Source organism: Pseudomonas sp. 15A4, from assembly GCF_016925575.1.
Taxonomy (GTDB): Bacteria; Pseudomonadota; Gammaproteobacteria; order Pseudomonadales; family Pseudomonadaceae; genus Aquipseudomonas.
Genome location: NZ_CP068986.1, coordinates 4,338,031 through 4,395,701 on the forward strand (window position 1 = coordinate 4,338,031; position 57,671 = coordinate 4,395,701).

39 protein-coding genes and 11 pseudogenes (2 of these 50 only partly in view) are annotated in these 57,671 nt (G+C 59.9%); 10 read left to right on the forward strand and 40 right to left on the reverse strand.

Going from position 1 to position 57,671, the window contains the following annotated elements; translation table 11 throughout:
• A protein-coding gene (locus JN403_RS19130) for an MFS transporter (protein ID WP_240356679.1) crosses the window boundary here: on the reverse strand, positions 1-153 show its start. Its footprint begins 1,206 nt before the window's first position; only the first 153 of its 1,359 coding nucleotides appear in the window; the start codon lies at positions 151-153; its stop codon lies off the left edge, out of view.
• A gap of 483 nt (positions 154-636) precedes the next feature.
• Positions 637-1,505: pseudogene (locus JN403_RS19135) on the reverse strand (NmrA family NAD(P)-binding protein).
• A 184-nt stretch (positions 1,506-1,689) separates the two neighbouring features.
• Here JN403_RS19135 and JN403_RS19140 point away from each other — a divergent pair.
• The 3 genes from JN403_RS19140 (at position 1,690) to JN403_RS19150 (ending at position 3,416) form a co-directional block, all read left to right on the forward strand.
• Positions 1,690-2,583, forward strand: a complete 894-nt coding sequence (locus tag JN403_RS19140; RefSeq protein ID WP_205483827.1) for a LysR family transcriptional regulator — start codon at positions 1,690-1,692, stop codon at positions 2,581-2,583.
• Positions 2,584-2,793: 210 nt separating this feature from the next.
• Positions 2,794-2,973: a type II toxin-antitoxin system HicA family toxin gene (locus JN403_RS19145; RefSeq protein WP_122534666.1), complete on the forward strand. Its 180-nt coding sequence runs from the start codon at positions 2,794-2,796 to the stop codon at positions 2,971-2,973.
• Between the two features lie 38 nt (positions 2,974-3,011).
• Positions 3,012-3,416, forward strand: coding sequence for a type II toxin-antitoxin system HicB family antitoxin (locus tag JN403_RS19150; protein ID WP_205483829.1), 405 nt, complete (start codon positions 3,012-3,014; stop codon positions 3,414-3,416).
• A gap of 91 nt (positions 3,417-3,507) precedes the next feature.
• Here the strand turns inward: JN403_RS19150 and JN403_RS19155 are convergent.
• The 16 genes and pseudogenes from JN403_RS19155 to tssA form a co-directional block, all read right to left on the reverse strand.
• Positions 3,508-4,458, reverse strand: a pseudogene (locus tag JN403_RS19155) (serine/threonine-protein kinase); the annotation flags it as partial.
• Positions 4,459-4,525: 67 nt separating this feature from the next.
• Entirely contained in the window at positions 4,526-5,254 is a 729-nt protein-coding gene (locus tag JN403_RS19160; RefSeq protein WP_205483833.1) for a PP2C family serine/threonine-protein phosphatase, read from the reverse strand.
• Entirely contained in the window at positions 5,254-8,778 is a 3,525-nt protein-coding gene (gene tssM / locus JN403_RS19165; protein WP_205483836.1) for a type VI secretion system membrane subunit TssM, read from the reverse strand. The genes JN403_RS19160 and tssM overlap by 1 nt, the downstream gene beginning before the upstream one ends.
• Positions 8,779-8,791: 13 nt before the next feature.
• Positions 8,792-9,679: a type IVB secretion system protein IcmH/DotU gene (gene icmH / locus JN403_RS19170; protein WP_205483838.1), complete on the reverse strand. Its 888-nt coding sequence runs from the start codon at positions 9,677-9,679 to the stop codon at positions 8,792-8,794.
• 5 nt (positions 9,680-9,684) lie between these two features.
• Positions 9,685-11,014 (reverse strand): annotated as a pseudogene (gene tssK, locus JN403_RS19175) (type VI secretion system baseplate subunit TssK).
• Positions 11,011-11,517, reverse strand: a complete 507-nt coding sequence (gene tssJ / locus JN403_RS19180; RefSeq protein ID WP_205483840.1) for a type VI secretion system lipoprotein TssJ — start codon at positions 11,515-11,517, stop codon at positions 11,011-11,013. Before tssJ ends, tssK begins: the two are co-directional and overlap by 4 nt.
• A gap of 5 nt (positions 11,518-11,522) precedes the next feature.
• Complete coding sequence (gene tagH / locus JN403_RS19185) at positions 11,523-12,734, reverse strand: type VI secretion system-associated FHA domain protein TagH (RefSeq protein ID WP_205483842.1); 1,212 nt, start codon at positions 12,732-12,734, stop codon at positions 11,523-11,525.
• Between the two features lie 17 nt (positions 12,735-12,751).
• Positions 12,752-12,892 (reverse strand): type VI secretion protein, encoded by a 141-nt coding sequence (locus tag JN403_RS19190; protein WP_122623836.1) that lies wholly within the window; start codon positions 12,890-12,892, stop codon positions 12,752-12,754.
• Between the two features lie 78 nt (positions 12,893-12,970).
• Positions 12,971-14,488 carry a sigma 54-interacting transcriptional regulator gene (locus JN403_RS19195; protein ID WP_205483844.1) on the reverse strand — a complete coding sequence of 506 codons (1,518 nt, stop codon included), beginning with the start codon at positions 14,486-14,488 and terminating at the stop codon, positions 12,971-12,973.
• Positions 14,489-14,498: 10 nt separating this feature from the next.
• Positions 14,499-17,146 (reverse strand): annotated as a pseudogene (tssH, locus tag JN403_RS19200) (type VI secretion system ATPase TssH).
• Positions 17,146-18,164, reverse strand: a pseudogene (tssG, locus tag JN403_RS19205) (type VI secretion system baseplate subunit TssG). Before tssG ends, tssH begins: the two co-directional pseudogenes overlap by 1 nt.
• Entirely contained in the window at positions 18,128-19,915 is a 1,788-nt protein-coding gene (tssF, locus tag JN403_RS19210; RefSeq protein ID WP_205483847.1) for a type VI secretion system baseplate subunit TssF, read from the reverse strand. Before tssF ends, tssG begins: the two are co-directional and overlap by 37 nt.
• A gap of 110 nt (positions 19,916-20,025) precedes the next feature.
• A complete protein-coding gene (gene tssE, locus JN403_RS19215; RefSeq protein WP_205483849.1) occupies positions 20,026-20,445 on the reverse strand; it encodes a type VI secretion system baseplate subunit TssE in 420 nt (139 codons plus the stop codon).
• Positions 20,446-20,458: 13 nt separating this feature from the next.
• Positions 20,459-21,934 carry a type VI secretion system contractile sheath large subunit gene (tssC, locus tag JN403_RS19220; protein ID WP_205483851.1) on the reverse strand — a complete coding sequence of 492 codons (1,476 nt, stop codon included), beginning with the start codon at positions 21,932-21,934 and terminating at the stop codon, positions 20,459-20,461.
• Positions 21,935-21,960: 26 nt separating this feature from the next.
• Positions 21,961-22,464, reverse strand: coding sequence for a type VI secretion system contractile sheath small subunit (tssB, locus tag JN403_RS19225; RefSeq protein ID WP_205483853.1), 504 nt, complete (start codon positions 22,462-22,464; stop codon positions 21,961-21,963).
• A gap of 31 nt (positions 22,465-22,495) precedes the next feature.
• Complete coding sequence (gene tssA / locus JN403_RS19230; RefSeq protein WP_205483855.1) at positions 22,496-24,058, reverse strand: type VI secretion system protein TssA; 1,563 nt, start codon at positions 24,056-24,058, stop codon at positions 22,496-22,498.
• Positions 24,059-24,723: 665 nt separating this feature from the next.
• Here tssA and JN403_RS19235 point away from each other — a divergent pair.
• Positions 24,724-25,242 (forward strand): Hcp family type VI secretion system effector, encoded by a 519-nt coding sequence (locus JN403_RS19235; RefSeq protein WP_122534661.1) that lies wholly within the window; start codon positions 24,724-24,726, stop codon positions 25,240-25,242.
• Between the two features lie 758 nt (positions 25,243-26,000).
• On the opposite strand, the gene JN403_RS19240 is transcribed toward JN403_RS19235, so the two are convergent.
• The 4 genes and pseudogenes from JN403_RS19240 to JN403_RS19255 all read right to left on the reverse strand — a co-directional run bounded on the left by JN403_RS19240 (position 26,001) and on the right by JN403_RS19255 (position 28,554).
• Positions 26,001-26,444: a hotdog fold thioesterase gene (locus JN403_RS19240; protein ID WP_172611802.1), complete on the reverse strand. Its 444-nt coding sequence runs from the start codon at positions 26,442-26,444 to the stop codon at positions 26,001-26,003.
• A 76-nt stretch (positions 26,445-26,520) separates the two neighbouring features.
• Positions 26,521-26,979, reverse strand: coding sequence for a phosphohistidine phosphatase SixA (sixA, locus tag JN403_RS19245; RefSeq protein WP_205483856.1), 459 nt, complete (start codon positions 26,977-26,979; stop codon positions 26,521-26,523).
• Positions 26,980-27,209: 230 nt separating this feature from the next.
• Positions 27,210-27,509: pseudogene (locus JN403_RS25655) on the reverse strand (DUF4389 domain-containing protein); the annotation flags it as partial.
• Between the two features lie 19 nt (positions 27,510-27,528).
• Positions 27,529-28,554, reverse strand: a complete 1,026-nt coding sequence (locus JN403_RS19255) for an NAD(P)H-dependent glycerol-3-phosphate dehydrogenase (protein ID WP_205483860.1) — start codon at positions 28,552-28,554, stop codon at positions 27,529-27,531.
• A gap of 313 nt (positions 28,555-28,867) precedes the next feature.
• Between JN403_RS19255 and JN403_RS19260 the strand changes: the two genes are divergently transcribed.
• The 3 genes from JN403_RS19260 to fabB all read left to right on the forward strand — a co-directional run bounded on the left by JN403_RS19260 (position 28,868) and on the right by fabB (position 32,768).
• Positions 28,868-30,805 (forward strand): response regulator, encoded by a 1,938-nt coding sequence (locus JN403_RS19260; protein WP_205483862.1) that lies wholly within the window; start codon positions 28,868-28,870, stop codon positions 30,803-30,805.
• Between the two features lie 210 nt (positions 30,806-31,015).
• Positions 31,016-31,531, forward strand: coding sequence for a 3-hydroxyacyl-[acyl-carrier-protein] dehydratase FabA (gene fabA / locus JN403_RS19265; protein WP_122538421.1), 516 nt, complete (start codon positions 31,016-31,018; stop codon positions 31,529-31,531).
• A gap of 10 nt (positions 31,532-31,541) precedes the next feature.
• A complete protein-coding gene (gene fabB / locus JN403_RS19270) occupies positions 31,542-32,768 on the forward strand; it encodes a beta-ketoacyl-ACP synthase I (RefSeq protein ID WP_122538419.1) in 1,227 nt (408 codons plus the stop codon).
• A 288-nt stretch (positions 32,769-33,056) separates the two neighbouring features.
• Here fabB and JN403_RS19275 read toward each other — a convergent pair.
• Positions 33,057-34,681: pseudogene (locus JN403_RS19275) on the reverse strand (methyl-accepting chemotaxis protein).
• Positions 34,682-34,871: 190 nt separating this feature from the next.
• On the opposite strand from JN403_RS19275, the gene JN403_RS19280 reads away from it, so the two are divergent.
• Positions 34,872-35,735: a pirin family protein gene (locus tag JN403_RS19280; RefSeq protein WP_205483864.1), complete on the forward strand. Its 864-nt coding sequence runs from the start codon at positions 34,872-34,874 to the stop codon at positions 35,733-35,735.
• Between the two features lie 107 nt (positions 35,736-35,842).
• On the opposite strand, the gene JN403_RS19285 is transcribed toward JN403_RS19280, so the two are convergent.
• A complete protein-coding gene (locus JN403_RS19285; RefSeq protein ID WP_205483866.1) occupies positions 35,843-36,568 on the reverse strand; it encodes a dienelactone hydrolase family protein in 726 nt (241 codons plus the stop codon).
• Positions 36,569-36,646: 78 nt separating this feature from the next.
• The gene (htpG, locus tag JN403_RS19290; RefSeq protein ID WP_205483867.1) at positions 36,647-38,551 is read right to left on the reverse strand and encodes a molecular chaperone HtpG; all 1,905 of its coding nucleotides are present in this window, start codon (positions 38,549-38,551) and stop codon (positions 36,647-36,649) included.
• Positions 38,552-38,878: 327 nt separating this feature from the next.
• On the opposite strand from htpG, the gene JN403_RS19295 reads away from it, so the two are divergent.
• Complete coding sequence (locus tag JN403_RS19295; protein ID WP_065986299.1) at positions 38,879-39,130, forward strand: hypothetical protein; 252 nt, start codon at positions 38,879-38,881, stop codon at positions 39,128-39,130.
• A 101-nt stretch (positions 39,131-39,231) separates the two neighbouring features.
• Here the strand turns inward: JN403_RS19295 and brnQ are convergent.
• From brnQ to sdhC, 10 genes and pseudogenes are all read right to left on the reverse strand, one after another.
• Positions 39,232-40,544: pseudogene (brnQ, locus tag JN403_RS19300) on the reverse strand (branched-chain amino acid transport system II carrier protein).
• 314 nt (positions 40,545-40,858) lie between these two features.
• Positions 40,859-41,746, reverse strand: a complete 888-nt coding sequence (gene sucD / locus JN403_RS19305; protein WP_037009399.1) for a succinate--CoA ligase subunit alpha — start codon at positions 41,744-41,746, stop codon at positions 40,859-40,861.
• Positions 41,746-42,912, reverse strand: coding sequence for an ADP-forming succinate--CoA ligase subunit beta (gene sucC / locus JN403_RS19310; protein WP_004882574.1), 1,167 nt, complete (start codon positions 42,910-42,912; stop codon positions 41,746-41,748). Before sucC ends, sucD begins: the two co-directional genes overlap by 1 nt.
• A gap of 207 nt (positions 42,913-43,119) precedes the next feature.
• A pseudogene (lpdA, locus tag JN403_RS19315) lies at positions 43,120-44,547 on the reverse strand (dihydrolipoyl dehydrogenase); the annotation flags it as partial.
• A gap of 172 nt (positions 44,548-44,719) precedes the next feature.
• A pseudogene (odhB, locus tag JN403_RS19320) lies at positions 44,720-45,972 on the reverse strand (2-oxoglutarate dehydrogenase complex dihydrolipoyllysine-residue succinyltransferase).
• A gap of 42 nt (positions 45,973-46,014) precedes the next feature.
• Positions 46,015-48,846, reverse strand: a complete 2,832-nt coding sequence (locus JN403_RS19325; protein WP_122538403.1) for a 2-oxoglutarate dehydrogenase E1 component — start codon at positions 48,844-48,846, stop codon at positions 46,015-46,017.
• Between the two features lie 269 nt (positions 48,847-49,115).
• Positions 49,116-49,820, reverse strand: a complete 705-nt coding sequence (locus JN403_RS19330) for a succinate dehydrogenase iron-sulfur subunit (RefSeq protein ID WP_122538402.1) — start codon at positions 49,818-49,820, stop codon at positions 49,116-49,118.
• A gap of 11 nt (positions 49,821-49,831) precedes the next feature.
• Complete coding sequence (gene sdhA / locus JN403_RS19335; RefSeq protein WP_122538400.1) at positions 49,832-51,604, reverse strand: succinate dehydrogenase flavoprotein subunit; 1,773 nt, start codon at positions 51,602-51,604, stop codon at positions 49,832-49,834.
• A 3-nt stretch (positions 51,605-51,607) separates the two neighbouring features.
• Positions 51,608-51,976, reverse strand: a complete 369-nt coding sequence (gene sdhD, locus JN403_RS19340) for a succinate dehydrogenase, hydrophobic membrane anchor protein (RefSeq protein WP_122538398.1) — start codon at positions 51,974-51,976, stop codon at positions 51,608-51,610.
• Entirely contained in the window at positions 51,970-52,344 is a 375-nt protein-coding gene (gene sdhC / locus JN403_RS19345; protein ID WP_122538396.1) for a succinate dehydrogenase, cytochrome b556 subunit, read from the reverse strand. The genes sdhD and sdhC overlap by 7 nt, the downstream gene beginning before the upstream one ends.
• A 381-nt stretch (positions 52,345-52,725) precedes the next feature.
• Between sdhC and gltA the strand changes: the two are divergent.
• A pseudogene (gltA, locus tag JN403_RS19350) lies at positions 52,726-53,993 on the forward strand (citrate synthase).
• Between the two features lie 85 nt (positions 53,994-54,078).
• Here gltA and JN403_RS19355 read toward each other — a convergent pair.
• From JN403_RS19355 to JN403_RS19375, 5 genes are all read right to left on the reverse strand, one after another.
• On the reverse strand, positions 54,079-54,687 hold the full coding sequence (locus JN403_RS19355; protein WP_172611789.1) for an START domain-containing protein: 609 nt from the start codon (positions 54,685-54,687) through the stop codon (positions 54,079-54,081).
• A gap of 44 nt (positions 54,688-54,731) precedes the next feature.
• Positions 54,732-54,989, reverse strand: coding sequence for a YkgJ family cysteine cluster protein (locus JN403_RS19360; protein ID WP_205483871.1), 258 nt, complete (start codon positions 54,987-54,989; stop codon positions 54,732-54,734).
• Between the two features lie 95 nt (positions 54,990-55,084).
• Positions 55,085-55,570 carry a translation initiation factor 2 gene (locus tag JN403_RS19365; RefSeq protein ID WP_205483872.1) on the reverse strand — a complete coding sequence of 162 codons (486 nt, stop codon included), beginning with the start codon at positions 55,568-55,570 and terminating at the stop codon, positions 55,085-55,087.
• Positions 55,571-55,918: 348 nt separating this feature from the next.
• The gene (locus JN403_RS19370; protein ID WP_122538388.1) at positions 55,919-57,358 is read right to left on the reverse strand and encodes a PLP-dependent aminotransferase family protein; all 1,440 of its coding nucleotides are present in this window, start codon (positions 57,356-57,358) and stop codon (positions 55,919-55,921) included.
• A 150-nt stretch (positions 57,359-57,508) separates the two neighbouring features.
• On the reverse strand, positions 57,509-57,671 hold the final stretch of the coding sequence (locus tag JN403_RS19375) for an OmpA family protein (protein WP_172611786.1). It continues 653 nt past the right edge of the window; 163 of the gene's 816 nt are visible here — the last part of the coding sequence; its start codon lies off the right edge, out of view; it ends in the stop codon at positions 57,509-57,511.

Below are 57,671 nucleotides of genomic sequence, written 5' to 3' on the forward strand. Positions count from 1 at the left end.
TTCACTGAGGAAGGGCGAGAGGTAGCCGAGTTCTACGCCATCGCCGATCATGAAGATCAGCAGGCCGACAAAGCCCCAGAACATGGGATAGGGAATGCCCACTTTGTCGCAGAATCGTGAGAGTGGAGTGTTCGGAGTGGATTGATCGCTCAATTTTCCGTTCCTTTTTGATGCAGGACGCTTGGGCGCGCCGATGAGTGGCCTCGATGAGGTTGAAAGGCAGAGGGGTGGCACAGATTTCTGCTTCGGGCAGCGAGCAAAACTGGCTTGGTGGGTAGCGCGCGGGGGTCGGACATGCAGCAGCTATCGTCGACCCATTAATCTATGTTTTTTCTAGATTTTCGAGCCCGAAGCCCGCTTTTTATGCCAGATGAAACGATTGATCACAACCGGGCAACGGTGCTACAGGTGCGACAACGTGCCCGGTTGTATCGCCTGAGGGGTAGAAGGACTGGGCGGTCGGGTGTTGCAAATTGTGTATGAAAATAAATACATTTTTTTCGTGAGATGGCTCTATTGCAATCATCTCAGCGATGTTTCAGCAATCCGACGCCGCGCTTGCTGCAGGAGCAACCGAGCGTGCGGCCAGCGAAATGCCGATCAATTTCGTCCATCAGCCTGTCGCTGGCCGCCTGTTTAGACCGCCCGCGCCAACCGGGTCGCGAAATCTCGGTAGGAATGAAGCTTGCGTCCCAGGATTTGCGTCAGGCGTGCCACATCGCCGGTGTCGGGAATCATTCCGTCGCTGACAAACCGCTGGGCCATGAGGCGCATCTCATAGGCCATCCACGTGGGCATGAATGTCGCGACGTTCTGCTCGAAACCCGACGGATCATCGCCCCCGTAAACGACCGGACGTCCGAGGACTTGCGTCCAGATCGCGGCAACCCCTCGCCCGTCAGTGTATCCGGGCCAACCAGATTGATGACTACGTTGGGCAGGTCGTCCGAGGTCTGATCGCGCCGCAACAGCTCGATGGCCGCCACTTCGGCGATGTCCCGGGCATCGACCATGGCCAGGCCCTTACTGCCAATCGGCATCGGATACACGCCGTGCTCGAAGATAGCTTCCTTGACCATTTCGTCGTTGTCGATGAAGTAGCTCGGACGCAGGATCGTGGCATTGAAGCCCATTTGCTCAATCATCCGCTCAGCGCCTGATTTCACCGCGAAATGCGGCACGTCGACGAAGCGGTCGGCGTGAATAACCGAGAGGTAAACCAAGCGGTTGACGCCGGCCTCCCTCGCGATATTGAGCGCGATCAGTGCCTGGGTGAATTCATCCGCCGCTACGGCGTTGAGCAGGAAGAACGTGGAAACCCCCACGAACGCACGACGAAGGGATTCGATGTCGAGCATCTCGCCCTGGACGACGTCCACTTGCGTGGGGAAATGTGTGCTCGAAGGGTCACGTACAAGGACACGTACGTGGGCATCGCGCTTGAGGAGCTGTTGAACGACTTTGCTGCCAACTCGGCCGGTAGCGCCCGTTACGAAGATAGTCATGGTGGTTCACCGTGGTGGATTTGACTGGAGACGCCACTATCGGTGGATCATGAATGAACCGCTAGACGCCAATATTAGACACGTCGTTCCATCTATGGAACAGTCTCGTTCCAGCATCGGCCCTGCTGCTCTGCGGCCGGCGCTATCGCTCATTTCCAACCGTTGCTTTGTTTTCAGGTGAACCATGGATTTGCTTGCCCTTGCTGATTTCAATCTCGTCGCCCGGCATGGCGGGTTCGGCCGCGCGGCACGTGCCGCCGAGCGGCCCAAAGCCACGTTGTCACGTCGGGTTGCAGAGCTGGAACGCAGCCTGGATTTGCGCCTGTTCGAACGCGGCGGGCGTACCCTTAAGCTCACCGAGGAAGGCCGCGCGCTGTTTGAACGCACGGGAGCGCTACTGACCGAACTGGATGAGACGGCTGCGGCGATCGCGTCAGGCGGAGCGCGACCACGGGGTAAATTGCGCATCAGCGCCCCACTGTTTTTCGCCCAGACCGCCATGGGCAAGCTGGCGGCAGGCTTTGCCCTTGAGCATCCGGAAGTACGGCTCGAGGTGACGACCGAAGACCGCGCTGTCGACATGATCGAAGAAGGTTATGACCTGGTGATTCGCGTCAATCCGGAGGTCGACGAAAGCCTGATCGGTCGCATCTTTCTGCACGACCGGCTGGTCGTCGTCGCGAGCCCACACCTTGCCCGGCCCAAGCCCGACGTCCCGGTAGCGGCGGTGACAAGAGGGCCCGGCGACCGCCAGCGCGTGTGGGCTTTAGCAACTCCCAAAGGCCAAACCGCTATGGCCATAGACCCGGTGCTGAGTCTGTCTTCGCTGGTCATGGTCCGCGACGCCGTGTTGGCGGGCGTAGGCGCCGGCCGCTTACCGGTGTCGCTGGTGGGCCAGGACCTGCGCAATGGAACGCTGGTGCACTGGGGCGACATCGACGCACCGCCAGTCGCACTGTGGGCCCTGTATCCGTCGCGACGATTATTGAGCGCGCGGGTCTCGGCGTTTCTCGATTATCTCAGACGAGCGTTTCCGAACGGCGCGCCCGAGGAGTTGGCGGCTTTCATGGCGCGGTGACAGGATGCAGGGTTCGTTGCCGTCAGCGGAGATGCGGTCGTCCCTGCGCACCAGTGGTAAAGCGCTGTAAATAAATCAGTCGCTTGAGCGTTGTGGCATCTGAAGCAAGACTATCCAAGTCCATCATTCATAACTCTGGATACATCTTCTTCCTTGATCTAACATCGAACGACTTTCACCATCCGCCCCACACTTCAAAGGGAGCCGCTGGTGAAAAGCAGGGAATTGATCTCAGAATTAGAAGCAGCGGGCTGGAGCTTAGCCCGAATCCGAGGCAGCCATCACATTTACACTCACCCGTGCAGCTGTCACTCCATCCCGGTCCCCCATCCGAAGAAGGACCTTCCCATCGGAACGATCAAAAGCATCAGGAGGCGGGCATGTCTATAACCTCTGGCACCCAATCAATCCCAATGCAGGAGCGCACCATGCAATATCCAATCGCCATTGAATGGGGCGACGATACGACGGCCATCGGCATACAGATTCCGGACATTCCCGGCGCGGTGACGGCTGGCGACACGTTTGAAGAGGCTTACAACGCGGCGGTCGAAATTGCCCACATCTGCCTTGAAGAACTGGTTTCCGACGGTCACCCCGTGCCCATGCCGTCGTCTGCTCGGGCTTATCACGGTCATGACGACTTCGTAAACATGGGCTGGGGTATGGTCGAGATCGACATTACCCCTTATCTGGGCAAGACCGAGAAGGTCAATGTCACCTTGCCGGGATTTGTCATACAGCGGATCGACCGTTATGTTCGCGACCACAACGTCAAAAGCCGATCTTCGTTCCTGGCGGATGCGGCGCTGGAAAAACTCGGGCGGGTTTAAGCCACAAGTGGCCGCGACAACTCCGCGAGCTCTTGGTAGGACCGGCTTTAGCCGGGAAGGCGTTGGGTCTCACACCGCACAAGTGACAGCCTCACCAGGGCTTGGGGATTTTCCCGCCCCACGGCCAGGACGATGGGAAGGCGAAGGCGTGACGCATTTGCCCGGCCGTTATCGCGCGTGCACCGGCGCCAAAAGCGAGCGCGGTTTGCAAGGCCGGCCAGCAAGGGTTAGGTAAACAGGCTGGCATCCGCAACCCGCGGTCGAGATGCTCATCACGGGCCTGGGTCGAGGGCAGGTGGCGAAAGGGATGTTTGCCACTTGCCAGTTCGTAGATCACACACGCCACGGCGTAGATGTCGGTGCGTGCCGTGAGCGAGTGATGTTCAAGCAGTTCCGGTGCGGCGTAACCCGGTGTCCAGGCGTTGAAACGCTCGCGGCTCAGGTGCGGCAGGCTGGAGAGAACGCCCTCCTCGGCCCTGCCGAGCCCAAAGTCGAACAGCCGCACGCCCTCTTCACTGAGCATGATGTTGCTGGGTTTGATGTCACCGTGAACGACGCCGCGAGCGTGGGCGTATGCCAGGGCGTCCAACAGCGGCACAACGATCTCCCGCAGTTCTTTCCACGGCAGTCCCAGCGGCCGCTCGCAGAGTAATTTGTCCAGCGTCAGGCCTCGCATGAGTTCCATGGTGATGAAGGCACGCTGGCATGAGGTGTCGACGTGAAACCCATGTACACGCAGCACGTTGTCATGGCGCAGGTATCGGGTCAGGCAGAACTCGCTGTAGAGCACCGCGCTGGCGTCCGGCGACTCGACGAAGTCTGGGTTGAGGACTTTGAGCGCGACGTAAGGATCGGGATCTCCGTATTGCTCGGCCAGCAGATCGCGCGCGCGGTAGACCGCGCCCATACCGCCGGCACCGAGCAGGCGCTCGATGCGATAACGATTCGCCAGAATATCGGGCATTGCGCTCAGTCCGGCTGAAGTGACCACCCGAGCCGGTTCAGGTTTCTGAGAGAGGGCAAAGGCGAAATAGGTGAGGTCGGCGGGCGGTTCATCGCGGGGGAATCAATCACTGCCTGCCCGTCCGGGTTCGAGTGCACGGGATCGGTCATCCGCGAATCACCACGGCAGTCAGGTTATCCCGGGCGGCGCCGCGCAACGCGTCATCGAACAGACGCTTGAGCGCTGTTTCCGGCACCGCATGGTTCAGCGCGTGGCCCAATGCATCACTGCTCAACTCTTGGTACAGACCGTCGCTGCACAGCAAAAAGGCATCGCCCGGAAACACCTCAAGTTCCAGCACCTCCAGCGTCAGTTGCCTGGCAGCGCCCACTGCGCGGGTCAACGCGTGCGCGCCGGGATGCGCCTGGGCCTGCTGAGCGTTCATCTGTTGTTCGTCGATCAACTGCTGTTGCAGCGAGTGGTCCCGGGACAGCTGATACAAGCGCTGACCGCGCCACAAATAGCAGCGACTATCACCCGCCCAGACGCACGCGGCCCGGTTTTCCTCTGCCAGGAGCGCAACCACGGTGCTGCCGATGATGTTGTCGTGTCGGGCTGCGCTGACAGTCAGCTCCTGGCCCAATCGACGGTTCAGCCAGTGCAGGCATTGTCGAATGCGGATGAGCCGGTCATCGAAATCTTCATGGACGGGGAGCTCCGCCAGACTGGCGACGATCATCTGGCTGGCGATATCACCTCCCTGATGCCCGCCCATGCCATCGGCGACCACCCACAGTCCCTGCTCGGGACGCTCCAGAAACGCATCTTCGTTGCGTGCCCTAACCTTGCCGCTGTGGGTCCGCGCAGCGCTGCGCCAGGCGCCGGCAATCGCCATCACAGTTGTGCCGGCATACGGAAGCTGCGCAGCACGGTCATGTCGAATGGGTTTGGCGAGCGCTGACTGGTCAGCAGGTAGCTGGCCCGCAGCCCGCCGACATCGGCCTTCAGCACCAGCACGTCGCGACCGGTCAGCTCTTCCCGCTGCAGCGAATCCAGCAAACGGAACAGCGACCACGGCCCCGTGCTTTCTTCGATGCCCAAAGGTCGGCCAACCATTCTGTCGAGCACCAGACTTGTTCGACCGGCCTCGGCGTCCGTGGGCCACTTGAAGGACACCGGAACGATCGGGCCATGCCGATATTCGAGGGTTTTGTCACCCAGCTTGAATTCGGAACGACTGACCGACGGGTCCAGGGTGTGAGGCTCGAGCTTGAACTGCACTTGAGGCTCGCCCGGATTGTCCGCGAAAAAACCCTGCCGGATGACCCGGGCCGCATTCATCTGCTCGAGGTACGCCCGGGAGATCGGCAGGCTTTGCCCGTCGATACTGCGCAGACGATGACTGCCCTTCTCGCCAACCACGAACGGCCGCAGGAATCCGTCGAAGAAGCGGTCGGCAACACCCTGAACCTTGAAGAACTCGCGAAAATCACTGAGCGCGACATCGCTGGCACTGTCGGCGTTGAACGGGTAACGCTTGCTGATCGCCCTGGCGTAAAAACCGTACACCTCACTCTGGTAGTGCTGGTTCACGTGCTGATAGACGTCGCGAAGCACCAGCCGCCATGCGTCCTCGGCCAGGGTGTTGAACCACGCGCTTACCGGAGGCGGCAGGCGAGAGGATGCACCGCGCACACTGCTCAAGGCATCACGCTGGCCGCCCATGCGTGACTTGGCCATGTCAAATGCCGCCTGCTCGGGCGAACTGGCTCGACCGAGGCTGGCCATCTGCATTTGCAGCTCGTTGAGTGCGGCCAGAACGAGGGTCAGATCCGCGGCCGGGCCGTCCTTGTCGTCGAGCAGGCGGTGCAATGGATCGAAACGGTTCTGCAGTGATTTGCGTGCGGTAACCGGTACCGATGCACTCAGCGCTTCAGAGGCTTTACCGGATGCGGCGATTGCCAGTTTGGCCGCCTTCGTGCCCGTTTCCGCGAGCTGCGCAGTGGTATCGACAGCATCTGTCAGCGCAACGACAGGCGTTAAACGGGTGTTCTCTCGAACCTCCCTGAGCAGGTTGATGACCGGAGAATGAGCCGACGTCAGGCTGGCCAGCTGTTCCGCACTGTCGGCAAAATCGAAAGGCCCGGGCAGCTCGACCGCGCTGACCGCTTCGCCCCAGTAGTCGGCGTAATCGCGAAAATAGAGCTGTTCCAGTTCGACCATCAGACGCCGCATGTCCATGTCGCTGAGGTCGGCGCCTTCGCCCAGTACCCAATTGTCCCGCAGGATATCGGTCACCACCCGGGAGCCTTGCACCGAGAAATACTGCTCGTAGCCGTGTCGGGTGTAGAACCCCGGTATCACATAATCGGCACCGACGAACAGCCCCGTCTTCGGGCCGAGGTGCGGGTCAAAACTGTAGTCCGGCAAGGCATCCGCCTGCTCACGCAGCATCCGGTAGATGACGTTCGCCAGGGACTCACCGCGCAGCACCTGCCGTGCCTGCGCCACGCGTTGATCATTGAGGGCATGGACGAAGGGCAGCTTCAGCAATCGTTCGAAGTGGCTGTTCAGACTGTTTTGCACGGCGACGTTGCCGGGGTACAGCTCAGACCAGTCAGCGGCGACCCGCTCCTTGAGCCAGGCCGCTTCGCGCCGGTCTTTCAAGCCGAGCATCAAATAGGCCCGCAGGCTTTTGAGCAAACCTTCGCGGTTCTCCAGGTTGGCGGCGATCTGTCCCTCCAGCATCATCGCCACTTGGGGCAACAGCAGCCGTTCCAGCTCGCGCTCGTAGGCAGTTTCGACGACTGGACTGACCACCTCACCTTGATAAAGGCCACCACGCACCTGGTAACCAACGCCCCCTGTGTCGGGGAAGACCTGCGTCGCCGCATAGCGGGTATCCAAAGCTTTCAGCGTTGCGAGCAGGTCATTCGGGGCCGTGTTCGCCGACCGTTGCTCGGCCCGAATTCGGGCAAGCGCACTCACACTGTCGAGCCTTTCATAGTTGCCGGAAAAACTCACGGCCCAGAGCGTGCCGAACAACGCCAGCGACGCCAGCGCTCCCACATACAGCGCGCGCTGTGCCCAATGGATACGGCGGCGCTCGCGCATGTCCAGGCCTGCAAGGTCCGCCTCCGGAAAGATGACTCTGCTGAGCAGGTGGTTGATGAATCGGGATCGCCCGCTGCCCAATGTCGGCCGCGTATCTGTGCTGAGACCCGGCCCCATACCCTTGCCGACAACGGACACGTGCATGTCCTGATCAAGGTGCGCTGCGCTGGTGAGGTAGAAGCCCCGCAGCTGGCTGGCTGACTGATAGCGATTGCCTGTGAACGCCAGTTCTACGAACACGCATACGCGCTCGCCGATGCGACTGAGTTGATGAGGGAAATCCAGAATGCTGCCACGGCGCGACGCATCACGCTCTTGATGAATGCGAGTGATGACCTGACTGTTCAACCGAACCAACAGTTCGGCGAACTCGTTGCGCAGTACGTCGGCATCGGTGCCGCTCTGGCCTTTACGGAAACTGGTACCCAGGACCTGATCGCTTTCCTCACGGGTCAGTTGATCGAAAAACGCGTCGAAGCCCGCAAGGCTGTCGGCCTTGCTCAGCACCAGATAGACCGGCACCTCCAGGTGCAGCTTTTGACGCAGCTCCTGCAAACGCGCACGCACCTGTCCGGCAAGGGTCTCGAGTTCGGGGTCACTGGCGTGGAGCAGCGTGTCGACCGGGAGGGTGACGAGTACACCGTTCAGAGGACGTTTGCGGCGATATTTGCCCAGCAGGCCCAGTAACGTGCACCAGGCGCCGCGGTCGATGTCGGCGCTCGGCTGGGTCAGGTACCGCCCTGCGGTGTCAACGAGTACGGCGTTGTTGGCAAAATACCAATCGCAGTGGCGAGTGCCCCGGGTGTCTCGGGTGAGCTTGCGCTCGACGCCGTTGAGCGGAAACTCGAGCCCTGAAAAGTCCAGCAGGCTGGTCTTGCCGCTGCCTTCGGGCCCGATCAGCAGGTACCACGGCAGCTCGGTGCGCCAGTGCTCACTGCGGCCGCGATACAGGCTCGAAGTCTTCAGCGTTTTCAGCGCGTCCTTGAAACGCGTCGTCAGTTCAGCCTGCTCCTCATCGATCTGATCGTCGCGCAGGATGCGTGCCTGACCCTCTTCACTGCCCTCGACTGCCTTCTTGCGCTCCCCGGCGCGCCAGCTGACATAGACCATCGCAAGGCCCCAGAGCAGGAACAGCGAACTGATTGTCAACAGCCGAGAGGTTGAACCCTCCCAGAACTTCCGGTCGTCAACCGCCAGGGCCGGCCCGAAGAACCAGATCATCAGCGCCACGAGCAATACCAACAGCAGCGTCCACACCCACGTCTGACGCAAAAGCGCGCCGGTTTTCTTGAAAAGGTTTTTCATCACACGTCTCTGTTTACGGCTGGGGCTGGGGCTGCGATCGGGGGTGAACGGCAAGCTGATCAGACGGCTGATAGGGCTGCAGAACGGCATTGCGGTGCTCACCCAGCACCCAGGCGAAGCCCGAATACATCACGACCAGACAGACCAGGGTGAAGCCCACCACCATCCAGGTGGGCACGATGCGAACAAGGCTGCGGCGCTGATTGCTCAGGCCTTCCCAATGGGGTGACAGCTCGCGAGGCGCATCACCCCGCAGCTGGCGAATTTGCCGGTAAACCGCGTCGCGAATGTTTTCGAGTTCCTGCACGCCACGGGTCTGCACCCGGTAGCGGCCCTCGAACCCCAGAGACAGGCACAGGTACATCAACTCCAGCATCGGCAGGTGCTTGACCGGGTTTTTCGAGAGCCGATCCAGCAGCTGGAAGAATTTCTCGCCACCGAAGGTTTCCTGGTGAAAGCGGCTCAGCAGGCTCATCTGCGACCATTCGCTTTCATTGCCCCAGCCGCTCGTTACCACGGCCTCATCCAGCGCAGTACAGAGCACATAGCGGGCGCCCGCGACCTGACTGCTCTCGGCGCCATTGTGCAGCGCGCGCGCTTCAAAGGTTTTCAGCACCTGCGCCAGATGCCCATGGAGCGCGCTCATGTCCTGGGGGATGTCACCGGTCTTGAGCCGTACCACTTCGGACAGCAACTCCGATGCAGCTGCCACCAGCGGGTTCATGCCGACATTAAACGTCTGCGCCGGTTGCAGGCGCGCGGCGTAGACCATGCGTTCTTCCAGTTGCTCGAAGCGCGGCGGCGGCGTGGAATCCGTCATCGGCCTGGACGCCGGGCCATGGCCGTGCCGGCTGACCAGGACGGTTTTGTCGTCCTGGCGGTAGTCGTTATTTTTGATCATGGCGGTCAGTTCCTGATGGCCCAGAAATTGAGCTCAAGCTCGGCGAACTCACCGGACACGTGGAACGCGAAACCGCCGGAACGCTCGAGCTGCTCCAGGTCCTCGGAGCTGAGTTCGAGGAGGAAGTAAGTTTTTTCGAATGGAATGCAATCTGCCGCGGCGCCACCGGTAACGGGGTGAGTTTGATTCCGGGCAGGTGCAGGTTCACCAACTGGCGGATTCGCTCCACCGGTGCAACCTTGAAATGCGCGGGCAGACGATGGCGCAGTTCCTCGGCGTCGCAGTGGGCACTCGCCGCCAATACAAAAGAGGCCGAACCCAGCAGCGTGCGATCGTGCAGCGGCGAGACAGTGATGCCGTATTGGCGCGGCTGCAGCACCAGCTCAATGGCGTGTTGTTCCAGCACCATCGACAGCATGTGCCGAAGCGCTTCCATCACCTTGCGAAAGCACTCCCTTGATTGCTGTGCCGATAGCGGCTGTCCAGCCGCGGGCGCTTGCTGTCACTCGAGAAGGTCGCCAGATCGGCCAGCAGCGTCAGCAGCGCGCGGTAGAGTTCTTCCGGATGCACATGCTCGAGGCCGAGGTAGTGACGCAGCAGCAATTCGGCACGATTGATCAGCTGAAGCATCATGAAATCCCCCACTTCCGTGCCGGCGACCGTGCCACTTGAGCGAATACGCTCGGCAATGCTGTCGCCCCTGTGGCTGAGCATGCTGATGACTTCCTTCAAGCACGACAGCAGATAACTGGAAGCGTGGGACTGCAGGTAGGTGGGTATGAAATCCGGAGCGAGGCTGACCACGCCGTCAGGGCTGGTGTCGAGCACCTCGCAGATTTTCAGCTTCACGTACGCGTGATCGCTCTGCTGTTCGCCCAGCAGCAATCTGAAATCCGGACGACCGCAGCTGACCTGACACGCTGCGTCATCGCCCGCGTTTGAATCGGCGACTTGCGCTTCATAGGCGGTGTAACGGGCCAGCACGTCGGACTGCTCCGGTCGCCGCGCCTCCACGAGATTGCCAGTGACCAACGGCAACGCCAGGTAAACAGGCATGTTGCAGGTATTGGGCGGTACGTCGAGCGCCAACGACTCCGTATTGCCGATCAGTTCGAACAGGCTGCCGTCCGGGAAGATGCCGGAAGCATGGCTGATCACCAGTTTGCCCATGTTGAGAAACTGCAGGTCGATCTCCAGCGTAAGGAATCCCCAGGCGTAGCCACCCATTAACCGAGTGCGCATTTTCAGCTGGTGGTCGTAATAGCGGTCGTTGTGTTGAAAATGCTGAGGGCGCAGCAACATGCCCTCCTGCCAGATGACTTTGTGGGCGTTCATGGCTGGTCAACCGCCTCGGCGGGCTCTTGGCGTGAGGGGTGAATGCCGCTGTCGTCAAGGGTCAGATCCACTTCGGTAGCGGTTTTCGGCGCGAGGTAAAGCGTGGAGCGCCATGAGCTTTGTGACAGGTCGCGGTACGCTGCGACCACGCCGACGTAGCGACTGCCCTTCTGCACACTGAGCTTGAGCTCGACCGTTTCGCCCGGACGCAGCTCAAGCTCCTCGGTGGCGACCATGTCTGGGGCCAAGGACTCTTTGGCTCGTTCATACAGGCTGAAAAAATCAGCATTCTCGAAGGCCACCGCATGCTTGAGCTCGTACAGCCGCACCACGATCGGTGACGGACGGCCATTCAGATCGGGATTCAGCTGATCACTGGCCGTGAGCCTGAGGTTGAGTTTGGTCAGGTGTGAGAACGGCGAAAACGTCGAACAACCTGCCAGCATCAGCACGGCCATCAACGCAGTCAGCGTATGGGGAAATACAGTTGAGCGGCGAAACATGGGCTTCATCCCCGGTGATCCGTGTGGAGGGTGGAAATCAGACGAATTTGCTCTTCATAGGCGTGGGCGAAGTCTCGCGCCAGCAGGCGCTCGCTCCAGTCATTGTCCTGACGCAACGCCTGGTGATAACGGCCAAATGCTCTCCAGCGACTGCCGGAGGTTGCGAGCAGTGGCGGGTTGTCGCGCTCGAACCGCAGGGTGAGTTGCTCCGGAGAAAAATGCTCCAGCGTCGCGCGAATGGCTGCGCGACTGGCGGCCAGCAGGGCCACCTGGTGCGCCTGCACGTCATGGAATGCTCGAGTGACCGCGACCTCAGCCGGCAACTGCCCGGGCTTGCCAGGTCGCAACAACGCCGACAGCGCTTCGCCAGCATCGACAGCTGATTTCAGCGGGTTGCGCTGAGCGCCCTGCACGCTGGTCTGGGAAAGTCGCAATTCATTTTTCAGCTCGCTCCGCGTGTGCAGGTTTTGCTGGAGCCCGCCGACACACTGCCTGAGTAAACGACCGGCATTGAGCGCCAGCGCTTCCCGGGCATCCTGATCAAGCTCATCGAATTCGATGCCCAGCGCTTCGGCAAACCGGGTCCAGAAATCATCGTCCTGGCGCTCGAATTCAAACGCTGCGGGCGTGGGTGCAGCAGGCGCCGCGGGTTGTGCTGCTGGATCTGCAACCAGCTCGGGTACGCGCAGGCTGTCCATCTCCACCCGGGCATAGTCAGCGCGTTGTTGGCCGTCCTTGATGACGGTAACTGGCGAAATCAGCTCGTCGATGTCCGAGTGGACGCGCTCCTGATGGTCGAGCGCAGTCAGCGGGTCGAGGTCCAGAAACGAGTCGTCCGGGATGATGCTGCCGGCCGCCTGCGCACGGCCCACGAAACCGTCAACGCAGGCCGGGTCCCCCATGAGTCGCGCACGCAGCTCGAAATCGCCCAGTACATACCGGCTGCCGTGCTCGATGCGCACGGCCTGGCCCTTGGGCAGCCGCGTCCCGTTCTCTCCACTCAGTACGCCGTTGCTGCTGGTGTCGGTGAGAAAATAGCCGCCATCGCGGTAGCTGATCGTGAGGTGGTGGTGGGACACATACCGATTGTGGTCGGGAATGACCCAATCACAATCGGCGCCACGTCCGATCACGCCACCGGCCTGCATGAAGGTCTTCTGGCACAGGTCCGCCGGCACGAATTGCCGGGCACTCTGCATTTCAAAAACCAGTTCCATGGTGATGCTCCTTACGGTCAGTTGCCGCGGTTGACCGCCTGCGGATCACCCAGAGGGCGGTAGGTGTTGTCGTTGAACGTGTAATTGCCGCTGCAACCCGACAGGCCACAGAGAAGAACAAAGGTCAGCAGAACGGCTTGCCGGTGACGAGCAAACATCAGAGGATCTCCAGAAGTGAGCGCAAGGCTCCGACAGTGGGCGCTATGGAAAGCGAGCAGGGAACAAGGCGGTTTGTCTTACGCATTGACGTCACCCAGATTGATGTTGAGGCGCCCAAGGCGGTACAGCAGCGTGCGCCTGGGCAGGCCCAACTCACGCGCCGACAGGCTCTGATTGCCTTGGTTTTTGCGCAGGCAGTCGAGCAGCAAGGCGCGCTCGACCTGCTCAAGGCGTTCACGCAGGTCCAGGCGGGCGCGTTTAGGCACGACATCCGCGCGCAGGGTGAAATGCTCGGCAAGCAATTCGCCGCCTTCACACAGCAGAACGGCGCGCTCGACCAGCCCCTTGAGCTCGCGCACGTTGCCGGGAAAGGCATAACCGGACAAATGATCGAGTGCTGCGTCGGACCAGCACAGAGCGTCCCGTTGTAGGAATGCGCAGGCCCTGTCGGCAAAATGACGGGCCAGATCAACGATGTCATCGCCGCGCTGGCGCAGGGCGGGCAGCTCGATGGGGAATTGCGAGAGGCGGTAGTAGAGGTCCTCGCGAAACGTGCCTTCACTGACCATTACTGACAAATCCCGGTGGGTTGCTGCCAGGATGCGTACGTCTATTTTGTGCGTGTCGTTGGAGCCCAGTGGGCGGATCTCTCCCTCCTGAAGCACGCGCAAAAGCTTGGCCTGCAGCGACATCGGCATGTCGCCGACTTCATCGAGCAAGAGGGTGCCGCCGTTGGCTGCGTCGAAGAGCCCGGCGCGATTGCGCAGAGCCCCCGTGAATGCCCCCTTGCAATAGCCGAACAACTCGCTTTCCAGCAGGCTTTCGGGCAGCGCCGCGCAGTTCTGCACGATAAAGGGCTGGGAGCGGCGCGGACCATAGTCATGGATGGCACGGGCCACCACTTCCTTGCCGGTGCCCGTCTCCCCGCGCAGCAGAACGGTGTAGGGGCTGTGCAGGACTTTGCTGATCATCGAACAGGTCTGACGCATTGGCGCGCTTTTGCCGATCAATCCGTAGGCGCTGATGCTTGGCACGTTGACGCGCACCGGATGCGAATCATCGACGCGTCGTCTCAAGCGGTGGAGCAGGTGCAGTTGACTCAGCACGAACGCGCCCAGTCGGCCAAGGGAGTCGGCAAAGGCCTGTAGCTCAAGGTGTCGACTGCTTGCGCAAACGAGCAAGCCTTCGACCGTTTGTTGCTCATTGACGATGGGCACACACAGCAGCGACTGCCAGGGCGCCGCCCTGGTCGGCAGGAAGCTGGTTTCGTGGAGGCTGCCTGGCAAATCGGCAATGCACACAACGCGGTTCTGGCACAGCGCAAACTGCAGCAGTTGCTCGCCGTTGTAATCGGCTGGGAGGCTGTGTGCCCCACGGGGTTGCACGCTGCCCTCAAGACACTCGGCCGTCATGCCCAAACTCGTGTGTGTCGCGTCGAGCAGATAAAGCTGAGTCAGCTCGCACCCGCTCAACTCGGCAAGTCCGAGCGCAAGGCCGCCCAGCAGTGCAGCATCGTCTGCAGCACGTGCGAGGCGAGTGAACTGCTCCAGCAACACTTCGGCATAGGCCAGCGGCTGTGGCACCTGTAGGAACATGGCACCCATCTCAGGCAAACTCGCAGTTCACGGCGCCACCGTGATCAAGCGTTGCGTGCACCGATGTGAGACGTTGGCCTGCGGCCATGGCGTCGAGCAGCCGGTCAGCCACCTGCGGCAGAACGTGAAGCTCCAGCAAGTGGTCGATCAGACGTGCGCCGCTGTCGCCCTGGCTGCAGCGTTCAGCCAGTTGATCGACCAGCGCCTCGGAAAAGGTGAACGCCAACTGACGGCTGTTCAAACGCTCACCGAGACCTTTCAGTTTGATCTCGATCAGCTCACGCAGCACCGACCCGCTCACCGGGTAGTACGGGACGACGCGCATGCGTGCGAGCAACGCCGGTTTGAAATGCCGCGCGAGAACCGGATGGAGATGCTCCTCAAGCACCTGCGCAGAGGGACGCGCGCCGTCGGCGCAGAGGTGGCTGATCAGGTCGCTTCCAAGGTTCGAGGTCATCAGGATCAGCGTGTTGCGGAAGTTGATCTCCCGCCCTTCCCCGTCATTGGCCACGCCCTTGTCGAAGATTTGATAGAACAGGTTCAGAACGTCCGGGTCAGCCTTTTCGACTTCGTCGAGCAGGACCACGGAATACGGCCTCTGCCGCACCGCTTCGGTGAGCATGCCGCCCTCGCCATAACCGACATAACCCGGTGGCGCGCCAATCAGACGCGAGACGGTGTGCTTCTCCTGAAACTCGGACATGTTAATGGTGGTGATGAACCGCTGGCCGCCGTACAGCAAGTCGGCGAGGGCCAGCGCTGTCTCGGTCTTGCCGACCCCGCTCGGTCCGACCAACAGGAATACGCCGACCGGTGCGTCAGTTTTGTTCAGGCCGGCAGCAGTCGCGCGCATTGAACGATCAAGGGCGTGAACAGCCGGCTCCTGACCCCGGATGCGGGCGCCCAGGTCAGTGGCAAAGCTGGCGACCCTGGCGTTGTGTTCTCGCGCCAATTGCGCCAAGGGCACGCCGGTCCAGGCGCTGATCACTTCGGCAACAAGCCGAGGGCACACTTCAAAGCTCACCAGCCGCTCTGTGGCCTGGGCCTGAGTCAAAGCGCGGTGAGTCTCGTTGAGCTCGACTTGCAGGTCTCCGATACTTTGCGCTTGATCGATGGACCGGTTTTCGATCGCAGCACCTTCGGTACCTTCCTCAACGGTAACGTGCTGTTCAACCTTCGCCCGATCACGCGCTAGCGCCAGTCGCTGACGCAGGTCCAGCAGTTGCTCGGCCAACCCCTTCTGTTCGGACCAGAGAGCCTCGAGAGCATGGCTTTCTTCGTCCGCAGCGTGCAGACGGTCTTCCAGCGCATCCAGTGCGTGGAGATCAATGGGCAAACCGGCTTCTGCGTCGCGTCGCAGCGCATGACGCTGACGGCTGCTTTCAGCCCGTTCGCTGCGCAGACGCTCAAGACTTCGCGGCGCGGCAGCGAGGCTGATGCGAACGCGGGCGCACGCCGTGTCGAGCACATCAACGGCTTTGTCCGGCAACTGCCGGCCAGCCAGATAGCGCGCAGACAACTCGGCGGCGGCCACCACTGCATCGTCACGCAAATAGATGCCGTGACTTCGCTCGTAGACCTGCGCGAGGCCACGGAGAATAGTCACCGCTTCATCAACGGTCGGTTCGAGCAGCTGCACTGGCTGAAAGCGACGGGCGAGCGCCGGGTCTTTTTCAAAATACTTTTTGTACTCGGACCAGGTGGTTGCAGCAATGGTGCGCAGTTCACCGCGCGCCAGTGCCGGCTTGAGCAGATTGGCTGCATCGGAACCACCCGCCTCACCCCCGGCCCCGATCAGGGTGTGGGCCTCGTCGATGAACAAAATGATCGGCCTGGGCGACGCTTTGACCTCGTCGATCACTCCCTTTAGGCGACGCTCAAACTCCCTTTGACGCTGGCGCCGGCCTGCAGCAGGCCCATGTCCAGCGACAGCAGCTCAACGCCCTTTATTGCCTGGGGCACTTCACCGGCGGCAATGCGCGACGCCAGCCCCTCAACGATCGCCGTCTTCCCAACACCAGCCTCACCCACGACAATCGGGTTGTTTTTCCGCCGTCGAGCGAGAATATCCACCATTTGCCGAATGGCCTCGTCACGGCACAGCACCGGATCGAGTTTGCCGTCCCGCGCTTGTTGGGTGAGGTTATGGGTGAAGCGCGCCAGCAATGACTCGCCGGCCGCACCGTGTTTCCCCGAGTAGGAATGCTCCTTCTGCGATAAGGCGAAAGCTTTCAGTCGCTCGGTATTCAGCCGGGCGAGCAATGCCTGATACCGGCTGCCTGCGTAACGGTCGGGGTTGCGCAACAGCGCGAGCACCAGCGCCCCTTGATCGACCTGGGTCTGACTCAATTCAAGGCTGGCCACCAGCAACGCATCCTGCAACCACTGCACCAGTTCCGGCGCGAATACCGGGTTGCGTGACGCGCTGTTTTCCACCCGCATCTGCAGCGCCGCGCGGAATTCACCCGCGTCCACATCGGCATCCTGCAGCGCTCGAGAAAGCAGGCCCTCCGGGCGCTCCAGCAAGCACAGCAAAATATCTTCGACAAGGACCTTGCTGCCGCCGCGTCCCACACAGCGTTCAGCGGCGTGCTCCAGGTCGCGACGGCTTTCGGCGTCGAGGGCCTGAATAAGTTGTTGCAGGTTGACGTTACTCATTATCCGGCTGTCCTTATTGATTTGCTGGCCAGGGTCACCACGCCGTCCGCGCGTTCGCGGCCCAGCCAACTGGTCCATCCCAGTCGACACGCGTTCTGCTCCGCCAGGCGCAGTTCGCGAATTTCTTCCCGACGCAGCGCCAGGCGAACGTCGTAATCAAGCGGGTCACGCAGCGTGAATCGCACCAATGCGCACAGCGGTTGGTAACCCGCGCCGATCGGCAGGAACTCGTGAAAGCGCTGCCAGCCAAGCTCTCGAATGTGAATACGGAACTTGCCACTGCGGTCCCGAACTTGTTCGCCCAGCACCAGGTCCTCGCCTAGCCGGCTGTTGGCTTGGCCAAGACTGTTGCGCTGCTCTTCGAGAATTTCCACGCGACGCTCCATGCATTGCTCGATCGTCAACTCTGCATGTTTGAAGTAGTAACGCAGCACCGCCTCAATCAGCGCTGCCGAATGCGCGCGCAAGCTGAGCAAACCGAGGTACGGCAGCAGTCGCTTCCAGTTCAGCTCTCTTGCACTTCGAATTTCCTCGCTGCCCAGTCCGATCAACGCGAACAACTGCGACGAAAACGGATCGATCGCGCCGCTTTCAAAGCGCGCGCGGTAGCGATATTTTTCCAGATCGGCAGCATCAGCCGATGCAGGCGATGGTGAAACAGATCGAGAAACTGGCGAGTGGGATTGCCCGACTCGCTGTCACCCAGGGCTTGCTCGCTGTAGAACGCCGGCAAAGGTGATCCAGACCCGACAAGCCCCAGCAGGTTGAAGCGCAAGCGCGCACGCATCAGCCCGGACTCTTCAAAAAACTCCACACGGTCAACATCACTGCCCGGAAAGCCCAGGCTCGGGTTGGCCTGGAATTCCAGCTGGTCGTACAAGTCGTCATCGTTAAGATGCGGCTGTGCAGTGCGCAGTCGCTCAATGACCAGCAAAACGGCCTGAAACAGCGAGTATTCGCGTATGCCTTGGGTCAGCCCGCTCAAAGCAGGGGCTGCAGGCCCATACGGGGTGTCCATTGGTACACCTCTCCCTGTGTGCTTTTTACGCGCAGTTCGTGATACGAATTGAGGCTGGCGTAAAGCGCGAAAAACTCGTTGAGAACGGAGGCGAACACGAACACATCGCCCTCCCCGATATAGCCCTGAGGATCGATGGTCAGTTCGGTGCGCAACCCGCGTACCGGCAACCCTCTGTGCAGCCGGTCGACATGCTGATGCCGGATCGACTTGAGTCCGCCCAGCAGGCGCTCACTGACCTTTGCGGCATGCGGGTCGTAATAGCGCGGCAGGTCGTATGTTTCGAGGATCACCTTCAACGCGTTGACATCGGCAAGGGACAGGTAGTTGAGCGACATGTTGCTGATCAACTTCCAGAGGAAGTCCTGATTCAGCGGCGGCGCATAACTCGGTGTGGCCGGGGTGATGTTGCGGAAGGTCAGAAATTCCGGCGTCTGTTCGCAGGCAATGCAGATGTCACCCAGCTTGAGCTTGCGCGGCAAATTCTGGTTGGTGCACATCATCTCGATCGACAGCGTTTCTGATGCTTCAGTGGGACGGATGCCAAAGCTCAGGTAGGTGTCGAGGCCATCGTGAAGCGATGACGAACGCTGGCGAATGCTGTAATGGGGTTGGCGGTCAGGCACATCGAAACTAGGGTCATGTTCGAACGATTCGAACGGCACGTACGTCTCGTAACCCAAGCCGCCGGGCTTCCAGCCGATCACGGATTCGACCGAAAACACGCCGCAGTTTTCCGGGGCGTAGAGCGCCGGCATCAGCAGGTACTCGTCCTGTTTGCCATCATGGCGGATAGGCGTGGCATCGTGATTGAACAGGTTCACGATCGGCGTGCAATGCAGCTTCACGTTGTCCAGCGTGGGACGCAGTCGCTGGACGTCGCTTTTGCGAATGTCGAAACGCAATTCAAGGCCGCGCACTTGCTTGAGCGTGTCTTCTGGCAATGCGGCAAGAAGGTCGAGGCCGGTCACGTCGACGAACAGGAACTTGTCCTGAAAGGCGAAGTACTCCTGCAAATAGCGATAACCGCGGAAGGTATTCAGCGGATACGGAATCAGCGCTTCGTCCTCGGCAAAACCCACGGGCTGGATACGATCGCCAGGCATTCTGAACGCCATGGGCGTGCCGTTGACGCCGTGCAGGGGGTTGCCGTCCGAGTCCAGCGGTACCAGCTCGACACACTCCAGATTCCGCAGCAGGCTTAGATAGAGCATCTGGCTTATGTAGCGCTCGCCAGCAAAATGCAGCCGCAACCGGCTCAACTCCAACTCGCCGAAATGGCCTTCGCCATTTACTTCCAGACGCAAGCTCAACAGCGAGCCGTCCCCCTTGACCGAATACGTCAGCGCAACCAGACCCAGCGCCTGGACGTCGGTTGGGTAGCAGGTACGGAAGCGACACTGCACGCCATCGATCGGCACACTGTCCACCGGCGTATTGCGCTCGACCCTCAGCGCAGGCGCGGCCAGCTTCAACGGGTCAAACTGGAGAATGCTGAAGGCCGGCAGCGGTTGCATGTAGTTGGGCCAGAGAAGCTGCATCAGCGAATGAGTGAGCTCAGGCAGCTCGTCATCGAGTTTCTGGCGCAGGCGTCCGGTCAGAAAGGCAAAACCTTCCAGCAACCGCTCCACGTCCGGATCCCGACCGGCCTGCCCCAGAAAGGGCGCCAATGCCGGACTACGCTCGGAGAATCGACGACCTAACTGGCGAAGCGCGGTGAGTTCGCTTTGGTAGTAGTGATTAAAGGACATGGTATTACCTTCGAGCGGAGCTGTTTGATTCAAGGGTGAGCGTTGCGGAAAACTGCCTGCTGGCGCCTTATGACGTCAGGTGCAACCACGAGCGGCGGGTTTTCCCGACATCAGGTTTTCCTGTGATTGACCTGTACCTGACCGCCACCCTCCAGGCGTGCGGCGAAAGTGACCTGACGCTTGAAGCCCTGAACCTGCAGCAGCCCTTCGATACGGAAGGCGAGCCGAAGCTGATCGCCGGCATGGGGCAGTGCGATGACCTGGACACGACTCAGGCGTGGCTCGTAGGTTTCGATGAAGACTTCAATGGCGAGCCGCGCCTTCGTTAAAGCGTCATGAAGGCTCAAGCGCATGTCATTGAGATCCGGCAACCCGTAGTCGGAAAGCGTCTGAACACTGCCCGCCCGCGTACTGAGCATCTTGGCCAGATGGGCGGCCACCGAAGCCGTGGCAGAGTCTTCGGGGCTCCAGCCGACGCGCTTGCCTGCGTCGCCACCCAGGCGTTCGAAAAGGGTGCCGTATCCAGTCATGGGTTCAATCCCTTCACTCTTTGTCCAGCTTGCCCACCAGCGACAGGGTGAAATCGGCGCCCATGTACTTGAAGTGCGGGCGCACGTTAAGGCTGACGCGGTACCAGCCGGGCTCGCCCTCCACATCACTGACGATGATCTGCGCGGCACGCAGCGGACGACGACCACGGACTTCTGCGCTCGGGTTTTCCTGGTCTGCCACGTACTGGCGAATCCACTTGTTCAATTCCAGTTCGAGGTCGGTGCGTTCTTTCCACGAACCCAACTGCTCGCGTTGCAGGACTTTCAAATAGTGAGCAAGACGGTTAACGATCATCATGTACGGCAGTTGTGTGCCGAGCTTGTAGTTCAGCTCCGCCGCCTTGCCTTCTGCGCTCGTGCCAAAAAACTTCGGCTTTTGTACCGAGCTGGCGGAGAAGAACGCCGCATTGTCTGAGCCCTTGCGCATGGTGAGCGAGATGAACCCCTCCTCCGCCAACTCGTATTCACGACGATCGCTCACCAATACTTCGGTAGGGATCTTGGTTTCGATTTCACCCATGCTCTCGAAGTGGTGCAGAGGCAGGTCTTCGACCGCGCCACCGCTCTGCGGGCCGATGATGTTCGGGCACCAGCGGAACTTGGCGAAGCTGTCGGTCAGCTTGGTACCGAAAGCGTACGCCGTGTTGCCCCACAGATAGTGCTCATGGCTGGTGGCAACGGTTTCCTTGTAGACGAACGACTTGACCGGGTTCTCTTCCGGGTCGTACGGATTGCGCAGCAGGAAACGCGGCACCGTCAGACCAACGTAACGGGCGTCTTCCGACTGGCGGAAACTCTGCCATTTGGCGAACTGCGGGCCTTCGAAGTGATCCTTCAGATCTTTCAGGTCTGGCAGGCCCGTGAAGCTTTCCAGGCCAAAGAACCTGGGGCCAGCAGCGGCAATGAACGGCGCATGAGACATGCAGGCAACGCTGGAGACGTACTGCATCAGCTTCACGTCTGGCGAGCTCGGGGACATGAAGTAGTTGGCGATGATCGCCCCTACCGGCTGCCCACCGAACTGACCGTACTCGGCGGTGTAGATATGCTTGTAGAGCCCGGCCTGCATGACTTCGGGTGAATCTTCGAAATCTTCCAGCAAGTCCTCTTTGGAAACGTTGAGGATTTCGATCTTGATGTTCTCGCGGAAGTCGGTCCGTTCTACCAGCAACTGCAGTCCACGCCAGGACGACTCCAGAGACTGGAAGGCCGGGTGGTGCAGAATCTCATCCATCTGGCGGCCGAGCTTGGCGTCGATCTCGGCAATCATGCGGTCAACCATTGCCTTCTTGACCGGCTCACCCGCGTTTTGCGGTTTGAGCAGCTCTTCGATAAACGCCGACACGCCGCGCTTGGCGATGCCATAGGCATCCTCATCTCGAGGCAGACGGGTTTCGGCGATGATGCTGTCGAGAATGCTGAGCTCGCCGGACGCTCTGCTCTGCTGCTGCGATGGTGTCGTACTCATGATATTGGCTCCTTGGCGGGATGGACTCAGGTGTCCTGGGCGGCGGCATTCAAACCGAGCTCGCCGAGCACGCGACCGCGGGACTCGTCATCGGCGAGGACGCTTTCGATGGCTTTGCGAAAAGCGGGCGCGTTACCCAACGGTCCTTTGAGCGCCACCAGGGCGTCGCGCAGTTCCATGAGTTTTTTCAGTTCGGGTACCTGGTCCACCAGCGAGGCGGGATTGAAGTCCTTCATCGATTTGACGTGCAGTTGCACCGCCAACTCTTCATTGCCTTCACCCTCTTGCAGACGGTTCGGCACGCTCAGCGTGAGGCTCAGAGCCTGCTTGGCCAGCACCTCGTCAAACGTCATCTTGTCGATGCTGATGGGCTTGCGCTCTTCAACTTTCCGCTCGTCTTTACGCAGGGTGTAATCACCGATGGCGAGCAGCTTCAGCGGCAGCTCGATCTCTTCCTGCGCACCACCCGTCGCGGGCTTGAACGTGACATTGATACGTTCTTTGGGCGCTACCGATCCTTCTTTGGCCATGGCCGTTCTCCTGTTATTAAGGCTCTGAGGCCTATTCAAGTAAGACTTCGAGGTCTAGGTGGCACAGCCTGCGATACACCTCTTCCTTGCGCTGCCGGGCTCCGTGATCCTGAGGCAGCAACTCGAAACAGCTGTGCAAGAGATGCAACACTTCCAGCGCAAGCTCAGGCTCCCAGGCATCGATGCCTGAGTCCTGCAGGGTTTTGTCGAGGGTTTCGAGTTGGGTCTTGGCGAGTTCGTATTTCCTGGCGGTGAAGCACAGCTGGGCAAGAGCTAACTGCCAAAAAAATCGTGCGCGACCGCCTTGGGCGCTGTGCATGCCTTGCTTGAGAAATTGCACCCCCGCTCTGAGGCCATCCTTGCGCAATACCGACGACGCGTTTTCCAGGGCAAACTCCCAAACAGGTTGCGTGTCAGCCATTTCTACTTTGCGGGGCGTGCTGGCGGCCTGCAGGCGAGGCATCACGCTAGCGGTGATCCAGGCCCGGGTTGCCTGATCCGCAAAAGGCGCGCCGTCGTGAAAACGCAGTTCGATGACACCCGGTAATCGTTGAATCAACTGAGCAAAGTGAAGTTCTACCTCTCGCATTGCTGTCTCAGCGCTCATCTCTTGCAGGCACTCCCAGACCATTCGCTGGCCATCGAACCAGAATGGTGCCTTTGCCAGGCTCGCCTCCAGCTCAAGGAGCAAATCGGCGTAGCTGCCCTGATCAAATTTGTCCTGATAGCCCTTGAGCTTGTCTGCGGGAAGTCCACGAAGCGCAGTGATTTGGTCTAAGTTGCGCTCTGGCAGCGTCTCGATTGGTAACCAAAGCATTGTGCGATTGAGGCGCAACGCGCGCAGGTCGCAAGGTTTCTGACTGAGCCACCAGGCACACAACGCACGCGCGCTCTCCTGCTGGAGACGCAGGGACTTGTGGGCGTCTCTCTCATCGCTGATCACTGCCGATGGAGCGAATAACTGGGTAGCAGCCTGCTTGACCTGCTGTACAGCCGCGCCAACGGCCCCTGCCCCGGCGTTCGGCAGATTGTCGGTCGCCCGCTGGGCCATGTTCTTCAAGCGGCGGGAGATCGGCAGGAGCAAGGGCGCGTCATCGCCCATGTGCTGTGTAAATACCGCATCAAGGTCTTCAAGAATTTCAACGAGGCGACTGAATAGCAGTGATTGCTCATCGACCGAAACGTTATCGTTGAGCACCTGCTCAATACGGGGAATCAGCCAACCCATGGCTGCGGAACGCGTGCGGGCTTTGGCGGGATGAACTTCGGCCCAATGATGCACGCAAAGATGGTGAAGAAGTTCAAGTCCTGCCAACAGCCCATGAAACGACTCACGCTGATATAAGGCCCAGGCAAGCCATGCCCCAACGCGCAGATCTTTGGACAGGTTGCGGAGCAGGTTTTCACATTGATCGCGCACTTTCAGCCAGTCGAGCTGACCTTGTACATGCATGGATTGAGCTTTATTCAGCTCGCTTTCCAGCGCTTCGTATTCATTTGAAAATCGAACGTCTTCGCCCGCAAAGCTCCCGACGGAAATAGGGGCGTGAGCAACTTCAAGATAATGAGCGCAGAGCTGGCTTGAATAGGACATGCATAATCTTCGATATAAAACCCCGTCAATGCAGCGAATAAAGCTGCTGATGTAACGGAATTATTTTAGAAACTGCTGCCGGGTTGATATGTAACAAAACGTCTACCCTTCTGAGGCCGCAGATAATACTCAGCATGTTTATCACTATCAAGCCAACCATAAACGCGATAATTCCATATGCTCCGTAGGAAATTTCCACAAACCTCACAATTATCGTTGAGTTCCAGCGATCCGGCTTCCTGATCACTAACGCGTAAAGCTAGATATAAGAGTAGTCAAAGAGAGTTCCACGCTGCCACACACAGCACCTAACGAAGGCTGCTGAACTTCAAAAGGTCTTGGCGCCACAGCAATTGCGGAATAGCATCCAGCCATTATGCGCAATAAGTTGCGCACTCTCGATCTCATAAAACGGCAAATAATGCTCCCCGGCCTTGTCGGACGGGCCTTTGCTGCGAGTGCGCAAGAAGTTGCGCACTACTGCGCAACTTCTTGCGCACATTACCGCTACTAGCCTGGCTTCATGACGACCTGACCATTAAATTTCACAGCAAGCATTTGATTTATATGTGATTTCTGAAATTGGCACGAAGTTTGGAATACCTCATACACCCAAAGCGAATACGCTCTTGGGTATTTCTATTTATGAGGCAAGGAGCATCTCCATGGCGACACCAGCATATATGTCCATCACGGGCACCAAGCAGGGTCTGATCACCGCAGGCGCCTTTACTGCTGACTCGGTCGGCAACACTTACCAGGAAGGTCACGAAGACCAGGTCATGGTGCAAGGGTTCCAGCATGAAATGATCATTCCCCGCGACCCGCAATCCGGCCAGCCAACCGGTCAGCGTGTGCACAAGCCGGTCAAGATCACTAAGGTGTTCGACAAGTCTTCACCCCTGTTACTGGCAGCTTTGACATCGGGCGAACGTCTGACCGAAATTACCATCCAGTGGTATCGCACTTCCGCAGCGGGTACACAGGAGCATTACTACACCACCAAACTTGAAGACGCGATTATCGTCGACATCAAAGATTACATGCATAACTGCCAGGACCCGTCGAACTCGCACTTCACTCATCTGGAAGACGTAGAGTTCACCTATCGTAAAATCACTTGGACCCATGAAGTGTGTGGCACCTCGGGTTCCGATGACTGGCGCTCTCCGGTTGCTGGCTAACTTCAGCTGACATCCTCAAGACCTTGGCCGACCCTGCCGGCCGAGGTCTTGACCATAAAGGCCAACTTAACTTTCTGACGTTTGTCTCAAGGTGATGAAATCCATCACACGGCAGTAAGGATGGATGTTCGAGCCGGCCAATCCGGCTAAAGACGACCAAAGTGCTGCTCCCTATCTGGCCCCTTCTACGTCGGGTCCCCTCACTCGACGACGCTCCGCGGGACCAAGTCGCGACTGTCGTCGTCCGAATTTTTTATGTACGAATATCAAGAGGCACTGCAAACGGCATTCGCGGGCAAGCGCGCGCCCAAAGGGAGGGGTCCGATCAGCAAAACTGTGGCGCCCTGGCTGATCTCTTCCCGGCTAAAGCCGGTCCTACTAAGAAATCGCATGCATCCAGCGGGATGGGCGCCGACTGTAGGACCGGCTTTAGCCGGGAAGCCGTTGATCTGCCCTTGATCTTGATCTTCATACGCAGGAAGTCCAGACACCGCCAATCGCGACTTGGGTGCAGGCTGAACGCAGGTTTTGCGGAGTGGGCCGAGCCGCATGGATGCGGCGAGAGCGCCGTCAGGACATGGATGTCCGTTCGGCGCGGGCCCACGGAGCGAGGCCGGAGTGAAGGAACCCGACGAAGTCGGGCCCAACCAGGAGCAGGCACCCTTGGCTGCTCTTTAAAACAGAGAGGGGGTGCTTTTTCCAAGTAACTCGCCCAAGGCGAAACAGTCTGCCCCTAGGCAGACGCTCTTGATCTTCGCTCAACGACCGGGCGGCTGCTCCCCATGAGGCACCACCGCCACCGTCAACCGGGAAATACAACACGCCTTGCCATCTTCTGTCGTCAGCCGGATATCCCAGACATGGGTCGTACGCCCGATGTGCACCGGGTGCGCCACCGCCGTCACCCGCCCACTGCGCACCCCGCGCAAATGGTTCGCGTTGACCTCGATCCCCACACAGAAAAACCGCTCAGTATCGATCACCAGATAACTGGCGGTAGAACCCACCGTCTCCGCCAGCACCACCGAGGCGCCGCCATGCAACAAACCATAGGGCTGATGAGTTCGCTCATCCACCGCCATACTCGCCGTCAGCGACTGATCGTCGACGGCTTCAAATCGAATATCCAGCACCTCACCGATGGTGTTCTTCTGCTTCGCATTAAGCGCATCAAGGTCTGGAGGGCTACGCCATACACTCATGGTTCTTCCTTGCTATTTGAGGGTTTGCACTGCATCTCACACCACAGCGGGGAACGCAGTAACGCTCGCCGCTTAATCATTCAACGTGCCGAACATCCACCAGTTGCATCGCGCCTGCAAGGGGCAGATCTGCCTCAAGATAAGCAAGACTGGCGGTGTGCATCGGTTGCGCCTGCTGCAAAGAGCCATGCACCGCCAGCCCGATCAACGTGCCCACCAAAGGTTGATGACTGACCAGCAAAACATTCTCGGCACTGAACGCATCCAGCTGCTCCAGTACCTTGTGCGGATTGCCGTCCGGCGTCAGCCACGGCACGGTCACGATGGCATCGGTGAGCCCGAGGGCCTGACGGACCAGTTCGGCGGTCTGCTGGGCACGCACATACGGGCTGGCGATGATCCGCTGCAACGGCTGACCCATGAGATGAGCGGCACTGCGCAAGACCTCTTCGCGGCCCTTGGCGGTCAGCTCGCGCTCGGCGTCCATACGCGCCTGAGGTTCCGCCTCGCCGTGGCGCAGAATCCAGACCTTCACGGTTTCGGCTCCTCACCCGGCGTGGACGGCGGCGTAACCGGCGCAGAGGGCGGTACGTCGGCAACCTCGTGCGACGTGTGGGTAACCACCGACGGCGGCTCGAAGACCGCTGATGTGGTTTCGGAAACCGGTGGCGTCGCAGCAGGTACCGGCTGCGGAGTAACAGGCGCCGGTGGCGGCGTGGCTGCAGCGGGTTGCGGAGCAGAAGGCGCCGGTTCCGGCTTATCAACCACAACATGCGGCGCCTCGCCCTCCGGTGCACGCGGCGTTGGCCAATCGGCAAAAGGCCATGGCTTCTGATCGGTGTGGAAGGTGCCAAAGCGGCCGATCTGCGCCAGGTACTGACTCAGGCTGTCACCGAACGACATCACGCTGAGGCTCGGCGCGCCGTTGAACAGGCGGTAAACCAGCTGCACCAGGACCGCAACGCCCAGCACGACCTCCGCCACCTGCCAGACCAGCACAAACAGCAGCATCCACAGGATGCGCAGCAGGATTGGTTCGTGTTGCTTGAGTTTTGATTCGTTCAAGAGCTTCTCCATGTGGGGGTCAGTTGAAACCACTGGTTGAGATGAAATCGACGTCGGTCTTGGGCTCGGCGCGCATCAACAGCTCGATGACCTGCTCCAGCGTACGGCCCTCGAACAGAATCGCGTGGAGCCCGGCCACCAGCGGCATGTAAACCTGCAGTTCCTGCGCCTTGGTCTTGAGCACCTTGAGCGTATTGACGCCCTCCGCGACCTCGCCCAGCCGGGTAACCGCTTCGTCCAGGCTCAAGCCCTGGCCCAGGGCAAAGCCGACCTGGTAGTTACGGCTCTTCGGCGAGGAACAGGTGACGATCAGATCGCCGACCCCGGCCAGCCCGAGGAAGGTCATCGGATTGGCACCCTGACTGACCGCAAACCGGGTCATTTCCGCCAGCGCCCGAGTAATCAGCATGCTCTTGGTGTTCTCGCCCATGTTCAGCGCCACTGCCATGCCGGCGATGATGGCGTAGACGTTTTTCAGCGCACCGCCCAGCTCCACACCAAAACGGTCGGCGCTGGCGTACACGCGGAAGGTGCGGCCGTGCAGCGCGGCCTGAACCTGTTGACAGAGGTCTTCATCTTCGCTGGCGACGACCGTAGCGGTCAGGGCGTGTTCGGCGATTTCGCGGGCCAGGTTGGGGCCGGACAGCACGCCGATTCGCGCGGCAGGTGCGATGTCCTGGAGGATCTCGCTCATGAGCTTGAAGGTGTCGGCCTCGATGCCCTTGGTCAGGCTGACCAGCATCTTGCCGGTGAGCAGATCGACATGCGGCGTCAATACGCCACGCAGCGCACTGGACGGCAGCGCGACGAAGACCAGTTGACTGCCCTGCAAGGTAGCGTGCAGATCAGTGACCGGCTCGACGCCTTCGAGCACCTTGATACCCTTGAGGTAGCGCGGGTTCTCGCGATTGGCGCGGATCGCCTCGGCCTGCTCCGGATCGCGCATCCACTGCGTCACCCGATGACCGTTGCCGGCCAACAGATTGGCCACTGCGGTCCCGAAGCTGCCGCCGCCAAGGACCGCTATTGGTTGCTGCTGGGTCATAAAACAATCCATTCAGGGCCATCACATCTGGCGATGCGGGCATTATACGGAGCGTCAGGCTCGCGGCCAGCGGCAAAAGTTGCCCCCACGAACTTATAGCCGATCCCCCACTCTTGCCGAGGAAAATGCCCACAGCTCAGTTAAGATGCGCACCCGAAATGAAAATTCCTCAACGGCGCCGATGAGCTATCGTCAGGTCGCTCCCGAAGAGATTCGTCACATGACACCAAGCGTCCACCTCCCGTGCCCCGTCAGGCTTTGCCATGCCTGAACATCGGCAAACCCTCCGGGCCCTGACAGCCGGAACCGCCTCGTGACAGCTCAGCGCGGCTGGAACATCAGCACCCGGACGCAGATCCTCAGCCTGGGCCCGGCCCTGTTGCTGACTTTGCTGCTGATCAGCTTCTTTACTGTGGTGCGCATTCAGGACCTGCGACAGGAGCTCAATCACACCGGGCAGCTCATCGCCAACCAACTGGCCCCCGCGTCGGAATATGGCGTCATCGTCGGCAACAATGCCGTTCTGGAAAACCTCATGAAGGCCACGATGAACACGCCCCACGTGCGTTTTCTCGAGGTTCGCAACAGCGCTGGTGTGGTGCTGGTGCATGTCGAGCCTGCCGAGGAGCAGGGGCGTTCGCGGCAGATGGAAGTGTTTCAGGCACCGATTCGCCTACAGCCTGACAGGTCCTCCCGGCTAATCGAAAACGCCGATGCGGCACGTGCCGATGACGATCCCAGCGTGCCGGTCGAAGGTTACCTGGGCCGGGTGCTGGTGGGCATGTCCAGTGATGCGTTCAATCAGCGCGAACAGGAAATATTGCTGAAGGCCGGTGTGCTGGCGATGTTCGCCCTTCTGTTCACCTACATGTTGGCGAGGCGCTTGTCGCTAAGCCTGTCCCAGCCGATCAGTGCCATGAGCGCAGCGGTGAAGGCCATCCAGCACGGTGACTATTCAGCGCCGCTGCCGGTTGCGGATGATGCCGAACTGGGCGATCTGGCGCGGCACATCAACAATCTGGCCCTGGGCCTGGAAAAGGCGAGCCGCGAGCAGAAGCAGGCGATGGACGAACTCATCCGCACCCGCGAAGAAGCCGAACGCGCCAACAACGCGAAGTCCGAATTCCTGGCAATGATGAGCCACGAGCTGCGCACGCCCATGAATGGCGTGCTGGGCATGCTGCAGTTAATGGAAACCACCAGGATGACCGACGAGCAGGCGGAATACGCTGCGCTGGCCATGGAATCCACCGAGCATCTGCTGCGGGTCATCAACGACATCCTCGATTTCTCACGCTTCGAACGCGATGCGCTGGAACTGGAGAGCATTTCATTCAATCTCGCCGACCTCATCAGCACCTCGGTTCAGGCGTTTGCCCACAACGCCCAGCAGCGCGGTCTGGCACTGGAACTGGATACGCCGCCTTCGATAGAGACCTTGCAGGTCAAAGGCGACCCGACACGAATCCGGCAGATTCTGGTCAACCTGATCGGCAATGCGCTGAAATTCACCGAGTTTGGCAGCGTGCGCGTCGAAGCGGGTTTCACCAGCCCCGACCCGCAGCACGTCCTGTTTACCTGTGCAGTCCGCGACAGCGGCATCGGCATTTCCCCGGATTTGCTGGAGTCAATGTTCGATGCATTTCAGCAAGCGGACAACTCCATCTCCCGGCGCTACGGCGGCACCGGGCTGGGACTGCCCATCGCGCGCAATCTGGCCGAACGGATGGGCGGGTCGCTCCAGGCGCAGAGCAGCGAAGGACTCGGCTCGGTGTTCCAGCTGCAAATCCCGCTGCAGCGGGTTCAGCAGCCGGTGATCGAGCCTGCGCCCGGCGCCGTCGGTGAGCTGCCCCAGAGCCGCGACGCCTGCGTGCTGTTGGTCGAAGACAACCCGGTGAACCGCACGTTGGTCGACGCAATGCTGCGCAGTCTGGGCCTGCAGGTGAGTATGGCGGCGGATGGTGTTGAAGCAGTGAGCATGGCCAGTCGGGAAAGCTTCGCGCTGATTCTGATGGACTGCCGACTGCCGGTCATGGACGGCTACGAAGCGACACGCCGAATCCGGCTGTTGCCAGGGCTGGCGACGTTGCCCATTATTGCCCTGACCGCCAATGCCCAGCACGGCGACCGGGATATTTGTCTGCAAGCCGGAATGAACGATTACCTGGCCAAGCCGTTCAAACGTACTGATTTACAGCAGGTTTTGCAGCGATGGCTGACCATTAAGCCATCTGCGACTGGCGGTAAATGATAAATTGCGGCAGTCTTGTGCGCAGATTTGACCCACGCCAACGCGCGGACGAAATATTTCAGTGCACAGGTGTACATTCATTTCACCCGTGCTGTGACTTTCACTACAACGCAATAGTCTATGAGTAGGCTGCCAGCCGAGGGATTTCCCGCTGGCCAGATTGGGTAAGTAACGCCACACCCTGCCGCACAGGATTATCGAGGAGCTCGCATGACCAAACAAAACGCCTTTACCCGGGAAGATCTGCTGCGCTGCAGTCGCGGCGAGCTGTTCGGCCCAGGTAACGCGCAATTGCCCGCCCCCAACATGCTGATGGTTGATCGCATCACCCATATCAGCGAAGAAGGCGGCAAGTACGGAAAGGGTGAATTGGTCGCCGAACTCGATATCAACCCGGACCTGTGGTTCTTCGCCTGTCACTTCGAAGGTGACCCGGTGATGCCAGGTTGCCTGGGCCTCGATGCCATGTGGCAACTGGTCGGCTTCTTTCTGGGCTGGCAAGGCCTGCCGGGCCGCGGTCGCGCACTGGGCTCGGGCGAGGTGAAATTCTTCGGTCAGGTACTGCCGACCGCCAGCAAGGTCACCTATAACATCCAAATCAAGCGCGTCCTCAAAGGCAAGCTGAACCTGGCGATTGCCGATGGTTCGGTCAGCGTGGACGGCCGCGAAATCTACACCGCTGAAGGCCTGCGTGTCGGCGTCTTCACTTCCACTGACAATTTCTAAGGGTATTCGCATGCGCCGCGTCGTTATCACTGGTCTGGGCATTGTTTCCTGCTTGGGCAATGACAAAGACACCGTCTCCGCCAACTTGCGTGCAAGTCGCCCTGGCATCCGTTTCAATCCGGAATACGCCGAAATGGGTCTGCGCAGTCAGGTCTCGGGCTCTATCGATCCAAATTTGCCGCTCAAGGAACTGGTCGACCGCAAGACCCTGCGCTTCGTCGGTCAGGCGGCAGCTTATGCTTACGTGGCCATGAAGAGCGCCGTGGAAGACTCCGGGCTGACTGAAGAGCAGGTCTCCAACCCGCGCACCGGTCTGATTGCCGGCTCCGGCGGTGCGTCGACCCTGAACCAGATGGAAGCACTGGACATCCTGCGTGAGAAAGGCATCAAGAAGGTTCTTCCGTACTACGTCACCCGCACCATGAGCAGCACTGTTTCAGCGTGCCTGGCGACGCCATTCAAGATCAAGGGCCTGAACTATTCCATCGCTTCTGCCTGCGCCACCAGTGCTCACTGCATCGGTACCGCCATGGAACAGATCCAGATGGGCAAGCAGGACATCGTGTTTGCCGGCGGTGGTGAAGAGGAGCACTGGAGCCAGTCGTTCCTGTTCGACGCGATGGGCGCGCTGTCCAGCAAGCGCAACGACACGCCGGAACAGGCTTCCCGTGCCTACGACGCCGACCGTGACGGTTTCGTCATCGCTGGCGGCGGCGGCATGGTGGTAGTCGAGGAGCTGGAACATGCTCTGGCCCGTGGCGCGAAGATCTACGCCGAACTGGTTGGCTACGGCGCAACTTCCGACGGTTATGACATGGTCGCGCCGAGCGGCGAAGGCGCCATCCGCTGCATGCAGCAGGCGCTGTCCACCGTAGACGGCACCATCGACTACCTGAACACCCACGGCACCTCGACTCCGGTCGGCGACGTCAAGGAAATGGAAGGCGTGCGTGAAGTGTTCGGTGACAAGGCGCCTGCGATCAGCTCCACCAAGAGCCTGTCGGGCCACTCCCTGGGCGCCGCCGGCGTTCACGAAGCGATCTACTGCATGCTGATGATGGAAGGCAACTTCATGGCGGGTTCGGCGAACATCGACGAGCTGGACCCCGCCGTTGCCGACATGCCGATTCTGACCAAGACCCGCGAAAACACCGAGCTGAATCTGGTGATGAGCAACAGCTTCGGCTTCGGCGGTACTAACGCCACGCTGGTGATGAAGCGCTGGACTGGTAAGTAATCCAGTCAGTTGCAGAAAAAAGGCGCCCCTCGGGGCGCCTTTTTTGTGGGCTGTTGAAATGCATTGAGCCGGACCTGCTTTTTGCAGGACCGGTTTTAGCCGGGAAAAGAGGTCGGTGGTCACCCCGCAGAATGGATGGTGCGCAAACTGGCCCCTTCTCGGCTGAAGCCGGTCCCACAATTGCACCGCGTGAATTCATTGGGATTGATGGCGGTCAAACCAGCCTCTTCCCGGCTGAAGCCGGTCCCACAAAAGCACCGCGTGCATTCCGTGGAACGGCGTCCGGGGTCACACAGAAAACGCTGCAACCATGCCATTCAGGTCTGTCGCCAGTCGGGACAGCTCGTGGCTGGCGGCGCTGGTCTGGTTGGCCCCCGCCGAACTCTGCAGGGAGATGTCGCGGATGTTGGTGAGATTGCGATCCACCTCACGCGCGACCTGCGCCTGCTCCTCGGAGGCGCTGGCGATGACCATGTTGCGTTCGGTGATCAGCGTAATGGCAGCAGCGATGTCATCCAGCGCAACCCCGGCGGACTGTGCCAGCTCCAGCGTGGTCTGGGCGCGGCTGTTGCTGCCTTGCATGGCGGCCACGGCCTGATCGGTGCCCTGACGGATGTCGCCCACCAGTTGTTCGATTTCCAGAGTTGATGACTGCGTCCGATGTGCCAAAGCCCGAACCTCATCCGCCACCACCGCAAAGCCGCGTCCCGCCTCCCTGCCCGCGCGGCTTCAATGGCCGCGTTCAACGCCAGCAGGTTGGTCTGCTCGGCAACCGAGCGAATGACGTCCAGCACCTTGCTGATGCCATACACCTTCTGCGCCAGGGTCTGTACCTGCTCGCCGGCGTCGGTCACGTCTTCGGCCAGATGGGCGATGGACGCCACGGTCTGCTGAACCTGTTGACGGCCGTGCTGGGCAATCCGGTCAGACTCCCCGGACGCCTCTGACGTGGCCACCGCATTGCGCGCCACTTCCTCGACAGCGGCGGTCATCTGATTGACCGCCGTTGCCGCTTGATCGATTTCCAGGCTCTGCTGATGCAGGCCGCGGGTGGCATCTTCGGTGACGGTACTCAATTCCTCTGACGCCGACGCCAACTGGTTCGACGAATCGGCGATGCGCATGATCGTGCTGCGCAAACTCTGCTGCATGGACTTGAGCGCTTCCAGCAATCGGGCCGGTTCATCACGGCCCTGCACGACGATGTCGGCGGTTAGATCACCCGCCGCCACCACCTGAGCAATGCCCAGCGCCTGGGTGATCGGCCTGACGATGCTGCGGGTCAATCCCCACGCCAGCAGTAACGTAATCAACGCCGTCAACAGCATCATGCCCACGACCCAGGCGAACGCATTCGAGAAGACCGCCCGCGCCAGATGACTCGCCTGTCCTGCGCCCTCCTTGTTCAACGCCGTCAGCTCGGTCAGGGCGAGGGTCATCTTATCGGCGAACTGGTTCATCTCGCCATTGACCAGCTGCATTGCGCCCTCCACCTGATTGGCAGCGGAGAGTTCCATGACCCGGTTCTGGCGCTGGAAATAAGCCTGTTGCGCACTGGAGAAGCTTTCGTACAGCTCACGCTCGCGGGGCGAGCCGATCAGTGCAGCGTAGTTTTGCTGCGTGGTTTGCAGGCCTGCCTTGAGCTGGTCGAGCTTGGCTGTGTTCTCGCGAAGAGCCTCTGGACTGCGGTTGAGCATCAGACGCAACGTGAGGGTGCGAATCCGCATGAGGTCCTGGCCCATGGTGCCAAGCTCCATGACGCTGGGCAGCCACTTGCTCTCGACCTGGTCAGACTCCTTGCGCATGCTCGACATCTGCATCAATGCAAAGGCGCCAAGACCGAACACCAGTAAGGCCAGCACGCCGAAACCGAGGGCGGCCCGGGGTGCGATATTCATGTTTCTAACGGTCATGCCTGGTCCCTTCCCAAGACACCGCTCTGAAAAGAGCAGTTGCTCGTGATGTCGGCTCAGAGATGAAGCTCTGTAGGACAATTCATTGAGCACTTCGTAATAATTCATTACAGAGACGTATCACCGGCATTCCAGCCACGTACGCAAGTGATCTATATCCTGTGTGCCCTATCCAAAGGAGAGCGCCATCATGCTGACCATCATTCCCCGCGCCGAGGACGTCGAAGGCCAACCCATCCTGCGCCCCCTTCCCGCTGCGCAATGCCGGAGCGTCGGACCCTTCGTGTTTTTTGATCACATGCTGGAAACCACCTATGCGCCCGGCACCGGCATGGACATCCGCCAACACCCACACATCGGTCTGTCGACCCTGACCTACCTCTTTGAAGGCGAAATCCGACACAAAGACAGCCTCGGCAGCGATCAGCACGTAAGACCCGGCGAAGTCAGCTGGATGACCGCCGGCCGGGCCATCGCCCACATCGAGCGTACACCCGAAGCCCTGCACGCCATCGGCTCGCGCCTGCATGGTTTGCAGGTCTGGCTGGCCTCGCCCACCTCCCATGAGCAGGGCGAAGGTCATTACAGCCATCACCCTGCCGATACACTGCCGGTCAGTGATGGCATGGGCATTCGTATCCGCCTGATTGCCGGCGAAGGCTTCTGCCTGAAGTCGCCGGTGCCGGTGCTGTCACCCACGCTATACGCCGAACTGAACCTGCAGACCGCCACGACGCTGTGTGTGCCCGCCGAGCACGAACAGCGCGCGTTGTACGTCATCGAAGGCGATTTGCTGCTGGATGGCGAGCCGGTGCAGGCGCGCAGTCTGGTGGTACTGGATGCTGGAAGCGAGCCGACGCTTTGCGCGGAAAGCGAATGTCACGCGGTGCTGATTGGCGGTGCGCCCCTGGATGGGCCGAGAAGGATGAACTGGAACTTCGTAGCCAGCCACCCGGCGCTGATTGAACAGGCCAGAGCAAAATGGGCGGCCGGGGACTGGCCGACCGTGCCGGGGGAAGTGGAGCGGATTGAACTGCCAACGCCCCGGAAATAGCCGCAGGGTCACACACCCTGCGGGAGCCGGCTTGCTGGCGACCCCTTCAGTCGAGGCAACTGCTGACATTGGAACTCAAGCGGTCAGCAGCCTCCTGCTTCAGGTAATCAGCCTGCAAACACCTCGTCCAGCAGGTTATGCATCGAGGTAAACGCACGCTTGGAAACGGTCGGGTTGTACATCTGCACGCCCGGGTTGTTGGCGTGCGGGTCGGTGAAGGAATGGAACGCCCCGCCGTAGCTCAGCAATTGCCAGTCGACATTGGCAGCGTTCATTTCCGCTTCGAACGCCGGCAGTTGCTCTTTTGGCACCAGAGGGTCGGAAGCGCCGTGCATCACCAGCACCTTGCCCTTGATGTTGTTGGCGTCAGCCGGGTTCGGTGTGTCGAGTGTGCCGTGAAAGGAAACCGCAGCCTTCAACGGCGCACCGGTGCGTGCCAGTTCCAGTGCGCAGCAACCGCCGAAGCAGAAGCCGAACGCCGCCAGCCGGGACGTGTCGACGGCGGCAATGGTCTGCGCGGTCAGTTGATCCAGGGCGGCCTTCATGCGCTTGTTCAAGAGCACGCGATCATTCTTCAACGGCATCATGGCAGCCGCCGCTTCATCGCCATTGGACGGGCGCACCTGCTGGCCGTACAAATCCGCCAATAACACCACGTAGCCCTTCGCTGCCACATCTTTGGCAATCTGCTCGGCGTCTACGCTGACACCCATCCAGTTAGGCGCCATCACCAGACCCGGTGCGGCCTGACTGCCCTCGCTGAAGGCCAGACGGCTCTCGTAGCTCACGCCATCGATTTCATAGACGATGGACTGCACGGTCACATTGCTCATAGCGAACTCCTGCTGACAAGGATGGAGGGAGATTAAATGACAAAACCCGCCGGAGCGGGTTCTGCCGTGACGCGGATGTTAAACCGAGAGCTCAACCAACAACTTGTTCAAACGGCGCACGTAAGCCGCCGGATCTTTCAAGCTGTCGCCGGCCGCCAGCGCAGCCTGGTCGAACAGGATGTGCGACAGATCACCGAAGCGGTCTTCATTCTGCTCATTGTCCAGCTTGTCAATCAGCGGGTGCGACGGGTTAAATTCGAAGATCGGCTTGGAATCCGGGACCTTCTGACCACTCGCTTCGAGGATTTGGCGCATCTGCAGACCCAGGTCCTGCTCGCCAATCGCCAGAATCGCAGGCGAATCGGTCAGACGGTGGGAAACCCGCACTTCACTGACGGCATCACCCAGCGCGGCTTTCAGGCGCTCGATCAGGCCTTCCTTGTCCTTGGCGACTTCTTCCTGGGCTTTCTTGTCCTCTTCGGAATCAAGCTTGCCCAGGTCCAGGTCACCGCGCGCCACGTCAACAAAGCCTTTGCCGTCGAAGTCGCTCAGGTAGCTCATCAGCCACTCGTCGATGCGGTCGGTCAGCAGCAGCACTTCAATGCCTTTCTTGCGGAAAACTTCGAGGTGCGGGCTGTTCTTGACCTGCGCGTAGCTTTCGCCGGTGAGGAAGTAGATCTTGTCCTGACCTTCCTTGGCGCGCGACAGGTAGTCGGCCAACGAAACGCTTTGCTCGCCGCTGTCGTCGGAGGTCGATGCAAAGCGCAGCAGGCCGGCGATCTTCTCTTTGTTGGCGAAGTCTTCGGCCGGGCCTTCTTTCAGCACCTGACCGAAGTTTTTCCAGAAGCCCTTGTAGTCTTCCGGCTGGTTTTTCGCCAGCTTCTCCAGCATGTCCAGCACACGCTTGGTCAGCGCCAACTTCATCGAATCGATGATCGGGTCTTTCTGCAGGATTTCGCGGGACACGTTCAGGGACAGGTCGTTGGAATCGACCACGCCCTTGATGAAGCGCAGGTACAGCGGCAGGAACGATTCGGCCTGGTCCATGACGAACACGCGCTGCACGTACAGCTTCAGGCCGCGCGGCGCTTCGCGCTGGTACAGATCGAACGGTGCGCGGGCCGGCACGTACAGCAGCGAGCTGTATTCCAGCTTGCCCTCGACCTTGTTGTGGCTCCAGCTCAGCGGGTTTTCGAAATCGTGGGCGATGTGCTTGTAGAACTCCTGGTATTCCTCGTCCTTGACCTCGGCACGGGGACGGGTCCACAGCGCGCTGGCGCGATTGACGGTTTCCCACTCTTCAACAGGCTCCGCATCGCCCTCGACAGGCGCCTGCTCCTTCGGCAGCTCGATGGGCAGAGCGATGTGGTCAGAGTACTTCTTGATGATGTTGCGCAGGCGATAGCCGTCCGCGAACTCGTCTTCGGCGCTCTTGAGGTGCAGCACGATGCGGGTACCACGATCAGCTTTCTCAACCGTGGCGACTTCGAACTCGCCCTCGCCTTTCGACGACCAGTGCACACCTTCGCTGGCGGAAAGGCCGGCGCGACGGGTGAACACTTCAACCTGGTCGGCCACGATGAAGGCGGAGTAGAAGCCGACACCGAACTGACCGATCAGGTGGGAATCTTTCTTCTGATCACCGGACAGATTCTTCATGAAATCGGCGGTGCCGGACTTGGCGATGGTGCCCAGATGAGTGATGACATCTTCGCGGCTCATGCCGATGCCGTTGTCTTCCAGGGTAACGGTCTTGGCGTCCTTGTCGTAGCTGACACGGATCTTCAGCTCCGCACCGCCTTCCAGCAGCTCGGGCTTGGACAGCGCCTCGAAACGCAGCTTGTCCACCGCGTCGGACGCGTTGGAAATCAGCTCGCGAAGGAAGATTTCCTTGTTCGAGTACAGGGAATGGATCATGAGGTGCAGCAGCTGCTTCACCTCGGTCTGGAAGCCCAGGGTTTCCTTTTGAGTTTCCACACTCATGGTCATCAAACTCCAATCAGTCCACACAAATAGGGGTAGCTGCGCGAAACGCCGAGGGCGGCTCCGAGCAGCGGGTTGTCATCAAGGTGGGGGCTGAGGAGACGATTTCAAGGGAGAGACATCCTGTCAGTGAAGAATCTTCCTCATCGAAACCACCAAGGCCATAGATCTGATGACTGACGACGGAACATTAACGATTAGGCTCGTGGGATCTGCTGAGGTGTTACACCGCTGAGACGCCAATGTATTAATCCCGTAGGAACATGGAACTAACCCTGCGACCAAGTGCTCGAAGCCACGTTGATGACCAATAAGGAGAAACACCCCATGCGTAAATCTTTAGCTATTGCCCTGATGCTTTCTGCCACTCTGGGCCTCGCCGCCTGTGACAAAAAATCCGAAGATAAACAGCAAGATGCAAACAAGGCTGCCGAGCAGTCGCAAGAATCGATGCAAAAAGCACAAGACAAAGTGAACGACGCTGCCAAAGAAAGTCAGGAAGCCGCTCAAAAGAACGCTGAAGCCGCTCAAGAGCGCGCTAAAGAAGCGAACCAGGCAGCACCTGCAACTAAGCAGTAAGTTTCCAGAGTTTCAAAAAACAAAGCCCGCATTTAGCGGGCTTTGTTTTGTCTCCTTGAAAAAGATCGGCGCGTTTATTCTGCGACGCGCCGACCTCCTCCTCAGGCCAGCGCTTCGCTGCGCTTGCCCAGCATGCGATCCACCACGAACGCGACGAACAGCGTGATCAGGGACGGGATCAGCCACGCCAGGCCTTGCTCGCTCAACGGCAGATGAGCCAGTGCATCCGGCACATACCCTCCCAGCGCAGAACCTTTGACGGCATCGACCACACCGATCAGGAATGCCACCAGCATGACCGGGGCGACGATCCGCCCTTGCTCGTGCCAGAAATCCTTGCAGAAGCTCAACGCCACCAGCGCAATGCATGGCGGGTAAATAGCGGTCAGCACCGGAATCGAGAACTGGATCAGCTTGGTCAGGCCCAGATTGGAGACCAGCAGCGAAAACGCCGCCAGCAGGATCACCAGCGTCTTGTAGGACAGCGGCAGCACGCGGCTGAAGTACTCGGCGCAGGCGCAGGTCAGACCCACCGCGGTTACCAGGCACGCCAGCGAGATCAGCACGGCGAGAAAGCTGCTGCCCAAGGTGCCGAAGGTGTGCTGGACGTAGGCGTGCAACACGGCGGCGCCATTGGTTGCACCGGCGGCGACGGCATGGCTGTCGGAACCCAGACGGAACAGGCTGATGTAGACCAGCGCCAGACCGACACCGGCAATCAGGCCGGCGATGATGGCGTAGCGAGTAATCAGCCGGGGCGACTCGACACCGCGCGAGCGTATCGCGTTGACGATGACGATGCCGAAAACCAGCGCGCCCAACGTGTCCATGGTCAGGTAGCCGTTGATGAAACCCTGGGAAAACGGCGCCGCAACATAGGCAGGTTCGGCGATACCGACCTCACCCGCCGGCAGGACAAAGGCAGCAATGCCGAGGATGGCCAGGGCGATGATCTTCAGCGGCGCGAGGAAGCGGCCCACGGTGTCCAGCAAACGACCCGGATAAAGGGAGATCCAGAACACCAGAACGAAATAAACCAGGCTATAAAGGAACAGCGCCAGCGGGCTTTCACCGGTCAGCGGGGCCAGGCCGACTTCAAACGACACCGTCGCCGTGCGCGGCGTGGCGAACAACGGGCCTACGGACAGGTAGCAGACGGCGGCGAGGATGGTCCCGGCGACCTTGCCGATCGGACTGCTCAATGCGTCCATCGCGCCGCCCACCTTGGCAAGCGCGATGACCGTCACCACCGGAAGGCCGACGGCCGTGACCAGAAAGCCCAGGGCCGCCATCCATACGTTGGGGCCGGCCTGGAGGCCTACAATCGGGGGAAGATGATATTGCCAGCGCCCACGAACAGCGCAAACGTCATGAAACCCAATGCCAGAATGTCCTGGCCTTTCAACACTTTCATTAAGGAAACCACACTGCTGAATCGGAATTAAGAAGAGGATTTCCCTGAGGGTGGGGGAAATGCTGCCCGCCCTTTTAAGACAGACCCTGAGCGCGCTGCCGCTCCTTGTGGGAGCCGACTGCACAAAACGGCGGCTAGCCTACCCTATTTGGCGCACCGATACAGGGCGGTGCGACCACTCAACGCACGTTCGTGTCGCATATCAGAAATGTCTTACAGAATTAAGGTCAAAGCATCGGCGCAAATCGAAACGCCGGAAACGCAAAAGCCACCCGAAGGTGGCTTTTGTTGATTAAGCAGTGAGACGAAGGCGATTAAGCCTTCTTCACTTCCCAACCGGTCAGCTCAGCCAGGGCTTTGCCGATGTCTGCCAGCGAACGCACGGTTTTCACGCCTGCGTCTTGCAGCGCAGCGAATTTCTCGTCTGCAGTGCCTTTGCCGCCAGAGATGATCGCGCCCGCATGGCCCATGCGCTTGCCCGGAGGAGCAGTCACACCCGCGATGTAGGAAACGACTGGCTTGGTCACGTGTGCCTTGATGTAGGCAGCCGCTTCTTCTTCAGCCGAACCGCCGATCTCACCGATCATGACGATCGCTTCGGTCTTCGGGTCTTCCTGGAACAGCTTCAGGATGTCGATGAAGTTCGAACCCGGGATCGGGTCACCACCGATGCCGACGCAGGTCGACTGACCGAAACCGGCGTCAGTGGTCTGCTTCACAGCTTCGTAAGTCAGGGTGCCGGAACGCGACACGATACCGACCTTGCCTGGCAAGTGAATGTGACCTGGCATGATGCCGATCTTGCACTCGCCCGGGGTGATGACGCCTGGGCAGTTAGGGCCGATCAGGACCACACCCAGTTCGTCGCACTTGACCTTGGCTTCGAGCATGTCGATGGTCGGAATGCCTTCGGTGATGCAGACGATCAGCTTGATGCCGCCGAACGCTGCTTCAAGGATGGAATCCTTGCAGAACGGAGCCGGAACGTAGATGACCGAAGCGGTTGCGCCGGTTTTTTCTACTGCTTCGGACACCGTGTTGAACACGGGCAGGTTCAGGTGCGTGGTGCCGCCCTTGCCTGGGGTCACGCCGCCAACCATTTTGGTGCCGTAGGCAATGGCTTGCTCGGAGTGGAAGGTACCCTGGGAGCCGGTGAAGCCCTGGCAGATAACCTTGGTGTCTTTATTGATCAGGACGCTCATTATTTGCCCTCCGCAGCTTTGACGACTTGTTGAGCAGCGTCGGTCAGGCTGGTAGCTGCGATGATGTTCAAGCCGCTTTCTGCCAGTACTTTAGCGCCCAGCTCAGCGTTGTTGCCTTCAAGGCGAACAACCACCGGGATTTTCACGCCGACTTCTTTCACGGCGCCAATGATGCCTTCGGCAATCATGTCGCAACGAACGATGCCGCCGAAGATGTTGACCAGTACTGCAGCGACGTTGGTGTCGGACAGGATGATCTTGAACGCTTCGGTAACGCGCTCTTTGGTTGCGCCGCCGCCTACGTCGAGGAAGTTGGCTGGCTTGCCGCCATGCAGGTTGACGATGTCCATGGTGCCCATGGCCAGACCGGCACCGTTGACCATGCAGCCGATGTTGCCTTCCAGTGCCACGTAGTTCAGTTCGAACTTGGCAGCGTGGGCTTCACGTGGGTCATCTTGCGATGGGTCGTGGAAAGCCTTCAGCTTTGGCTGACGGTACATGGCGTTGGCGTCGATGTTGATCTTGGCGTCGAGGCAATGCAGATCGCCGTCAGCCTTGATCACCAGCGGGTTCACTTCCAGCAGGGCCAGGTCGTGGTCCTGGAACAGCTTGGCCAGACCGGTGAAGATCTTGGCGAACTGGGTGACCTGCTTGCCTTCCAGACCCAGCTGGAATGCCAGATCGCGACCCTGGAATGGCTGAGCGCCAACCAGTGGATCGATGGTGGCTTTGAGAATCTTCTCAGGCGTGTCGTGAGCGATCTTCTCGATGTCCACGCCACCTTCGGTGGAAGCCATGAACACGATACGACGGCTCGAACGATCGACTACAGCGCCCAGGTACAGCTCTTTGGCGATGTCAGTGCACGATTCAACCAGGATCTTGGTGACCGGCTGACCGTTGGCATCAGTCTGGTAAGTGACCAGACGCTTGCCCAACCACTGTTGAGCGAACGCAGCGGCGTCTTCCTTGCTGCGAACCAGCTTGACGCCGCCCGCTTTACCGCGACCACCAGCGTGAACCTGGGCTTTGACGACCCACTCGGTTCCGCCGATCTTGTCGCACGCTTCTGCTGCTGCTTCCGGGGTGTCTACTGCATAGCCCTTGGAAACTGGCAGGCCGTATTCAGCAAACAGCTGCTTACCCTGATACTCGTGAAGATTCATGCTTATTACCGTCTTCGTTAGGTACTGCGCATTCGGTGCTGCTCGTCAAAGCGTGCCGCACCACCTGTGACCGCTTCTCCCGGCGAACGCAGGTCAGGCATCAAGCCTGCCCTGTGCTGCCGGGAGTTCGAGTCCAACGGACCTTCCGCGGTAAGCCCTGCGAGCAGGGCCTACGACGGGCGGACCGTCGTGGTTATCTTTAGCGTTTTTCTTGTTCTGGATGTGGATGGCGCCGCCATTCACAGCCAGTGCCGCTTCGTGCAGCGCTTCGGACAGGGTCGGGTGGGAGAAGACCATCATGCCGATGTCTTCGGCACTGGTGCCGAACTCCATACCGATCGCGCCCTGCTGTACCAGCTCTGCAGCGCCCGGACCAATGACGTGTACACCCAGCACACGGTCGGTCTTGGCGTCAGCGATGACCTTGACGAAACCGCCGGTGTCATTCGCTGCCATCGCACGGCCGCTGGCCGCGAACGGGAACTGACCGACGTTGACTTCAACACCTTCAGCCTTGAGCGTCTGCTCGGTTTTGCCGACCCAGGCGATTTCCGGGTGGGTGTAGATAACCGACGGGATCAGGTCGTAGTTCATCTGGGTCTTGTGACCCTTAATGCGCTCGACAACCATGATGCCTTCTTCGGACGCTTTGTGCGCCAGCATCAGACCACGGACCACGTCACCGATCGCGTACACGCCAGGAACGCTGGTCTCGCACTGCTCGTTGACGAAGATGAAACCGCGCTCGTCGATGTCGACACCGCTGTCGGCAGCCAGCAGCTCGGTGGTCACCGGGCGACGGCCCACGGCCACGATCACGCGGTCGAACGTGATGTTCTGCTCGCCGTCCTTGTCGGTGTAGGTCACGACGACTTCGTCGCCATTGACCTTGGAACCGGTAACGCGTGCGCCCAGCTTGATGTCCAGACCCTGCTTGGTGAAGGTCTTCTGCGCTTCTTTGGCAACGGCTTCGTCAGCGGCTGGCAGGAATTTCTCCAGGGCCTCGAGGACAGTTACCTTGGCACCCAGGCGAGCCCAGACCGAACCCAGCTCCAGACCGATGACACCGGCGCCGATGACGCACAGACGCTCAGGCACGGCCGGGAATTCCAGGGCACCTGTCGAATCGACGATGGTGACCTGATTGACCGGAGCCGGCGGAATGTCGATCGGACGCGAACCGGACGCCAGAATGATGTTCTCGGCTTCGATGACTTCGGTGGTGCCGTCTGGCTTGGTCAGCTCGACTTTCTTGCCGGCCAGCAGTTTGCCGTGGCCTTGCAGGGAAGTGACGCCGTTGGCCTTGAACAGGCTGGCAACGCCGCCGGTCAGGCCTTTGACGATCTGAGCCTTGCGACCAATCATGGCAGCAATGTCCATTTTCAGGTCGCTGAGCGAGATACCGTGAACACCGAACTGGTTCTTGGCTTCGTAGAATTTCCAGGAGCTGTCCAACAGCGCCTTCGAAGGGATGCAGCCCACGTTCAGGCAGGTACCGCCGAGGGCCAGCTTGCCCTCCTTATCCTGATACTTCTCGATGCAGGCAGTCGTGAGACCGAGTTGCGCGGCCTTGATAGCGGCCACGTAGCCGCCAGGGCCAGCGCCAATCACTACCACGTCGAATTTCTGGGACATAGAAAAGAGTTCCTCTTTAGCTGCGAGCTTTAAGCCACAAGCTGCAAGCTGATCCGTGATGCTTTACAGACGAGTTGCAGCCTGTTCATTAGGATGTTGCGACGACCCAAGCGTTGGCGCCAGGCTGCTGTAACTTGCAGCTTGGCGCTTGCGGCTTGCAGCTGTCCTTGAATCAGATGTCCAGCAACAGACGAGCCGGGTCTTCCAGCAGGTTCTTGATGGTCACCAGGAACGTCACGGCTTCTTTACCGTCGATCAGGCGGTGATCGTAGGACAGCGCCAGATACATCATCGGACGGATGACGACCTGACCGTTGATCGCCATAGGACGCTGCAGAATGTTGTGCATGCCCAGGATGGCCGCTTGCGGCGGGTTGACGATCGGGGTCGACATCATCGAACCGAAAGTACCACCGTTGGTGATCGTGAAGGTACCGCCAGTCATCTCGTCGATGGACAGTTTGCCGTCACGGGCTTTCTTGCCGAAGGTAGCGATGCCGCCTTCGATTTCAGCCAGGCTCATCTGCTCGGCGTTGCGCAGCACCGGAACTACCAGACCGCGATCGCTCGACACGGCAACGCCGACGTCGGCATAACCGTGGTAGACGATGTCGGTGCCATCGATCGAAGCGTTGACCGCAGGGTAGCGTTTCAGCGCTTCGGTCGCGGCCTTGACGAAGAACGACATGAAGCCCAGGCGCACGCCGTTGTGGGACTTCTCGAACAGGTCCTTGTACTTCGAACGCAGCGCCATGACTTCGGTCATGTCGACTTCGTTGAAGGTGGTCAGCATCGCCATGTTCGACTGAGCTTCAACCAGACGCTCTGCCACCTTGGCGCGCAGACGGGTCATCGGCACGCGCTTCTCGGTGCGGTCGCCAACGGCAGCCACAGGCGCAGCGGCAGCAGCCGGTTTGGCGGCAGGTGCAGCGGCCGGCGCGGATTTCTTCGCTTCGATGGCAGCAACCACGTCTTCCTTGGTCACGCGGCCGTCTTTGCCCGTGCCTTTGACGCTGGACAGGTTGATGCCGTTTTCTTCGGCCAGCTTGCGGGCAGCCGGCGCGCCGATGGCGTCTTCGTCACCGGAAGCAGCAGGTGCAGCGGCAGCCTGGGCCGGCGCAGCAGCCGGAGCCGATGCTGCAGCGGCTGGAGCGGCTGGAGCGGCGGCAGCTGGGGCGGCAGCAGCGCCGCCTGCTTCGATCGAGCCCAGCAACTGGTTCGACAGGACGGTGGCGCCCTCTTCGGCAACGATTGCGCCCAGTACGCCGTCAGCCTCGGCCAATACTTCCAGCACGACCTTGTCGGTTTCGATATCGACGATCAGGTCGTCACGTTTGACGGCGTCGCCCGGTTTCTTGTGCCAGGTGGCAACGGTGCCGTCGGCAACGGATTCCGGGAAAGAGGGGCTTTGATCTCAATAGCCATTATCTGTAATTCCTTTAATTCGGTTTCTAGTGCGCGAAGGCGTTAAACGGAGAACGCGTCTTTCAGCAGTTTTTCCTGCTGTTCGGCGTGCATCGAAGCGTATCCACAAGCAGGGGCAGCGGAAGCATCACGGCCGGCGTACTCGAGAACGAGGTTGCGGTTGTGATTGCCGATGCTGCGGCGCAGGTGGTGCTGACTGCTGTACCAGGCGCCCTGGTTCATCGGTTCTTCCTGACACCAGACCACGTTGGTCAGGTTGGTGTACGACGCGATAGCGTCCATCAGGTCGTCTTCCGGGAACGGATAGAGCTGCTCGAGACGCACAATGGCGATGTCTTCGCGGCCTTCGGCACGGCGTTTTTCCAGCAGGTCGTAGTAGACCTTGCCGCTGCACAGCACCAGACGCGTCACTTTCGCGGCATCGAGGGTGTCGATCTCCGGGATGACAGTCTGGAACGAGCCATGGGCCAGATCTTCCAGGGTCGACACAGCCAGCTTGTGGCGCAGCAACGACTTCGGCGTCAACACGATCAGCGGCTTGCGCAGCGGACGGATCACCTGACGGCGCAGCAGATGGTAGATCTGAGCCGGGGTGGTCGGTACGCAGACCTGAATGTTGTGCTCGGCGCACAACTGCAGGTAACGCTCAAGACGTGCCGATGAGTGCTCCGGCCCCTGCCCTTCGTAGCCGTGGGGCAACAGCATGGTCAGACCACACAGACGACCCCACTTGTGCTCGCCACTGGTGATGAACTGGTCGATCACGACCTGTGCACCGTTGGCAAAGTCACCGAACTGGGCTTCCCAGATGACCAGCGCATTAGGCTGAGTCGTCGAGTAGCCGTATTCGAACGCCAGCACGGCTTCTTCCGACAGGAACGAGTCGTACAGGTCAAAGCGCGGCTGACCGGCGTACAGGTTCTGCAGAGGCACGTAGGTGTCGCCGTCCTTCTGGTTGTGCAGCACGGCATGACGGTGCGAGAACGTACCGCGACCGACGTCCTGCCCGGTGATGCGCACCTGATGGCCTTCGAACGCGAGCGTCGCGTAGGCCATGGTTTCGGCATAACCCCAGTTGATCGGAAGGCCACCGACTTGCATCTTCTGGCGGTCTTCGTAGATTTTCTGGACCTGACGCTGAACCACGAAACCTTCCGGCACTTCCATCAGCTTGGCTGACAGTTCCTGCAGGGTCTTGAGGTCGAAACTGGTGTCATGACGTGCGGTCCACGCGTGACCCAGGTACGGACGCCAATCGACGAACAATTCCTTGTTCGGCTCTTTGACGAGACTTTTGACCACGTGCATGCCGTTGTCGAGCGCGTTGCGGTACTCGTCGACCTTGGCCTGGGCGGCTTCGGCGTTGAGAATGCCAGCGGTGGCCAGAGCATCGGCATACAGCTCACGGGTGGTGCGCTGTTTGGCAATCTGCTGGTACATCAGCGGCTGGGTGCCACTTGGCTCGTCGGCTTCGTTGTGGCCGCGACGACGGTAGCAAACCAGATCGATGACCACGTCACGCTTGAACTGCATGCGGTAGTCGATCGCCAGTTGGGTCACGAACAGCACCGCTTCAGGATCATCGCCGTTCACATGGAGGATCGGCGCCTGAATCATCTTGGCAACGTCGGTCGCATACTCGGTGGAGCGCGAGTCTTCCTGCTTGCTGATGGTGAAGCCGACCTGGTTGTTGATCACGATGTGGATAGTGCCGCCCGTCTTGAAGCCACGGGTCTGCGACATCTGGAAGGTTTCCAGCACCACGCCCTGACCTGCGAACGCAGCGTCACCGTGAATGGAGATCGGCAGCACTTTCTCGCCAGTGGCGTCGTTGCGACGATCCTGACGGGCACGCACCGAGCCTTCGACCACAGGGGACACGATTTCCAGGTGGGACGGGTTGAACGCCATCGCCAGGTGAACTTCGCCGCCGGTGGTCATCACGTTGGACGAGAAGCCCTGGTGATATTTAACGTCACCGGAACCCAGCTCGACCTTCTTCTTGCCTTCGAACTCGTCGAACAGGTCGCGCGGGTTCTTGCCGAAGGTGTTGACCAGCACGTTGAGACGGCCGCGGTGGGCCATGCCGATGACAACTTCCTTGGTGCCGTAGGAGCCGGAACGCTGAATCAGCTCGTCGAGCATCGGGATCAGGCTTTCGCCGCCTTCCAGACCGAAACGCTTGGTACCCGGGTATTTGGTGCCCAGGTACTTTTCCAGCCCCTCGCCCGCCGTCACACGCTCAAGCAGATGGCTCTTGATGTCGGCGGAATAGGCAGGACGGCCACGCACGCTTTCGAGGCGCTGCATGAACCAGTTGCGCTGGTTGGAATCGACAATGTGCGTGAACTCGGCGCCGATGGTGCGGCAATATGTCTGCTGCAACGCTTCGACGATTTCGCGTAGGCTCGCTTCTTCCTTGCCGATGAACAGGTCGCCGGCACGGAATGTGGTATCGAGGTCAGCGTTGGTCAAACCGTAATGGTTGATCGACAGGTCAGCTGGCGCAGTACGCTTCCACAGACCCAGAGGATCGAGTTGCGCACCCTGATGGCCGCGCATACGGAATGCCTGGATAAGTCGCAGCACTTCAACTTGCTTCTTTTCATGCTCGCTGCTCACGCTGCCGGCAGAGACCGGTTGGGCGCGGCGCTGGTTTTTCCCCAGCAACACAAAATGATCGCGAACCGTAGAGTGCGATACATCGGTGGCAGTGCTGCCGTCAGCCGGCAACGTCTGAAAATAGGTGCGCCACTCTTCTGGCACAGCGTTAGGGTCGTGCAGGTAGAGCTCATAGAGCTCTTCCACATAGGCAGCGTTACCACCGGAAAGGTGGGCGCTGTTCCACATGCGCTGCATCACGCTTTCTTGCATGCTTGGTCACCCTCGATTAGGGGACACCATCGGCGTCGATGCCAGCGCAAACTTGAAAAGTCCATGTGCAGCGACTTCAAGTCACTAGGAATCACGCAGATAGTCCGGGTACCAGCCCGGATGCCCCTGCTGGTTTCATTTCTTCAAAATAAGAGCTGAAGCCATACGACAACTGCTCAGGTTAAAACTACGGCGCCGGTTGAAGCCTGCGCCGCAGCGTTTACGGGTGCTGCAGTAGCGGGTGCTGCGATGTTACAGGTGTGGCGAACTCAGACACCGCTTTTGAGCAACATGTTGCGCACGTGACCGATAGCCTTGGTTGGGTTAAGGCCTTTCGGACACACGTTGACGCAGTTCATGATGCCGCGGCAGCGGAACACACTGAACGGATCGTCCATGGATGCCAGACGCTCTTGCGTTCTGGTGTCGCGGCTGTCGGCCAGGAAACGATAGGCTTGCAGAATCGCAGCAGGACCCAGGAACTTGTCGGGGTTCCACCAGAAGGACGGGCAGGACGTCGAGCAGCAAGCGCACAGAATGCACTCGTACAGGCCGTCGAGTTTTTCCCGCTCTTCCGGGGTCTGCAGGCGCTCGATGGACGGAGCCGGCGTGTCGTTCTGCAGGAATGGCTTCACCTTCTCGTATTGCTTGTAGAAGATGCTCATGTCAACGGCGAGGTCACGGATGACCGGCAGACCAGGCAGTGGGCGAACCACCAGCTTGTTGCCCTTGACCACAGCCGACAGCGGCGTGATGCAGGCCAGGCCGTTCTTGCCGTTGATGTTCATGCCGTCGGAACCGCACACGCCTTCGCGGCACGAACGACGGTACGAGAAGCCTTCGTCCTGCTCTTTAACCAGAGCCAGGACGTCCAGCACCATCAGGTCTTTGCCACCGGTGTCGACCTGGAAATCCTGCATGAACGGCGCGGCGTCCTGATCAGGGTTGTAGCGATAAACACTGACTTGCAACATGGCGGTCACCCTTAATAAGTCCGAATCTTAGGTTCAAAAGTCGGAACAGTTTTCGGCGAGAAGTTCACGGCACGCTTGGCTACGCGCTTGTCACCCGGGAAGTACAGGGTGTGGCACAGCCAGTTCTCGTCGTCGCGATCTTCGAAGTCTTCACGGGCGTGAGCGCCTCGGGACTCCTTGCGATGCTCTGCGGCGATCGCCGTTGCTTCAGCGACTTCCAGCAGGTTTTGCAGCTCCAGCGCTTCGATCCGGGCAGTGTTGAACGCCTGGCTCTTGTCGTTGATCTTGACATTGGAAATACGCGTGCGCAGGTCAGCCAGCTGGGCAATACCTTTCTGCATGTATTCGCCGGTACGGAACACACCGAAGTAGTTCTGCATGCAGCTCTGCAGCTCTTTGCGCAGGGTTGCGACGTCTTCGCCATCGGTACGCGAGTTCAAGCCATTAAGGCGAGCCAGTGCGACGTCGATGTCGGTTTCGGAAGCGCGACGGTAGTCGACGCCTTCGTTGAGCGCCTGCTCCAGGTGCAGACCGGCAGCACGACCGAACACCACCAGATCGAGCAGCGAGTTGCCGCCCAGACGGTTGGCACCGTGGACCGAAACGCACGCCACTTCACCCACCGCGAACAGGCCGGGGATGATGGTGTCGACGCCGGCAGCGTCCTGGGTGATCGCCTGACCATGAATGTTGGTGGCAACGCCGCCCATCATGTAGTGGCAGGTCGGTACGACAGGGATCGGCGCAACGGCCGGGTCAACGTGTGCAAAGGTCTTGGACAGTTCCATGATCCCTGGCAGGCGGCTGTGCAGCACTTCTTCGCCGAGGTGATCAAGCTTGAGCATTACGTGGTCGCCGTCAGGACCGCAACCATTGCCGGCGATGATCTCCTTAACCATCGAACGAGCCACAACGTCACGACCAGCAAGGTCCTTGGCGTTTGGCGCGTAGCGCTCCATGAAACGCTCGCCGTGCTTGTTGATCAGGTAACCGCCTTCACCACGGCAACCTTCGGTGACCAGTACACCTGCGCCGGCGATGCCGGTCGGGTGGAACTGCCACATTTCGATGTCCTGAACCGGTACACCGGCACGCAGCGCCATGCCCACGCCGTCGCCGGTGTTGATCAGGGCGTTGGTGGTGGAGGAATAGATGCGGCCGGCACCGCCGGTGGCCAGCACAGTCGCGTCGGCGCGAATGTAGGAGGTTTCACCGGTTTCGATGCAGATGGCGATGATGCCGACGAACGCGCCGTCCTGGTTCTTCACCAGGTCAACTGCGTAGTACTCGTTAAGGAATACGGTGCCGGCTTTCAGGTTGGCCTGATACAGGGTGTGGAGCAGCGCGTGACCGGTACGGTCAGCCGCCGCACAGGTACGTGCAGCCTGACCGCCCTTGCCGAAGTCTTTGGACTGACCGCCGAACGGACGCTGATAGATGCGGCCCTGCTCGGTACGGGAGAACGGCAGACCCATGTGCTCGAGCTCGAACACGGCTTCCGGGCCCACGGAACACATGTATTCGATAGCGTCCTGGTCACCGATGTAGTCGGAGCCCTTGACGGTGTCGTACATGTGCCAGCGCCAGTCATCGTTCGGATCGGCCGAAGCGATTGCGCAGGTGATGCCACCCTGGGCGGAAACGGTGTGGGAGCGAGTCGGGAAGACCTTGGTGACGACAGCGGTCTTGTGGCCGCCCTGAGCCAGCTGCAATGCGGCACGCATGCCCGCACCGCCGCCGCCAATGATAATGGCGTCGAATGAAAGCGTATTAATGTTAGCCATGAATCAGATACCCCAAAGAATCTGCACACCCCAGACGAAGTAAGCGAACATCGCAATGCCGCACACCGCCTGAAAAAGGAAACGCACCACTGTCGCGGACTTGCCCAGCGCCATCGGCGTCAGGTAGTCGGTCGCGATGGTCCACATGCCAACCCAGGTATGAGCCGCCAGGGCTACAAGGGCCAACAGGCTGAAGATGCGCATTGCGTTATGGGAGAAGAGCGCGTGCCACGTGGCGTATTCGATGCCAGGGTGAGCGATCAGGTACCCGATCAGGAAAATGAAATAAGCCGCGAGTACGACGGCGGAGACGCGTTGCGCCATCCAGTCATACAGGCCCGAACGAGAAAGGTTGGTGACGTTGGTTACCATATCCACACTCCTGCCAGAACGATCACCACCACAGACACGGCGATGACGATTTTAGAGCCCAGCTTGCCGCCTTCCAGCGTCTCGCCAATGCCCGAGTCCATGATCAGATGACGGATGCCCGCCACCAGGTGATACAGCAGTGCGGACAGAAGAGCCCAGATCACAAACTTGGCCAGCGGACTGGTCAGCCCTGCTTTCACCGACGCGAAGCCTTCCTCGGAGTCGAGCGACAGGTCCAATGCATAGAGCATGATGGCAATGCCGACGAAGAGGATGACACCGGAGATACGATGAAGGATGGACGTGTAAGCAGTGATAGGGAGTTTGATGGTCCTTAGGTCTAGGTTTACAGGTCGTTGGCTTTTCACGGCTTTTTTTCACACTGAAGAGCCCTAACACTCAGGGCAAGTTGTTGGGAAGTGTACTGGTCAGGTACCCACTACCCAGGAAGTGACCAACCCCGTTGAATCGGGCCTGAAAGCCCCTGGCGGTCGGACGCCGAGTATAGACAGTTAGCCAACTAATGACAACGCGCAGACCCCGTCCCAAGGGTGGATTGCTTTAGCCCGATAATTGGCGTAAATGGCCCGTAATTTCGACGAAAATCCCCCGTTAAAGCCTTCTGCTACAAGACTTTTGGCAAATTGACTTTAGAATTTATCTCACTATAGTGATGCGGGCCCTGCGTGGGGGTCTGTCTGATGATTTGAAGCATAATTAGGAGGCCACATGGCTGATAAAAAGCGCAGTTGATCATCGAGGGCGCAGCCCCGTCGAGCTGCCCATTCTGACCGGCACCGTTGGTCCCGATGTTATCGACGTACGCGGCCTGACTGCCACCGGACGCTTCACATTCGACCCAGGCTTCATGTCCACCGCCTCATGCGAATCCAAGATCACCTACATCGACGGTGACAACGGCATTCTTCTGCATCGCGGCTACCCGATCGAACAGCTGGCCGAGCAATCGGACTACCTGGAAACCTGCTACCTGCTGCTTAACGGCGAACTGCCAACCGCCGAGCAAAAAGCCGAATTCGTCGTCACCGTGAAGAATCACACCATGGTGCACGAGCAACTGAAGACCTTCTTCAACGGTTTCCGTCGCGACGCCCACCCGATGGCCGTCATGTGCGGTGTGGTCGGCGCCCTCTCGGCGTTCTACCATGACTCGCTGGACATCAATAATCCGCAGCACCGGGAAATTTCCGCGATCCGTCTGGTCGCCAAGATGCCGACCCTGGCCGCGATGGTTTACAAGTACTCCATGGGCCAGCCCATGATGTACCCGCGCAACGACCTCAGCTACGCGGAAAACTTCCTGCACATGATGTTCAACACGCCGTGCGAGATCAAACCGATCAGCCCGACGCTGGCCAAGGCCATGGACCGGATCTTCATCCTCCATGCCGACCACGAACAGAATGCCTCGACCTCCACCGTGCGCATGGCAGGTTCCTCGGGCGCCAACCCCTTCGCCTGCATCGCAGCCGGTATTGCTGCACTCTGGGGCCCTGCCCACGGTGGCGCGAACGAAGCCGTGCTGACCATGCTTGATGAGATCGGCGATGTGTCCAACATCGACACTTACATCGCCAAGGCCAAGGACAAGAACGATCCGTTCAAGCTGATGGGCTTCGGTCACCGCGTTTACAAGAACCGCGACCCGCGCGCCACCGTGATGAAACAGACCTGCGACGAGGTCCTGCGCGAGCTGGGCATCACCAATGACCCGCAGCTCAAGCTGGCCATGCGCCTCGAAGAGATCGCCCTGACCGACCCGTACTTCATCGAACGCTCGCTGTACCCGAACGTCGACTTCTACTCGGGCATCATCCTCAAGGCAATCGGCATCCCGACCAGTATGTTCACCGTGATTTTCGCCCTGGCGCGAACTGTCGGCTGGATCTCTCACTGGAAAGAAATGCTGTCGAGCCCGTACAAGATCGGCCGTCCACGTCAGCTGTACACCGGTGAAGTGTCGCGCGACATCGTTCCGCTGGCCGAGCGCAAGTAACTCGACAGCCATCACGAAGACGCAAAAAAGGCTGCCCTAGGGCAGCCTTTTTAGTGTGTGGCTTTAACGTCGCAAGCGAACCGACTCAGTTCTTCTCGGCTCGGTCCTTCAGCGCCTTCAGAGTGTTGAACGGCGCATCCACCACGAACTTGTTCGCCAGCCAGGACGGCACGCTGCCGCCGGGCTCGGTGTGCACTTGATAGGTGACCTCGGTCAGGTTGTCGCCCTTGGGCACGAACTTCCAGAACCCCTCGACCTGCGCCACCCGCACAAAGCCCTTCTCTTCCGGGATGTACTTGGGCTCGCCTTCCAGCTCACGGGTGACGCTGCCATCGGCGCCTTCCACCGTCGTCACTTTCAGCACCGAATCCCGAGGTGTGACTGGCCACGGCGTGTTGAATTGGGAGTAAGTCCAGGTCTTGTCGCCGTCGTGCTTGAGGATCTTCTGCAGTTTGCATTCGTGAATCCAGGCACACGCGCTGGCCACATCTTCCTGCAAAGCACGGAGCTTGCCGATGCCCGCCTTGATGGTGGTCACGCCTTGATAGGCCTTGTACTGCGATCCGGGCACATCGCTGAGGGAGACTTTGATGCCCTCCTCGTTCTTCGCGACTTTCCACTCTTCAGCCTGGGCCGACGCTGCGACCCATACAGTCAGTCCCAGCCCGAAAGCAATGCGGTACAGCGAACTCATAGGTTGTTCCTTATTGTTGAAGTTCAGTCACGACCGGTCGCACTTCATGCCACCGATGTCATCTTTTCCCACCAGCCGATCAGACGAATCGCCTCCTCCGAACTGGTGCCGCAGACCTCAGGCTCCGCCGCAAACTGGCCACACACCGCCGGCCTTCCCGGCTGTCCAAATGTGCCGCAGAGCATGTCCAGCGACAGGTGCAGACAGCGCATGCCCGCAGGTTTGCCGTTGGGCATGCCGGGAATCGGTGAGGTGATGGAGGGCGCGATGCAGCATGCGCCGCAGCCTGGACGGCATTCCATGAAGAGAACCTGCTGTGGCGGTGAGGACGATGGCAGGATCTTACGCGCTAAAACACACGTTTGAAATCGGGCGCTGAGAGCGGGTCACGGGTTCATCACTTCTTGAATGTGAAATCCAGCGCAGCGCCTTCCACGTCCTTGCGCGCCTCATTACGCAACTGCAAGTCCATTTCGTTGCTCAGCAGACGGCCTTGCATCTGGAAGTCAGGGTCAGCGTTGGCGTCAGGAAACATTTTCGGCAGCAGGGGCTTGGCACCGGCTGAGGGCGCGTTGGCCTTCGACGCGGAGCTGATCACATTAGCCGGCGGGGTCAGCTGCTTGACCATCTCCGGGGGCAGGCTAAGGTCCAGTGGCACTTTGTTCAGCTTGGTTTCTTTCACCACTTGGGACGCCGATTTGCTCTTGCTGGCCACTGGGGCACGCCGCGCCACTTCGGCATTATCCGCTTTAACCTTGGCAGATTTGGCGTTGGAGCCCGCCGCCTTATCGTCAGCTGTTTTGGCGTTGTTGACCGTTCGCGGCGCTTCAGCCGATGACTTGCCGGATGCGACAACAGGCACGGTCTTGATATTCGGCGTCAAGGCATGGACCTCTGGCGCTTCAACCCCAGGCTTGTCCGGCACTGCAGACGAAGGCTCAGCTCCAGAGGCAGGCTTCGCTGGTTCGGGAGACACAGGCGACACAGCGGGCGCGTCAGCACGGGTGCCGGCCGCCGACGCAGTGGCTTTCGCCGGTGGCGTGGGCGCTTTGTCGGCATCACACGCGCTAAGCATCACCAACAACATCACAGTTACACAACGCAGTGATTTCATAGTCCGAACGGCAGTAAGTAAGACAGGGGCCATATGCTGGCCCTTTGCATGGCGACTGACAAGTTGGCCCTGTCTGCCTCCCCCGATAACGTATGGAAAGCTGGCAACCCTACGAGTTCACCAGGATTGCCCGGCATCCTGACACAGCTGCTTGGCGAGCATGCCTACCGTCATCAACGCCCTCTCCGCCTCACGGTTCCACGGGAGACCGCAATTCAGGCGAATGCAGTGGTTGAACTGCTCCGTATTACTGAAAATCAGGCCCGGTGCGATGCTGATGCCCTGCTCCAGCGCACGCACGTGCAACTCCTGGGTGTTCACCCGCCCCGGCAGGCTGATCCACAGAATGAACCCGCCCGCAGGTCGACTGATCTGCGTGCCTTCCGGGAACATCTGCTGCACCGCCAGCTGAAACGCGCTGAGATTCTTGCGGTGCTCCTGGCGGATAAAGCGCAAATGCCGGTCATACCCGCCGTTTTCGAGATAAGACGCCACCGCCATCTGCGTCACGCTGCACGCTGAGTGGGTGCTGAAGGTTTGCAGACGCTGGATTTCAGCCTGGTATTTGCCGGCGATCATCCAGCCAATACGCACCCCGGGCGACAGGGTCTTGGAGAAGCTGGAGCAGTAGATGACATGGCCCAGCCGGTCGAAGGCCTTCAAGGCTTTCGTCTTGTTCTGCTCGTACATCAACTCGCCGTAGATGTCGTCTTCGATGATTTGAATGTCGAAGTCCGACGCCAGGCGCAGCAGGTGTTTCTGCCGCTCTTCCGGCATGGTGCTGCCCAGAGGATTGCTTAGCCGGGAGGTCATCACCAGCGCTTTGATCGACCATTGATTGGCAGCCAGCTGCAAGGCCTCGAGGCTGATGCCGGTGTTGGGGTCGCTGGGAATTTCGATGACTTTCAGGCCAAGCAGATCAGCCAGCTGCAGCAGGCCGTAGTAGGTCGGGGATTCTGCGGCGATCAGGTCGCCCGGACTGGTCAGCACCCGCAGTGACATTTGCAGCGCGTCGACGCAGCCATGGGTGATCACGACTTCAGACGGGTCGATCACTACGCCAGCGTCGCGCATGCGAATCGCCACCTGACGGCGCAGCGGCTCGAAGCCGGGGCTGAACATGTAATTGAACGCCCGAGGGCTCTGAAAGCGGGTGACCTTGGCCAGTTGCTGGTGCAACGCGCGCAGGGGCAGGTAATCAATGTGCGGGACCGCTGCGCCAAACGCGAACACCCCTTCCCGCCGCGCCTCGACCAGCACCTGTTGAATGATGCTGGCGCGGGTGACCAGGCCGGGGCGCTCCACCCGAGCGATATCGGGAGTCGCCGCCGTAAGGGCCGGGGTTTGGTGCACGTAGTAACCGGACTGTGGCCGGGCGCGGATCAAACCCTGGTCTTCAAGGTTGGCGTAGGCCTGCAGGACGGTGGCATGACTGACGTTGAGCTGGGAGCTCATTTTGCGCACGGACGGCACGCGTTCGCCTGGCTGATACACGCCCCGGCGAATGTCTTCGGCCAGCTGTTGGGCGATGCGTTGGTACAGCAACAGACTGGTCATTTCGCGTCCCTCGATCCTGTGCTTTGATCTCGTATCCGTTGATTAAAAAGCAGGATCACCGGAACAGTTCGGAAGTGTACGGTGACAGTTCCTGTTCCGGCTAGAGGGCGCGGCGTTTGAATCACTCGGATTCCTACCTTCCTCTGCGCCTTAGCGAGGCGCGCTCAAATGTCCCTTGTCGTCCGAGAAGACAATTTCGACACGGCGATTCTGCGCACGGCCGCTTTCAGAGGTGTTGGCGTCCACCGGGTACTGATCGCCGTAACCTTCGACCTGCATGCGGTCTTCCTCGATGCCCAGATCAGACAGCACG

What these genes read in the sequence shown, in the direction of transcription:
- fabB (WP_122538419.1), top strand. Translation starts at nt 31,542, where the DNA reads ATGCGCCGCGTCGTTATCACTGGTCTGGGCATTGTTTCCTGCTTGGGC.
- JN403_RS19280 (WP_205483864.1), top strand. Translation starts at nt 34,872, where the DNA reads ATGCTGACCATCATTCCCCGCGCCGAGGACGTCGAAGGCCAACCCATC.
- JN403_RS19190 (WP_122623836.1), bottom strand. Translation starts at nt 12,892, where the DNA reads ATGTTTGCTCGTCACCGGCAAGCCGTTCTGCTGACCTTTGTTCTTCTC.
- JN403_RS19160 (WP_205483833.1), bottom strand. Translation starts at nt 5,254, where the DNA reads ATGGCGATTGCCGGCGCCTGGCGCAGCGCTGCGCGGACCCACAGCGGC.
- fabA (WP_122538421.1), top strand. Translation starts at nt 31,016, where the DNA reads ATGACCAAACAAAACGCCTTTACCCGGGAAGATCTGCTGCGCTGCAGT.
- JN403_RS19140 (WP_205483827.1), top strand. Translation starts at nt 1,690, where the DNA reads ATGGATTTGCTTGCCCTTGCTGATTTCAATCTCGTCGCCCGGCATGGC.
- sdhA (WP_122538400.1), bottom strand. Translation starts at nt 51,604, where the DNA reads ATGGCTAACATTAATACGCTTTCATTCGACGCCATTATCATTGGCGGC.
- JN403_RS19360 (WP_205483871.1), bottom strand. Translation starts at nt 54,989, where the DNA reads ATGGAATGCCGTCCAGGCTGCGGCGCATGCTGCATCGCGCCCTCCATC.
- icmH (WP_205483838.1), bottom strand. Translation starts at nt 9,679, where the DNA reads ATGATCAAAAATAACGACTACCGCCAGGACGACAAAACCGTCCTGGTC.
- tssM (WP_205483836.1), bottom strand. Translation starts at nt 8,778, where the DNA reads ATGAAAAACCTTTTCAAGAAAACCGGCGCGCTTTTGCGTCAGACGTGG.
- htpG (WP_205483867.1), bottom strand. Translation starts at nt 38,551, where the DNA reads ATGAGTGTGGAAACTCAAAAGGAAACCCTGGGCTTCCAGACCGAGGTG.
- JN403_RS19150 (WP_205483829.1), top strand. Translation starts at nt 3,012, where the DNA reads ATGCAATATCCAATCGCCATTGAATGGGGCGACGATACGACGGCCATC.
- tssA (WP_205483855.1), bottom strand. Translation starts at nt 24,058, where the DNA reads ATGTCCTATTCAAGCCAGCTCTGCGCTCATTATCTTGAAGTTGCTCAC.
- JN403_RS19325 (WP_122538403.1), bottom strand. Translation starts at nt 48,846, where the DNA reads ATGCAAGAAAGCGTGATGCAGCGCATGTGGAACAGCGCCCACCTTTCC.
- tssJ (WP_205483840.1), bottom strand. Translation starts at nt 11,517, where the DNA reads ATGTTTCGCCGCTCAACTGTATTTCCCCATACGCTGACTGCGTTGATG.
- tssB (WP_205483853.1), bottom strand. Translation starts at nt 22,464, where the DNA reads ATGGCCAAAGAAGGATCGGTAGCGCCCAAAGAACGTATCAATGTCACG.
- tagH (WP_205483842.1), bottom strand. Translation starts at nt 12,734, where the DNA reads ATGGAACTGGTTTTTGAAATGCAGAGTGCCCGGCAATTCGTGCCGGCG.
- JN403_RS19355 (WP_172611789.1), bottom strand. Translation starts at nt 54,687, where the DNA reads ATGAGTTCGCTGTACCGCATTGCTTTCGGGCTGGGACTGACTGTATGG.
- JN403_RS19195 (WP_205483844.1), bottom strand. Translation starts at nt 14,488, where the DNA reads ATGTTCCTACAGGTGCCACAGCCGCTGGCCTATGCCGAAGTGTTGCTG.
- sucC (WP_004882574.1), bottom strand. Translation starts at nt 42,912, where the DNA reads ATGAATCTTCACGAGTATCAGGGTAAGCAGCTGTTTGCTGAATACGGC.
- tssE (WP_205483849.1), bottom strand. Translation starts at nt 20,445, where the DNA reads ATGACTGGATACGGCACCCTTTTCGAACGCCTGGGTGGCGACGCAGGC.
- JN403_RS19370 (WP_122538388.1), bottom strand. Translation starts at nt 57,358, where the DNA reads ATGACCAGTCTGTTGCTGTACCAACGCATCGCCCAACAGCTGGCCGAA.
- tssC (WP_205483851.1), bottom strand. Translation starts at nt 21,934, where the DNA reads ATGAGTACGACACCATCGCAGCAGCAGAGCAGAGCGTCCGGCGAGCTC.
- JN403_RS19285 (WP_205483866.1), bottom strand. Translation starts at nt 36,568, where the DNA reads ATGAGCAATGTGACCGTGCAGTCCATCGTCTATGAAATCGATGGCGTG.
- JN403_RS19255 (WP_205483860.1), bottom strand. Translation starts at nt 28,554, where the DNA reads ATGACCCAGCAGCAACCAATAGCGGTCCTTGGCGGCGGCAGCTTCGGG.
- sucD (WP_037009399.1), bottom strand. Translation starts at nt 41,746, where the DNA reads ATGAGCGTCCTGATCAATAAAGACACCAAGGTTATCTGCCAGGGCTTC.
- JN403_RS19235 (WP_122534661.1), top strand. Translation starts at nt 24,724, where the DNA reads ATGGCGACACCAGCATATATGTCCATCACGGGCACCAAGCAGGGTCTG.
- JN403_RS19330 (WP_122538402.1), bottom strand. Translation starts at nt 49,820, where the DNA reads ATGTTGCAAGTCAGTGTTTATCGCTACAACCCTGATCAGGACGCCGCG.
- JN403_RS19295 (WP_065986299.1), top strand. Translation starts at nt 38,879, where the DNA reads ATGCGTAAATCTTTAGCTATTGCCCTGATGCTTTCTGCCACTCTGGGC.
- tssF (WP_205483847.1), bottom strand. Translation starts at nt 19,915, where the DNA reads ATGTCCTTTAATCACTACTACCAAAGCGAACTCACCGCGCTTCGCCAG.
- sdhD (WP_122538398.1), bottom strand. Translation starts at nt 51,976, where the DNA reads ATGGTAACCAACGTCACCAACCTTTCTCGTTCGGGCCTGTATGACTGG.
- JN403_RS19240 (WP_172611802.1), bottom strand. Translation starts at nt 26,444, where the DNA reads ATGAGTGTATGGCGTAGCCCTCCAGACCTTGATGCGCTTAATGCGAAG.